Annotated in this window: 52 protein-coding genes and 8 pseudogenes (1 of these 60 running past the window's edge); 36 read left to right on the top strand and 24 right to left on the bottom strand. The window is 70.4% G+C overall.

Translation table 11 applies throughout. The features are described 5' to 3' along the window. Window positions 1-188: 188 nt before the first annotated feature. Both ACIGO6_RS33830 and ACIGO6_RS33825 read right to left on the bottom strand, forming a co-directional pair. Window positions 189-440, bottom strand: coding sequence for a pRL2-19 (locus tag ACIGO6_RS33830; RefSeq protein WP_399883052.1), 252 nt, complete (start codon window positions 438-440; stop codon window positions 189-191). A gap of 12 nt (window positions 441-452) precedes the next feature. Continuing rightward, on the bottom strand, window positions 453-635 hold the full coding sequence (locus tag ACIGO6_RS33825; protein ID WP_399883050.1) for a hypothetical protein: 183 nt from the start codon (window positions 633-635) through the stop codon (window positions 453-455). Window positions 636-875: 240 nt separating this feature from the next. Here ACIGO6_RS33825 and ACIGO6_RS33820 point away from each other — a divergent pair, with 240 nt between their 5' ends. From ACIGO6_RS33820 to ACIGO6_RS33800, 5 genes and pseudogenes are all read left to right on the top strand, one after another. Next, entirely contained in the window at window positions 876-1,706 is an 831-nt protein-coding gene (locus ACIGO6_RS33820; protein WP_399883048.1) for a lysostaphin resistance A-like protein, read from the top strand. A 52-nt stretch (window positions 1,707-1,758) separates the two neighbouring features. After that, window positions 1,759-2,481 carry a hypothetical protein gene (locus ACIGO6_RS33815; protein WP_399883046.1) on the top strand — a complete coding sequence of 241 codons (723 nt, stop codon included), beginning with the start codon at window positions 1,759-1,761 and terminating at the stop codon, window positions 2,479-2,481. Between the two features lie 52 nt (window positions 2,482-2,533). Next, window positions 2,534-3,050 (top strand): annotated as a pseudogene (locus ACIGO6_RS33810) (aldo/keto reductase); the annotation flags it as partial. 318 nt (window positions 3,051-3,368) lie between these two features. Beyond that, complete coding sequence (locus tag ACIGO6_RS33805) at window positions 3,369-3,692, top strand: zinc-binding dehydrogenase (RefSeq protein ID WP_399883044.1); 324 nt, start codon at window positions 3,369-3,371, stop codon at window positions 3,690-3,692. Window positions 3,693-3,734: 42 nt separating this feature from the next. Next, window positions 3,735-4,076 carry a hypothetical protein gene (locus tag ACIGO6_RS33800; protein ID WP_399883042.1) on the top strand — a complete coding sequence of 114 codons (342 nt, stop codon included), beginning with the start codon at window positions 3,735-3,737 and terminating at the stop codon, window positions 4,074-4,076. A gap of 21 nt (window positions 4,077-4,097) precedes the next feature. Here the strand turns inward: ACIGO6_RS33800 and ACIGO6_RS33795 are convergent. After that, window positions 4,098-4,618, bottom strand: a pseudogene (locus tag ACIGO6_RS33795) (winged helix-turn-helix domain-containing protein); the annotation flags it as partial. A gap of 367 nt (window positions 4,619-4,985) precedes the next feature. Between ACIGO6_RS33795 and ACIGO6_RS33790 the strand changes: the two are divergent. After that, on the top strand, window positions 4,986-6,119 hold the full coding sequence (locus ACIGO6_RS33790; protein ID WP_399883040.1) for a tetratricopeptide repeat protein: 1,134 nt from the start codon (window positions 4,986-4,988) through the stop codon (window positions 6,117-6,119). A 25-nt stretch (window positions 6,120-6,144) separates the two neighbouring features. On the opposite strand, the gene ACIGO6_RS33785 is transcribed toward ACIGO6_RS33790, so the two are convergent. Genes ACIGO6_RS33785 through ACIGO6_RS33770 form a run of 4 tightly spaced genes read right to left on the bottom strand, consistent with a single transcriptional unit; the run spans window position 6,145 to window position 11,067 of the window. Beyond that, window positions 6,145-9,162, bottom strand: a complete 3,018-nt coding sequence (locus ACIGO6_RS33785; protein WP_399883038.1) for a CHAT domain-containing protein — start codon at window positions 9,160-9,162, stop codon at window positions 6,145-6,147. Continuing rightward, window positions 9,159-9,650 carry a hypothetical protein gene (locus ACIGO6_RS33780; RefSeq protein ID WP_399883036.1) on the bottom strand — a complete coding sequence of 164 codons (492 nt, stop codon included), beginning with the start codon at window positions 9,648-9,650 and terminating at the stop codon, window positions 9,159-9,161. Before ACIGO6_RS33780 ends, ACIGO6_RS33785 begins: the two co-directional genes overlap by 4 nt. A gap of 45 nt (window positions 9,651-9,695) precedes the next feature. Then, window positions 9,696-10,670 (bottom strand): hypothetical protein, encoded by a 975-nt coding sequence (locus ACIGO6_RS33775; protein ID WP_399883034.1) that lies wholly within the window; start codon window positions 10,668-10,670, stop codon window positions 9,696-9,698. Window positions 10,671-10,677: 7 nt separating this feature from the next. Beyond that, window positions 10,678-11,067: a hypothetical protein gene (locus tag ACIGO6_RS33770; protein ID WP_399883032.1), complete on the bottom strand. Its 390-nt coding sequence runs from the start codon at window positions 11,065-11,067 to the stop codon at window positions 10,678-10,680. Between the two features lie 2,023 nt (window positions 11,068-13,090). Here ACIGO6_RS33770 and ACIGO6_RS33765 point away from each other — a divergent pair. Next, window positions 13,091-13,330 (top strand): annotated as a pseudogene (locus ACIGO6_RS33765) (Ku protein); the annotation flags it as partial. Between the two features lie 148 nt (window positions 13,331-13,478). Next, window positions 13,479-14,219 carry a hypothetical protein gene (locus ACIGO6_RS33760; protein WP_399883030.1) on the top strand — a complete coding sequence of 247 codons (741 nt, stop codon included), beginning with the start codon at window positions 13,479-13,481 and terminating at the stop codon, window positions 14,217-14,219. Window positions 14,220-14,305: 86 nt separating this feature from the next. Here the strand turns inward: ACIGO6_RS33760 and ACIGO6_RS33755 are convergent, their stop codons facing one another. Both ACIGO6_RS33755 and ACIGO6_RS33750 read right to left on the bottom strand, forming a co-directional pair. Next, window positions 14,306-14,497 (bottom strand): hypothetical protein, encoded by a 192-nt coding sequence (locus ACIGO6_RS33755; protein ID WP_399883028.1) that lies wholly within the window; start codon window positions 14,495-14,497, stop codon window positions 14,306-14,308. A 287-nt stretch (window positions 14,498-14,784) separates the two neighbouring features. Then, on the bottom strand, window positions 14,785-15,276 hold the full coding sequence (locus ACIGO6_RS33750; protein ID WP_399883026.1) for a hypothetical protein: 492 nt from the start codon (window positions 15,274-15,276) through the stop codon (window positions 14,785-14,787). Between the two features lie 622 nt (window positions 15,277-15,898). On the opposite strand from ACIGO6_RS33750, the gene ACIGO6_RS33745 reads away from it, so the two are divergent. From ACIGO6_RS33745 to ACIGO6_RS33715, 7 genes and pseudogenes are all read left to right on the top strand, one after another. Beyond that, a complete protein-coding gene (locus tag ACIGO6_RS33745; RefSeq protein ID WP_399883024.1) occupies window positions 15,899-17,296 on the top strand; it encodes an NAD(P)-binding domain-containing protein in 1,398 nt (465 codons plus the stop codon). Beyond that, window positions 17,293-18,633 (top strand): TRAP transporter large permease subunit, encoded by a 1,341-nt coding sequence (locus ACIGO6_RS33740; RefSeq protein ID WP_399883022.1) that lies wholly within the window; start codon window positions 17,293-17,295, stop codon window positions 18,631-18,633. Before ACIGO6_RS33745 ends, ACIGO6_RS33740 begins: the two co-directional genes overlap by 4 nt. A 13-nt stretch (window positions 18,634-18,646) precedes the next feature. Then, a complete protein-coding gene (locus ACIGO6_RS33735; protein WP_399883020.1) occupies window positions 18,647-18,922 on the top strand; it encodes a hypothetical protein in 276 nt (91 codons plus the stop codon). A 121-nt stretch (window positions 18,923-19,043) separates the two neighbouring features. Then, window positions 19,044-19,796: an IclR family transcriptional regulator gene (locus ACIGO6_RS33730; protein ID WP_399883018.1), complete on the top strand. Its 753-nt coding sequence runs from the start codon at window positions 19,044-19,046 to the stop codon at window positions 19,794-19,796. A gap of 15 nt (window positions 19,797-19,811) precedes the next feature. After that, window positions 19,812-20,786, top strand: a complete 975-nt coding sequence (locus ACIGO6_RS33725; RefSeq protein WP_399883016.1) for a cyclase family protein — start codon at window positions 19,812-19,814, stop codon at window positions 20,784-20,786. 552 nt (window positions 20,787-21,338) lie between these two features. After that, a pseudogene (locus tag ACIGO6_RS33720) lies at window positions 21,339-21,518 on the top strand (Ku protein); the annotation flags it as partial. Window positions 21,519-22,027: 509 nt separating this feature from the next. Beyond that, window positions 22,028-23,284, top strand: coding sequence for a hypothetical protein (locus ACIGO6_RS33715; protein ID WP_399883014.1), 1,257 nt, complete (start codon window positions 22,028-22,030; stop codon window positions 23,282-23,284). Between the two features lie 395 nt (window positions 23,285-23,679). On the opposite strand, the gene ACIGO6_RS33710 is transcribed toward ACIGO6_RS33715, so the two are convergent. Beyond that, window positions 23,680-24,000, bottom strand: coding sequence for a MerR family transcriptional regulator (locus ACIGO6_RS33710; protein ID WP_399883012.1), 321 nt, complete (start codon window positions 23,998-24,000; stop codon window positions 23,680-23,682). 768 nt (window positions 24,001-24,768) lie between these two features. On the opposite strand from ACIGO6_RS33710, the gene ACIGO6_RS33705 reads away from it, so the two are divergent. After that, a complete protein-coding gene (locus tag ACIGO6_RS33705; protein WP_399883010.1) occupies window positions 24,769-25,137 on the top strand; it encodes a DUF4440 domain-containing protein in 369 nt (122 codons plus the stop codon). Between the two features lie 18 nt (window positions 25,138-25,155). On the opposite strand, the pseudogene ACIGO6_RS33700 reads toward ACIGO6_RS33705, so the two are convergent. The 3 genes and pseudogenes from ACIGO6_RS33700 to sigJ form a co-directional block, all read right to left on the bottom strand. Then, window positions 25,156-25,242: pseudogene (locus ACIGO6_RS33700) on the bottom strand (AAA family ATPase); the annotation flags it as partial. Between the two features lie 208 nt (window positions 25,243-25,450). Then, on the bottom strand, window positions 25,451-26,380 hold the full coding sequence (locus tag ACIGO6_RS33695) for an SDR family oxidoreductase (protein ID WP_399883008.1): 930 nt from the start codon (window positions 26,378-26,380) through the stop codon (window positions 25,451-25,453). Between the two features lie 630 nt (window positions 26,381-27,010). After that, entirely contained in the window at window positions 27,011-27,946 is a 936-nt protein-coding gene (gene sigJ, locus ACIGO6_RS33690) for an RNA polymerase sigma factor SigJ (protein ID WP_399883006.1), read from the bottom strand. 181 nt (window positions 27,947-28,127) lie between these two features. Between sigJ and ACIGO6_RS33685 the strand changes: the two genes are divergently transcribed. The 3 genes from ACIGO6_RS33685 (at window position 28,128) to ACIGO6_RS33675 (ending at window position 30,122) form a co-directional block, all read left to right on the top strand. Next, the gene (locus ACIGO6_RS33685) at window positions 28,128-28,610 is read left to right on the top strand and encodes a carboxymuconolactone decarboxylase family protein (protein ID WP_399883004.1); all 483 of its coding nucleotides are present in this window, start codon (window positions 28,128-28,130) and stop codon (window positions 28,608-28,610) included. Window positions 28,611-28,656: 46 nt separating this feature from the next. After that, the gene (locus ACIGO6_RS33680) at window positions 28,657-29,487 is read left to right on the top strand and encodes an endonuclease/exonuclease/phosphatase family protein (RefSeq protein WP_399883002.1); all 831 of its coding nucleotides are present in this window, start codon (window positions 28,657-28,659) and stop codon (window positions 29,485-29,487) included. 89 nt (window positions 29,488-29,576) lie between these two features. Then, on the top strand, window positions 29,577-30,122 hold the full coding sequence (locus tag ACIGO6_RS33675; protein WP_399883000.1) for a YceI family protein: 546 nt from the start codon (window positions 29,577-29,579) through the stop codon (window positions 30,120-30,122). 152 nt (window positions 30,123-30,274) lie between these two features. Here the strand turns inward: ACIGO6_RS33675 and ACIGO6_RS33670 are convergent, their stop codons facing one another. From ACIGO6_RS33670 to ACIGO6_RS33660, 3 genes are all read right to left on the bottom strand, one after another. Beyond that, window positions 30,275-31,516 carry an NAD(P)/FAD-dependent oxidoreductase gene (locus tag ACIGO6_RS33670; RefSeq protein ID WP_399882998.1) on the bottom strand — a complete coding sequence of 414 codons (1,242 nt, stop codon included), beginning with the start codon at window positions 31,514-31,516 and terminating at the stop codon, window positions 30,275-30,277. Next, on the bottom strand, window positions 31,516-31,839 hold the full coding sequence (locus ACIGO6_RS33665) for a 2Fe-2S iron-sulfur cluster-binding protein (protein WP_399882996.1): 324 nt from the start codon (window positions 31,837-31,839) through the stop codon (window positions 31,516-31,518). Before ACIGO6_RS33665 ends, ACIGO6_RS33670 begins: the two co-directional genes overlap by 1 nt. Before the next feature lie 239 nt (window positions 31,840-32,078). Further along, on the bottom strand, window positions 32,079-33,008 hold the full coding sequence (locus ACIGO6_RS33660) for a LysR family transcriptional regulator (RefSeq protein ID WP_399882994.1): 930 nt from the start codon (window positions 33,006-33,008) through the stop codon (window positions 32,079-32,081). 205 nt (window positions 33,009-33,213) lie between these two features. Here ACIGO6_RS33660 and ACIGO6_RS33655 point away from each other — a divergent pair, with 205 nt between their 5' ends. From ACIGO6_RS33655 to cydC, 4 genes are read left to right on the top strand one after another with little or no spacing between them, the layout of a single operon-like run. Continuing rightward, window positions 33,214-34,482 (top strand): cytochrome ubiquinol oxidase subunit I, encoded by a 1,269-nt coding sequence (locus ACIGO6_RS33655; RefSeq protein WP_399882991.1) that lies wholly within the window; start codon window positions 33,214-33,216, stop codon window positions 34,480-34,482. 54 nt (window positions 34,483-34,536) lie between these two features. Further along, complete coding sequence (locus ACIGO6_RS33650; protein WP_399883155.1) at window positions 34,537-35,559, top strand: cytochrome d ubiquinol oxidase subunit II; 1,023 nt, start codon at window positions 34,537-34,539, stop codon at window positions 35,557-35,559. Window positions 35,560-35,588: 29 nt separating this feature from the next. Further along, on the top strand, window positions 35,589-37,271 hold the full coding sequence (gene cydD, locus ACIGO6_RS33645) for a thiol reductant ABC exporter subunit CydD (protein ID WP_399882989.1): 1,683 nt from the start codon (window positions 35,589-35,591) through the stop codon (window positions 37,269-37,271). Then, a complete protein-coding gene (cydC, locus tag ACIGO6_RS33640) occupies window positions 37,268-39,067 on the top strand; it encodes a thiol reductant ABC exporter subunit CydC (protein WP_399882987.1) in 1,800 nt (599 codons plus the stop codon). Before cydD ends, cydC begins: the two co-directional genes overlap by 4 nt. Window positions 39,068-39,281: 214 nt before the next feature. Here cydC and ACIGO6_RS33635 read toward each other — a convergent pair whose 3' ends face one another. Next, on the bottom strand, window positions 39,282-40,250 hold the full coding sequence (locus tag ACIGO6_RS33635; protein ID WP_399882985.1) for a DUF3500 domain-containing protein: 969 nt from the start codon (window positions 40,248-40,250) through the stop codon (window positions 39,282-39,284). A 110-nt stretch (window positions 40,251-40,360) separates the two neighbouring features. Continuing rightward, window positions 40,361-40,660, bottom strand: coding sequence for a hypothetical protein (locus ACIGO6_RS33630; RefSeq protein WP_399882983.1), 300 nt, complete (start codon window positions 40,658-40,660; stop codon window positions 40,361-40,363). A gap of 273 nt (window positions 40,661-40,933) precedes the next feature. Here ACIGO6_RS33630 and ACIGO6_RS33625 point away from each other — a divergent pair, with 273 nt between their 5' ends. Further along, window positions 40,934-42,004 (top strand): aldo/keto reductase, encoded by a 1,071-nt coding sequence (locus ACIGO6_RS33625; protein ID WP_399882981.1) that lies wholly within the window; start codon window positions 40,934-40,936, stop codon window positions 42,002-42,004. Here ACIGO6_RS33625 and ACIGO6_RS33620 read toward each other — a convergent pair. Beyond that, window positions 41,991-43,306, bottom strand: a pseudogene (locus ACIGO6_RS33620) (TauD/TfdA family dioxygenase). The gene ACIGO6_RS33625 and the pseudogene ACIGO6_RS33620 sit on opposite strands and share 14 nt — an antisense overlap. Window positions 43,307-43,673: 367 nt before the next feature. Continuing rightward, entirely contained in the window at window positions 43,674-44,279 is a 606-nt protein-coding gene (locus ACIGO6_RS33615; protein ID WP_399882979.1) for a hypothetical protein, read from the bottom strand. Window positions 44,280-44,673: 394 nt separating this feature from the next. On the opposite strand from ACIGO6_RS33615, the gene ACIGO6_RS33610 reads away from it, so the two are divergent. Further along, window positions 44,674-44,952: a hypothetical protein gene (locus tag ACIGO6_RS33610; RefSeq protein ID WP_399882977.1), complete on the top strand. Its 279-nt coding sequence runs from the start codon at window positions 44,674-44,676 to the stop codon at window positions 44,950-44,952. A 503-nt stretch (window positions 44,953-45,455) separates the two neighbouring features. Then, window positions 45,456-45,809 carry a hypothetical protein gene (locus ACIGO6_RS33605; RefSeq protein WP_399882975.1) on the top strand — a complete coding sequence of 118 codons (354 nt, stop codon included), beginning with the start codon at window positions 45,456-45,458 and terminating at the stop codon, window positions 45,807-45,809. Between the two features lie 133 nt (window positions 45,810-45,942). On the opposite strand, the pseudogene ACIGO6_RS33600 reads toward ACIGO6_RS33605, so the two are convergent. After that, window positions 45,943-46,212: pseudogene (locus ACIGO6_RS33600) on the bottom strand (isochorismatase family protein); the annotation flags it as partial. Between the two features lie 1,156 nt (window positions 46,213-47,368). On the opposite strand from ACIGO6_RS33600, the gene ACIGO6_RS33595 reads away from it, so the two are divergent. From ACIGO6_RS33595 to ACIGO6_RS33580, 4 genes and pseudogenes are all read left to right on the top strand, one after another. Further along, window positions 47,369-47,698: a hypothetical protein gene (locus tag ACIGO6_RS33595; protein WP_399882973.1), complete on the top strand. Its 330-nt coding sequence runs from the start codon at window positions 47,369-47,371 to the stop codon at window positions 47,696-47,698. 319 nt (window positions 47,699-48,017) lie between these two features. Beyond that, entirely contained in the window at window positions 48,018-48,218 is a 201-nt protein-coding gene (locus ACIGO6_RS33590) for a type II toxin-antitoxin system VapB family antitoxin (protein ID WP_399882971.1), read from the top strand. Window positions 48,219-48,454: 236 nt separating this feature from the next. Next, window positions 48,455-48,550 (top strand): annotated as a pseudogene (locus ACIGO6_RS33585) (alpha/beta hydrolase); the annotation flags it as partial. Further along, entirely contained in the window at window positions 48,524-48,970 is a 447-nt protein-coding gene (locus tag ACIGO6_RS33580) for a transposase (RefSeq protein WP_399883153.1), read from the top strand. The pseudogene ACIGO6_RS33585 and the gene ACIGO6_RS33580, both read left to right, overlap by 27 nt. On the opposite strand, the gene ACIGO6_RS33575 is transcribed toward ACIGO6_RS33580, so the two are convergent. From ACIGO6_RS33575 to ACIGO6_RS33565, 3 genes are all read right to left on the bottom strand, one after another. Next, window positions 48,919-49,850 (bottom strand): IS5 family transposase gene (locus tag ACIGO6_RS33575; protein ID WP_399882969.1). Its coding sequence is split into 2 segments (ribosomal slippage): window positions 48,919-49,473 and window positions 49,476-49,850, totalling 930 coding nucleotides; the frame shifts between segments, so codons are not numbered across the junction. The two genes, ACIGO6_RS33580 and ACIGO6_RS33575, sit on opposite strands and share 52 nt — an antisense overlap. Before the next feature lie 55 nt (window positions 49,851-49,905). Beyond that, window positions 49,906-50,655 (bottom strand): SDR family oxidoreductase, encoded by a 750-nt coding sequence (locus ACIGO6_RS33570; protein ID WP_399882967.1) that lies wholly within the window; start codon window positions 50,653-50,655, stop codon window positions 49,906-49,908. Between the two features lie 13 nt (window positions 50,656-50,668). Continuing rightward, the gene (locus ACIGO6_RS33565) at window positions 50,669-51,418 is read right to left on the bottom strand and encodes an SDR family NAD(P)-dependent oxidoreductase (RefSeq protein WP_399882965.1); all 750 of its coding nucleotides are present in this window, start codon (window positions 51,416-51,418) and stop codon (window positions 50,669-50,671) included. Between the two features lie 118 nt (window positions 51,419-51,536). On the opposite strand from ACIGO6_RS33565, the gene ACIGO6_RS33560 reads away from it, so the two are divergent. The 6 genes from ACIGO6_RS33560 to ACIGO6_RS33535 form a co-directional block, all read left to right on the top strand. Then, entirely contained in the window at window positions 51,537-52,136 is a 600-nt protein-coding gene (locus ACIGO6_RS33560; protein WP_399882963.1) for a TetR/AcrR family transcriptional regulator, read from the top strand. 362 nt (window positions 52,137-52,498) lie between these two features. Beyond that, window positions 52,499-52,942 (top strand): Rrf2 family transcriptional regulator, encoded by a 444-nt coding sequence (locus ACIGO6_RS33555; protein ID WP_399883150.1) that lies wholly within the window; start codon window positions 52,499-52,501, stop codon window positions 52,940-52,942. Window positions 52,943-53,123: 181 nt separating this feature from the next. Then, the gene (locus ACIGO6_RS33550; RefSeq protein WP_399882961.1) at window positions 53,124-54,365 is read left to right on the top strand and encodes an amidohydrolase family protein; all 1,242 of its coding nucleotides are present in this window, start codon (window positions 53,124-53,126) and stop codon (window positions 54,363-54,365) included. A gap of 211 nt (window positions 54,366-54,576) precedes the next feature. Further along, on the top strand, window positions 54,577-54,831 hold the full coding sequence (locus ACIGO6_RS33545; protein ID WP_399882959.1) for a hypothetical protein: 255 nt from the start codon (window positions 54,577-54,579) through the stop codon (window positions 54,829-54,831). Between the two features lie 162 nt (window positions 54,832-54,993). After that, complete coding sequence (locus ACIGO6_RS33540) at window positions 54,994-55,572, top strand: TetR/AcrR family transcriptional regulator (RefSeq protein ID WP_399882957.1); 579 nt, start codon at window positions 54,994-54,996, stop codon at window positions 55,570-55,572. A gap of 175 nt (window positions 55,573-55,747) precedes the next feature. Then, on the top strand, window positions 55,748-55,894 hold the 5' portion of the coding sequence (locus ACIGO6_RS33535) for an alpha/beta fold hydrolase (protein ID WP_399882955.1). 735 nt of this gene lie beyond the right edge of the window; the window shows 147 of its 882 coding nt (coding positions 1-147); it begins with the start codon at window positions 55,748-55,750; the stop codon falls past the right edge of the window.

Genomic DNA, 55,894 nt, shown 5'->3' with positions numbered 1-55,894 from the left:
GGACCTCCACCGCCCGACCCGCGCGCGGCTCGGAGATCACCGCCTGCCGCCACGACGACCTGGTCGGCCGACTCCGTGCGGCCAGCCTCGCCGCGATCGCCGACCTCGGCTTCCTCGGCCTCGACGATGGTGGCGACAACAGCAGCGACCCGGTGTTCAGCGCCGCCAGGCCGGCTCCCGCACGGCGCTCACCCCTCCTCCGCGTCGCTGATGTGGACCCCGCCGGTGAAGCCCGCCGGGCGCCGCACGACCAGGAGGCGCAGCTGCCCGTTGTCCAGCGGCGTCAGCTCCAGCGCGCGCAGGTGCCCGTCCTGGGTGCCCAGGGCGTCCGTGGCGAAGGCGTCGGCGGGCAGATCGTAGGAGCCGCCCAGCTGCATCAGCAGGGCGACCAGCATCCCCAGCGTCAAGTCGTCCGGCGACGGCTGCGGAACCCCGCTCACAGCACCGTCCCCTCACCGTCGTAGCGACCCGGGCCCGACCGGCCCTTCGACGTGCACCTGGCCGTGATCGAGGTCGAACTTCAGCAACTCGAAGCCCGCCCGCGCCGCCTTGGTGCTCGCGTCGTCGACGACGTTGTCGAGACGCGTCACCGTCACTGAGGCGAAGCCGACGACCTGGCCCACGGAGTAGCTCACTTCCGCTCCCATCTCTGACGCCCTTCACGGTGCCTCCTCACGTGACGTGAGGTGCAAGCCCGGTGCGATCCCGGGTGTCACACCGTGAACGCCCCGCCTTTGGCAGCATCCGGTGCCCCGTGTCCCCCGTGAGAGCTACTCGGAGCTGTCCACTCAGAGGTGATTCGCGGACGTCGGCATTCTCATAGCGTTCTCGGCAGGTCGCGGAAGGCATGCGGCCGATGCCATACGGAGGTCGTCATGAGTACGACGCGCACCGCGTCTCCCCAGCCCACACGCCAAAAGGCCGGCCGCTTCTTCCGGTCGCCCCTCGGCTGGATGCTGACCGGGATAGTGGGTGTGGGCCTGGCCTCCAGCCTGGTCTCGGTGGGTGGGGTGGTCGCCGTCATGGGTGCGGCCGTGGCAGTCGTCATCTACTGGGCGGTCATGCGCTACGTCGCCCGGCGGGACATGCCGGAGATCGCGAAGTCGGGGGCCGTCACACAGGCGTTGTCCGGTGCCGTGATCGGCTTCGTTCTCATCTCCGTGTCGATGCTCATGCTCCTCACCGAGTTCTCGTTCGACGAACGGCCCGGTAACGGTCTGTCGATCGTGGCGAGCATGGCCGCGATACAGGTCGGCGCCGCCGTGACCGAGGAGCTGCTCTTCCGCGGCCTCGCCCTCCAGGCACTGGAGAAGCTGTGCGGCAGCTGGGCGGCTCTGGCGATCACCGCGGCGCTGTTCGGCGGACTGCACGCGGCCAACCCGGGTGCCACGCTGTGGAGTTCGACCGCGATCGCCATCGAGGCCGGCGTCCTCCTCGGTGCCGCGTTCCTGTGGAAGCGCAACATCTGGTTCGTCGTGGGCCTGCACTTCGCCTGGAACACCGCCCTGGGCCTGATCGGCATCCCCGTCTCCGGCCACGCCTCGGAGGGCCTGATGACCACCACTCCGACCGGCCCCGACCTGGTGACCGGCGGAGAGTTCGGCCTGGAGGCATCGATCGTGCCCGTCATCGTCAGCCTGCTGATCGCGATCCCCATGCTCATCGCCGCCCACCGGCGCGGCAACCTGGTCCCCATGCGCCGCTGAACACCTGTGCCGGCAATCGCCCCCTGACCCCGACAAGTCGATGGAGATTCCCATGCGTTCACACCTCGCCGCCCAATCCACCCGCCTGGTCCTGGCCGTCACCGCCACGGTGGCCCTCGCCGCCGGCCTCACGGCCTGTGACTCCGACGACGACACCGCGGCCGCGGGTCAAAGATCGGCGCAACCCTCGTCCTCGACCACCGGCGGAACCGGGGCTCCCGCCGAGAGCTCCCCCGGGCCCCCGGCCGCGACCACGAACTCCACCGGCTCCACCAGCACGACGACAGGCAACTCGAACAGCTCGGGCGGCTCGGGCGGCTCGTCCGAGCAGTCGGACGCCGAGGACCAGCCCGCGCGGGAACTCGGTGATTCCTGCCGCACCGGCGACCTGGGCTTCTCCGTCACCGCCGGGGACGGCGACTACCTCGTCGTCACCGCCAAGGCACAGAACCACATGGCCTGCCGACTGTCCTACGAAGCGCCCCAGGTCATCTTCAACTCCTCCGAGAGGACCACGCCCTACCCGGCCGAACTGATGAAGCTCACCCCTCCGGACACGATGGAGCTCTCCGGCACCACGGCCGCCTACGCCGTCCTCATACCGAACACCACCCGAGCCAAGGACGTGGTGGAAGTCGACGCGGCGGAGATCTCCCTCGGCGAGGGAGACTCCGACCCTGCCTTCATCGAACTCCCGGGCGCCTACAGCGTGAGCGAGTCATCCATCACCGAGTGGTATCCCAGCCCGGACGCCGCCACCCCCCAAGCCAACTGACGCACCCCACACACCGCCCGCACACCCCCCGGTCCCCCACGTCAGCGGGCACGGCCCCGGCCTGCGTCCCGAGGACGACCAGATAGTCGATCTCGACGACCAGCTCGCGGTGATGACCGCCTTGCGCGACGAGGGCAAGATCGGCGCTATCGGCCTGAGCAGCGTCACCCCCGACGGCCTGCGCCGTGCCCTGCCCGTCGGCATCATCTGCGTGCAGAACGCCTACAGTCTCGTCTCCCGCGAGAGTGAGGACATGCTGCAGCTGTGCGCGGCCGAGGGCATCGCCTGGGTGCCGTTCTTCCCGCTCGGCGGATCCTTCCCCGGCCTGCCCAAAGCGACCGACGAGCCAGCGGTGCACGCCGTGGCCAAGTCCCTGGGGCGCCACGCCCGCCCAGGTCAGCCTCGCCTGGCTGCTGCACCACGCCCCGAACGCGCTACTCATCCCCGGCACCGCCAACGCCGCCCATCTGGAGGCCAACGTCGCGGTCAGCGAGATCGCGCTCGACGCCACGACCCTCGCCACCCTCGACGGCATCGAGTCCCGCTCCAGCGAAGTCCCCATCGGCTGACCGCAACCAGCGCGGACCGGGCCGCGACCACACCCCACGCCGGACACTCTGACCAACCGCCAGGCCACGCCGGAACACCCCGCTCTGTCAGGCTCCAAGGACGGTTCATAAAGGCCATCATCTACCGTGACAACGGCACCCCTGACGTTCTGCAGTTCGTCGATCGTGACCTGCCGGCGCCCGGCCCCGGCGAGGTTCGTGTCCGGGTCGCCGTGTCCGGGGTCAACCCGACCGACTGGCAGGCACGCTCCGGCGCCGGCCACCCCAAACACTGCCGCCGCCGGGCGGCCCACCGGCACCGCCGCCGAGTTCACCGTCGTGCCCGCCGAGCAGGCCGTGCCGCTGCCCGACGAGGCCGACTTCGAAATCGGCGCCGCACTCGGAGTCCCCGCGCTGACCGCGCACCGCGCGCTCACCGTCGCCGAGGACGGCACGCGTCGGCTGCAGCCCGGGGCACTCGACGGGAAGGTGGTGCTCGCAGCGGGCGGGGCCGGAGCGGTCGGGCACGCGGTGATCCAGCTTGCCCGATGGGCCGGCGCCACCGTGATCAGCACGATCAGCAGCCCGGCGATAGCCCGGCTGGCCACCGCCGCCGGATCCCATCACGTGATCAACTACCGCGACGGCGACCCGGCCACCTAGATCCGCCAGATCGCCCCGGACGGCGTCGACATCGTCGCCGAGGTGGCCCTGGGCACGAACCTCGCACTGGACCTGGCCGTGCTGCGAACTCGCGGCACGATCTCGACTTACGCCAACGACGGTGGCAACCCAGTCGAACTGAACGTGCTGCAGAACATGGTGCTGAACACACGCTTCCAGTTCCTGGTGCTCTACACGGCCGGTCCGGAGATACGTACCGCGGCTGTCCAGGACGTCGCCGCCGCAGTACGCGACGGCGCGCTGCCGGTCGGCGAGAAGCACGGCCTGCCGCTGATCCGCTTTCCCCTCGACCGCACCGCCGACGCACACCGAGCGGTCAAGAGCCACGCGGTCGGCAAAGGCCTGGTGGACATCCCCTCCTGACCTCCGGATCAGCTGGAGGAGCCGGAGGCTGATCGCCGACATGGCGTTCACCGAGAGACGGTTACCGCTCCGCAGTACGACGGGTGTCCTGCCCTTCTCGCCCCGGGTACGGCCGGTGACCTGGTCGGAGCGGACGCCGACCTGGTCGGCGAAGAGGATCTCGCCGCCGTCCTTCCCTGCCTGCGCACGGATCTTCGGCCAGGTCTCGGCGTGCCAGCGCCGGACGGCCTCGGGGTCCTGTCCGACTGCCCTCTTGTCCGGGCGCTGGAAGAACAGACCCCACCGCTTCAGATACTTGCCCACCCCTGGTTCGGTCAGCCGCACCCGGTACATCTTCACGATCGACTCGCCGACCAGCCGACGCGACCTCAACTGTCCACTCAGCCCCATGTCACAGGGCCGGTGGTCGAGAATCGCCTGCCGCACGGCGACCTGCTCGGCCTCCCCGAGCACCTGGTGAACGCGACTGGCTTGCCGCGCTGCCGCATGACCAGCGCTTCCCGGCCGCCGGCCTGCCACTACGCCCACCACCCGTCGACCGCGTCCCGCTGGCGGGTCCGAACGTGCCGGGGAGCCCGAGGCGTTCCTGACCGAGGAGTACGGACGGCTGCGCACGGTGGCGGCGGTGGGCAACGGCCGGCTGCTGCTGACGACCAGCGAGACCGGCACACGAGGGAACGCCCAGTCCCGGTGACGACAGGATCCTCCGGCTGGAGGTGCGATGAGAGGGCGGACGCGCGGGGGTGGACCGCCAGTGGACGGGGAACGACTCCCTCGGTCGACGAAGGAGTGAGGATGACCGATACGGACAGGGCGGGTCGGGACAGGTGGCCGTTCCACCGGCGCGGACGGGGCGCGCGCTCGGGGACGGAGAGCCCGGCCGCACGGACTCAACCCTCCTCGGCCCCCGTGCCCGGGCCGTCACCGGCACCGGACGGGGCGGCCGCCGACGAAGGTGAGCTGGAAGGCCTGGGCTCGTACCGGATCACCCATCGCGAGGGCGAGGACGGCGTCCCCGTGATGAATGTGAAGCTCTCCCTGACGCCGTCGGGGATGACGCGCATGAAGCTGGGGCATCTCGCGCGCGAACACGGCCCGCACCATCCGGTGGTCGTACGGCTCTCGTTCGAGCTGGCCGAGCAGCTCCGCCAGGAGGGAGAGTTCGACGAGGCGGAGGAGGTCTTCCGCTGGGTCGTGGCGGAGCGCAGGGCGGACCTGGGACCCGCCCACCCGGACACCCTCGCGGCGGAGACCGCTCTCGCCTCCCTGTTACGGGATCGTGGACGGCCGGAGGACGCGGAGCGGCTGCGCCGTTCCGTCTTCGCCCGGCGCGAGGCGACACTGGGCCCGGAGCACCCGGACACGCTCACCGCCCTGGGGGATCTGGCCCTCGTCGTGCTCGCCCTGGGGCGGCACGAGGAGGCGGAGCGACTGGCGCGCACCGCGCTCGAACGCCGAACGCGGGTGCTGGGGCCCGAGCACGAGGACACGCTCGGCAGTCGGAACACCCTGGCCGGGGTGTTGCGAGCCCGAGGCACGCTGGAGGAAGCCGGGGCGCTCTACCTCTCGGTGCTGCGCGACGCCGAGCGGCTGCTGGGCCGGAAGTCGGAGCTGACCCTGACGGCCCGGATCAACCACGCCGCCGTCCAGTACCACCTGGGGCATGTCGCCCAGGCCGCGCGGTCGATGCGCGACGCGGTGCGGCAGTCGGTGAAGATCAAGGGCACCGGCCACCCGGACACCCTCTCCGCACACGCCACCCTGGGCGCCATGCTCCAGGCGCTCGGCAAGGTCGAGGAGGCCACGGCGGAGCTGCGGGCGGCCGTCGTGGGCATGGAGCGGTTGCACGGCCCCGACCATCCGGACGTCCTGGAGTACCGCACCAGTTTGGCCGCCACCTTCTTCAACGCGGGCCGGCACGCCCAGGCAGAGGAGGAGTGCCGCCTCGTCGTCGCCGGCTACGAACGGCTCTACGGCACGGCCGACCCTCGCACGGCGGAGGCCCGGGAGAACCTGCGCATGGTCCGCGCCGCCCGGGGCTAGGACACACCCTGATGCGGGCCGACGCTCACGGGCCGATGTGGAGGTGCGCTCCCCACAGCGACGGGAGCAGCGGATGCTCCGTGTGCGCCTGCCGGACGGCCGCGTGCAGCGCGTGCGCGGCGCCGTGCGGGAGCCGGCCGTAGAAGGACCGGGCGATGCGCGGGGCGATCTCGTCCGTCACGGGCCACAGCGTGCCCACGACATGGCGGTATCCGGCGAGTTGGAAGGCGCTGGTGATGTGGATCGCCTCGTCCGCGAGCTCGGGGCGGGTCCCGGAAGTGGAGCAGCTGGAGAGGTACGCCAGGCCGTTTCCCATCGGCCGCAGGGTGGAGATGTCGGCGACGGTGAGCGCCCTTTCGATGTGGTCGTGAGTGAGGATGCGCGAGGCGGAGGGGTCGTGCGGGTCGGTGACGGCGTGGCAGACGAGATGGACGTACGGGCTGGAGCGCAGGGCCTCCAGGACCCGGTCGCGGGTCGCCTCGGCGCCGGTCAGCAGGCGTGCCGGGATCGTTCCGGGCAGCAGCGTCCGTACCGCTTCCGCTTCGTGCGGGGCGTTCGGCAGGGGCGCTGCCCCCGGCGTGTCGCGGATGTTCACGACCAGGGGTGGCCGCGCGCCTGACGGGGCGGGTTCGGGACGTCGGCGCGCGTGGTGCAGGGCGCCGATGGTCGGGGTGTAGGAGGAGACGGCGAGGTCGAGTGCGCAGCGCGGCCGGTCCGGGTCGGCCCGGGGGCCGTGGTAGCCGGCGGCGTGCAGCGGCAGGAAGGCGAGCGTGCCCTGCGGGCACCACCAGATCCGCCGGGGCGCCTCCCCGGGGGCGGGGGGTTCGGTGTGGCCGAGGCGCTGGAGCACGGGTCCGGTGACGGTGTCCCACAGCCATTCCAGTACGCCGGAGAGGGTCTCCTGCGCGGACCAGATCTCCTCGAGGGAGGCTCCGGTCCGGGAGGCGGCGCGGGTGGCGTCGAGGAAGACGGCGACTTGCTCGGCCACGGTGCCGGAGCGCACCTTCAGCGGCAGGACGTCGATCGTGCCGTCGGCCACGATGACGGCGTCGCAGCGGATGCTGATGTTGAGGAGCACGACGGGTCCGTCTCCCGCCTGCCGGAGGATCTCCTCGGCCGGGGGCGGGCGCAAAAAGCCGTCGAACCCCGGCAGTGCCCGGATCCGGCCCAGCAGGCGCTGCCATGCGGCGGCGTGGGCGCGACGCCGTTCGGCGGCCTGTTCGGTGGAGGCCGTCGGTACGGAGGGGCCCGCCGGCGCACCGGTCTCCTCCTCGCGCAGCCGCAGGAACTCGTCGGCCAGGGCGGGTGCCTGTCGGCGCAGCCGGTCGAGGTCGAGGTCGAGGGTGCGCAGCAGCCGGCCGAGGAGCACTCCCCTGCCGTGTTCGAGGACTTCCAGGGCTTCCTGGGGCCGTCCGGCCTGGAGGGCGTAGGCGGCGGCCTCCGCCGCGATGCCCGGCAGGCGGGCCAGAGCGTACTGCTGGTCGCTGCGGGTGAGGCTGCGCGTCGCCAGCTCGGGCAGCAGCGACGTGGCCGTGCGCAGGGCGCGCCACGCCGTCTCCCAGTCCTCCAGTACGCCGGACACCTGACCCCAGGTGACGTGGGCGGCGAGCCGGTCGCGCACCGGGGCGGAGGTGACCGTGGTGATGTCGCGGGCGACGGTGAGGGCCTCGGTGAGCAGGTCGCGGTCCCCGGTCCGCAGGTGCAGGCTGTACAAGCCCTCGGCGAGGGCCGTGCCGGGCTTGGTCCGGTCGGGGTCGTCGCGGGGGCGGTCCCGTACGACGGTGCGGAGGAGGGCGACGGCCTCCTCGAGGTCGGTGAGGTCGTGGCTGATCTCGTAGCGGCTGCGCAGGGACTGGGCGAGGTTGTTTCCGGTCACCTCCCGCTGGGTGGGGAGCAGGTGCATGGCGTGGCGTTGCAGGCCGATCGCCTCGTCCAGGTCGGCCGGTGTGCCGTCGGCGTGGTCGAAGCGGGCGAGGAGGGCGCGGGCGAGGTTGCTCATCGCGGTCGCCCGCAGCTTGGGGTCGGCGGCGTTGAGGGCCCGCCGGAAGGCGCCGAGCGCCGGGCCCAGCGCCTCCGGACGGGCGGTGTGGAAGAACCGGGCGAGGTGGGTGTCGCCGAGCAGCACGAGGACGACCGGACGGTTCGTGTCTCTCTCGGGCAGTACCAGCAGGGCCTGGCGGCACAGTTCGGCGCACCGGTCGAGATCCGTGATGTCGCCGTGGACGCCGAAGCGCTGGTTCAGGCCCGCGGCGAGGCTCGCCTGGTGGAGGGCCCGGTGTGCCGCGTCCAGGTCGGCCCCGGTGGCCAGTGCGTCGCGGTGCACGGCGATCGCCTCTTCGAGGTCGGCGAGGTCTCCGCGCGCCGAGTGCCGGGTCCGCAGGGCGGAGGAGAGTTTGGTGCGCAGGCCGCAGGCGTTGTGGTGCCCGATACCGGGTGTGTTCACGGCCGCTCGGAGCAGGGCGACGGCCTCGTCCAGACAGGCGGCCTCCCCGGTCAGGTCGTACCGGGTGTCGTGCGCTGATCCGAGTAGGCCGGTCAGCACGGCGCGTTCGGCGCTGTCGGGCGGTCGGCCGGCGACGGCGCGCCGGAGTACGGCGATCGCCTGGTCTGCGAAGTGGGGCCGGCCGGTCGTGACGGCCCGGTCGAGGAGCGCATCCGCGGCCTGCAGTGCGGCCTCGCCGTGGTCGGTGGTGCCGGGGTCGGTGTTCGAGACGGCGCGCAGGCGCAGGGCGATCACCGTGTCGAGGTCCTCCAGCCGGCCGGTGGTGTCGTAGCGGTCCTGTAGTGCCTGTGCGAGGGCGTCGAGAAGGGCCTGCCGCTGCTGCGGGCGGTTGGCGGGCAGCAGGGCGAGGGCCTGGGAGTGGGCGTCGATGGACTCGTCGCGGTGGCCGGGGTCCCGGGTCGCCTTGTGGAGCGCGCCGAGCGCGGAGCCGAAGTTGACCAGCCGGATCGCGAGGTCCTCCTGTTCGGCCTCGGGCGTGAGCCGTACGGCGTGGCGGTACAGCGCCACGCACTCCTCCAGGTCCCCCCGGTCGCCGGTCACGCGGTTGCGGTCGAAGAGCGTCTCGGCGAGGCCGGCCAGCTGGGCGGCGGGCTCCAGCCGGGCGCCCGGTTCGCCGGACAGGGCCCGCCGCTGCCACTCGACGGACTCGTCGAGGTGGGCGGGGTCGCCGGTCGCTCCGTGCAGCCGGCGCAGGGCGCGTCCGAGCCCGTAGGCGTAGGCGGGCCGGTAGGGGTGGCCGGCGGGAGCCTCGGCGAGCGCCTGACGGTAGGCGCGACGGCGTCCTCCAGCGGGCCGGGGGCGCCGGTCTCCTCGTAGGTCAGTTCCTCGGTGTAGGCGAGGTTCCGGAAATGGACGTGCCGGTCGGGGGTGTGCGGGCCGAGCGAGGCCACGGTCGTGTGGAACACGATCCGGGCCCGTTCGAGGGCGGCGGGGTCGCGGGAGCGGATGTAGGCGTCGAGTTCCCGCAGTCCGCGCTCGTGCAGAGCCTGGACGCGGTTGTTGCGGCGGTGCTCCCCCATCGCTGACATGGGGCCACGGTATTGCGCTTCGGCGCGGGCCGGTGCCTCGAAGGGTCAGACGGCGGGCGGTACTTCGGGGTGTTCGTACGTGTCCGGCGGCGGCAGCCCCTGTCGCCAGGACGCGCAGAGGGCCGAGGCCCGGGTGCGCTCCTCGTCGAGGCCGGCTGGCAGCGGAAGGTGCAGAGCCCGCAGCAGGTCGAAGCGGTGCAGGTCGAATGCGGTGTGTACGGCGTCTCCGTAGGCGACGGCCGCCTGGACGGCTCCGTGGTAGGCGAGGCGGGCAACGGCCAGCGGGGTCAGGGCGAGGGCGAGCCACCACCCGCTGGAGCACAGCAGTACGGCGGCGGCGAGCGCGGTGGCTCCCCCGGTGACGGCTAGCCGCACGGCGCCGTCGAGGGAGTCGCGGGAGTCGTCGACGAGCGCGCGCGACCGGTCGCCGAGGACCAGGTAGAGCCGGGGCCAGGCCACCGCCGCGTCCCAGCCGTGGTCGCGGCCGGCGGTGTCGAAGGTGGCGGTCAGGACGTTGCCCAGGGCGGTGGGCCGGACAAGGTGGTCGGGCAGCGGATACCGGCGGCGCAGTCGCGCGGCGGCCGCACCGGCTCGTTGCACAGCGGCCGCCGTCACCTCCGCCGGCGTCCCGTCGTCCGTGGCCGGGGGCAGGACCGTACGGCGTTCGAGCCGGGCCTTGCGGCGGCGCTGCCGGGCGCGGCACAGCCCCGCGCCGAGGGCGTCGGACCAGCCGCCCTGGAGCAGCCGCACCATGGCCAGTTGCAGGGGCTGGAAGACGACGGCGACGACGGTGATGCCGGCGGCGATGAGCACGATCTCGCCGACGCCGAGTCCGGCGGCGGTGCGCCAGGCACGGCGCATGGACAGGGCGCCGCCGGGGGCGCCCGCCCAGACCAGCCACAGAATGCTCAACGCCCCCGCGTAGGTGGGGAGGTAGGAGACGAGGAAGAACCGTCCGGAGCTGCCCGAGGCGAGGCCCGCGGGTGCCGTGGCGACGGTGGCGAGGCCGGCCTGGCTCATCGGCGGCTCACCGCAGTTCCATCGGCCCGTGGCCGTTCGTCTCGCACGTCGGCCGGTACCGCTCGTCGTAGAAGGCCGTCCAGGCCGTCCGCTCGCAGGACGGGCAGCGGAAGGTCAGCAGCGTGTACTGGGTGGATTCGACCGGCTGGCGGCCACGGTCCTCCTCGCCCGCGCCCCGCACGACCCCGAGCGCGCGCACGGTGCGCAGGTGGGCCCGGGTGGTGACCCCGACGACCGTGCCGCCCACAACGAGGACCACACGATCCGGCGTCGGCCGGGTCGCGAGCAGCAGGTCGAGCGCGTCGGCGGTGTCGTCCAAGGTGGCGCCGTCCGGCACCTCGAGCCGGGCCGCGCCGTCCGGCGCGGCGCCCGGTCCCACCAGCATCGCGTACTTCATTCCAGCTCCCCCAACGGCTTCCGCTCGGCTCCTCGGTCGGCTGCCAGTCTGCCCGTTCGGTGCGGTCGTTCAGACGGTTTCCTGGAGAAGGTGGAGGCGGTGAGCCAGGGCGGCGGCTCTCCTCGGCCGGAGAGCTCGCGGCGCCGGGCACCGCGTACGACCCGGACACCGACGACGTCGTCCGGGCCGAGCTCGCCGCCGAGGCGCCAGGCTGCTGGTGCCCTGGTGGTCTGATCCGAGGAAGGGCAGGGTGCCGTTGTTCTCGCGGGTTGCGATGGTCTGGTCGGCGAAGCTGTAGTAGCGGGTCGCTTCGGACGTTGGTGCCGCCGTTGGGGAGCTTGAGCTCCATGCCGGGCAGGTAGACGGTGGTTGCGGTGGCGCCACGGCGCACGACGCGTTCGCCAGGGGCGTCGTAGAGGTACGTCGTCTCTTTGCCGTTGGCCTCGGTGGTCTTGGTGAGTTTGCCCTCGGAGATCCAGTCCAGTGTCTGGGTGTCGCCGCCGAGGGTGGGGGTGGGGGTGTTTCCGGCCTTTTCGTAGGTGTACTGGGACTGGCGGTCGCCGGTCGGGGTGTTCTCCACGACCTTCGTGACGGCGTGCGGACCGGCGTTGTCGCCGTAGGGGAAGGTCCGGGTGATGTCCTTGGTCGGGTCGAGGCCGGTGTCGTGGACGACTTCCTGGGTGCGGTTGCCGATTGCGTCGGTGGTGTAGGTCTTCCAGTACCGGGACCGGAGCCGGGCCTCCCAGCGCCTTGGTACACGGGGCGGCAGAGCGGGCCGTCGGCATGGCGCCGTTCATCGTGGCGCCGACGGTGCCGGAGCCGGTGGCCTCGGACTGGGTGGCCGCCGGGGTCCGGGCTTCGGACAGCCGCTGGGCGGTGTCGTAGGCGAAGCACTGTGTGTCGGGGGGTGGTGCCGGCGATGTCGGAGAGCGACAGGATGTTGCCGGCCTGGTCGTAGGAGTACTGCGACTGCTTTGCCGGTGCGGTGACGCCCTCGATGTCGATGGAATCGCTGAGCGCCCGCTTACTCACCACCAGAAGGACTACCAGATCTGCGAGGGAGCGCATGTCCTCCATGGTCCGCACCGCCGCGTCCGGCGTGGTGATGTGCAGTACCCCCAACCGTTCGGCACCGTTACGCATCGGCACCCACCACGCGTTCGGCTGTGCTTTCGGCGCTTGGCCGGCGGGAAGGGTCTGCCCGCTCTGGCCCGCCCTGCCCGGCACGGTCCCCTCGACCTGTAGCCGTTCCGGCCGACCCTCGCTGTTCTGCATGGCGTCCAGACCGTGACTCGTCAGCAGGCACAGCGTCGTCTGTTGCAGGTCGGCCAGGTAGTTCTGCACATCGTTCAGGCCGTTGGCCGCGCCGTGCTCGGCCACGCATCGCGGTAGCTGCTCGAAAACGAGTAGGTGACTGGGACCTTTCCGAGGCTGCTCAGCGCTTTGCAGCGCTGTCCCGTTATCCGCCCTGAGCGGGCCCGACCCGCGCAGACGGGCTGCCTGCCGCCCCTCGGTAGTCCGACTGGTATCTCGCGCGCGGAGCCGGGCGACCCCGGCATACAGGCGGTGATGCGAAACCAATACACGCCGAGGCGTGGCACCCGATACCGCCCCACGGGGCGCTGCCGGACAGACTGGTCAGAAGGCCCAAGAGCGACGGTTCCCCAGACACTCAGATGTGTCTCATTCAGGTGAGCCACGGGAGACCTACCCCTCCCTACTAGCCAGGCGCACCCCTCGCCGCAACATCCAGCACAACAGATCGGTGCAACCGGCCCACGTCAGCCCCGACGCAACCACCAGCGGCGCCGCCTGTCCGGGGCAAGCACCGTGCTCGGGGCGGTTGGTCAGGTCGCGTGATGATCAACGAGTGGAATCCGAGGAGGAACCGGTCGGTCGCAGCAGGGATCTGTTCTGCACCAGCCCAACGTGGGCGTCCAAACCAGTGCATGCTCGAAGCCGCGCGTACGCGTCAGGAGCCTCGTAGGCTGGCTTTGCTCGGGGGATGTCCTGGAGGTCCGCCATGCCCCGAACGATCTGGTCCGGCGCGATCAGCTTCGGCCTGGCCAGCGTGCCGATCCACGTGGTCGGCGCGACCGAGGACCACAGCATCCGCTTCCAGCAGGTCCACCTGGAAGACATGGCCCGGGTACGGACACGCAAGATCTGCGAGCTGGAGGACCGCGAGGTCCGCAGCGACGACATCGGCAAGGGCTACCAGCTCACCAGGGAACACGTCGTACCGGTCACCGACCAGGAACTGCTGACCACTTGGCTGGCCGGCCGGTAGTGTCTGCATGTGCGTTGATCTTCCGGGCGGTGGCTAAGCCCCGCTGCAGACGGTGAGCGGCCCGATGCGTTCGGGACCGCGTGGCTGGCATTCCCATCATCACCACATCCGGAGCTCAACCATGACTGCTCACAAAGCCCTCACCTACGACGCGTTCGTTGAACTCGCGACCGCCGACCCGGCTGTCGTCGGCCTCGTCCTGAAAGGCTCTCGGGCCCACCAGGGCATGACCACCGAGCACTCCGACCACGACCTGTACGTCGTTCTCGACGAGGGCCGGAAGACGGACCTCTCCCGGTTCGCTGGTCACCGCACCACGGAACTCGACCTCGTCATCGTGTCCCTGGACGAGTTCCGCAGCACGACTGGAATGCCAGGCTTTGATCGCTACGCACTCGCGCGGGGCAAGGTCGTACTCGACCGGCTCGACGGCGGCATCGCCCGGATCCTCGCTGATAAGGCACGGCTTGGCGCCGATGAAGCCTTCCGAGAGGCGGGCAAATGGCTCGATGCCTACTCCAACTCCCTCTACCGCTCGGCCAAGAACGCGCGAGACGGCCATGCGCTTGCATCCAGGCTCGATGCCGCCGACAGCATCCGGTTCCTGTTCGAGTTGCTTTTCGCATTCGACCGTCGACCCCGTCCGTTTAACAAGTATCTGGAATGGGAGCTTGCCCGGTTTCCGCTGCCCGGCTGGGACACCGCCGAGTTGCTCGACGCTGCGGACAGCATCTCGGCAACAGGTGATGTGTCAATCCAGCGTGGCCTCTTTGCCCAGGTCGAGGCGGTGGCCCGGCGATCTGGGCACAGCGCGGTGTTGGACGCGTGGGGTGAGGACTTGCACATGATGCGACCGCAGTAGGAGCACGATCGCGGACCTCATGGGACCCGTTCTTCTTCGTTCGGTGATTGGGCGCTGGGCCTGGTGGGAGTGGTGCCAGACTCAGCCTAGGGCTGTGCTCGGATACGGCAAGGTCCCGCGACCGGGCCGTGCCCGCCGGGGCTCAGACCCTTCTCCCGTAACTGCCGCCGGGTGACCAGGCCCTCGGGACAAGCGCGCCGGTCGAACTCCGGCAGCATCGCGTCGCTGCGCGGCACCTTCGTGATCTCGCGGCGGCACTTCTTCCGGGGGCGGGGCATCACCTGCTCCCTGGCGGACAGTGCTGCGCCCAACCAGCGGGAGGTCCGCCGACAGGGCGTGGATGTTGTGGGTGGGTGGGTGGGTGGGTGGCCGGTCGGGCGGCCCGGGCCCCCCCCCCCCCCGGGGGGGGGGGGGCCCCGCCGGGGGGGGGGGGCCCCCGGGGGGCGCCGGGGCGGGGGGGGGGGGGGGGGGGCCCCGCCCCCCCCCCCCCCCCCCCGCCCCGGCCGGTCGGCCTGCCTGGTCCTCGCCCGCGCAGTGGCGGGCGAGGACCAGGCAGGGCGGCGGGTCAGCGCTTCTGGAACCGGTGCGGGGTGGCCGGGGCGTCGTCGGCCGGCGGAGTGGCCGGGGCCGGAAGGTACAGGTGCGGCTCGATCTGGTGACCGGCGTTGTGGATGTGCGTGAAGTACGCCGGGCTCAGGGTCAGCCCGCGCAACGCGAACGTGGAGGCGGCAGTCCAGGCGAGCACAGCCAGCCCGGTAGCGATCGTGCGGCCGTCGGCGGGCGCAGCGCTGTAGATCACGGCGATGCTGGTCGCGCCCCACGCGGTCCAGGTGAGACGGGCGCCACTGCTGCGGAAGAAGCCGCCGACCAAACCGAAGGTGCCGACCAGCTGCCAGACGGTGTAGACGGTGGAGGCGTTGATCGGCAGCGCGGCGGAGTGGGCAGCGATGCACGAGCGGATCGGCTGGTCGATCACGGCGAAAACGCCGTCGGAGGTGTCGGCGCCGACCTGCACACGCGGCACTGCGTTCAGCAGGCTGCGCAGCGCGTCGGCCAAGGCGTCGGTCGCGCCGTCCAGTCGCAGGATGAAAGAGAGATCCCGGCGAGTCGGATCGCTGCCTTTACCCAGTTCGCCATGCCGTGCCAGCCGAGGACGGGGCCTGGCGCAGATCCCCCCAGCGGTCGTGGAGAAAGCCTCCGTCGTCCCAGGCGTCGTCCCACCGGGCGCGCAGGACCGCCAGCCGGCGCCGCCCGGCCGTGATGCCGGGCGAGGGCGGTTGCGGCCACCACCCGGCTCCCGGCTCGACACTCAACGCTGGCGTGTGGAGCGCATGTTCGCCCACCTCCACTGGTTCCGCCGTATGCGGATCCGCTGGGAGATCCGCGACGACATCCAGGAAGCCTCCTCGCCCTGGGCTGTTCGCCGGTCTGCTGGCGGCGCCTGAAGTCATTCCGAGAGGAGTCCCAAGTGGGCGACACCCGCATCCCGGTGCGTCTGTGCCTCGAAGGCGGCCGGCATCGGCGGCTGCCTTCGTCGCTTCATACCTGAAGGGCGTTTGATCGATCATTCTCCAGCCCTTGACGCCCGCTTCACGCGCAGGCAACATCCAACTGCTCACTAAACGATAAGCGTTATCACGCAATGATAATCCCCTGTGCGGGTGGCAAGGAGACCACGCATGCGCGTCGGAGTGCTGGGACTGGGCGAGGCGGGAAGCCTCTATGCCGCCGGGTTTCTGGAGAACGGCTGGTCGGTGACGGGTTACGACCCGGGAGACGTGCCCACTCCGGAGGGCGTCGCGCGAGCGGGCAGTATCGAGGCCGCGGTGCGCGGCTGCGACCTGGTCCTCGGACTGACCGGGGCGAAGGCGGCGCTCGCAGTGGCCCGGGAGGCAGCTCCGCACCTGGGGTCCGCCACGGTGTACGCGGACATGAACGCCGCCGCTCCCGGACTGAAGGGGGAGATCGCCCAGGCCGTCACCGCCTCGTCGAAGGCCGTATTCGCGGACGTGTCGGTGATCGGTTCCGTCCCCACGTACCGTCACCGCACGGCACTGGTGACCAGTGGCCCGGGTGCCACCGAGGTCGCCGACCACTTCGGCACGTTGGGGGCGCCGGTGGAGGACCTGGGCTCCGAGCCGGGGGCCGCCTCGGCCCGCAAGCTGCTGCGCAGCGTGTTCATGAAGGGCCTGGGCGCGATCATCGTGCAGACCGTGGAGGCGGGCCGCGCCGCGGGGGACGAGACGTGGGTGCGTGAGCAGATCGCGTCCGAGCTGGCCGGTGGCGAGAGCACGCTGGAGCGGCTGTACACCGGGACCGCCAAGCACGGGGTGCGCCGCGCCTTCGAGGCATCGGCCGCCGCGGACCTCATGGCCGACCTCGACCTGGACGCCGAACTCGCCCGCGCGATCGGCCATGTGCACCAGCTGGCCGCCCGTCCCGAGGGGCTGCGTGACATACCGCAGGTCACGGACGAACTCCTGGCCGCGCACCAGGACGTGGCCACGGCGAACATCGGCGACGCGGTCGACCGCCTCGCCCTGCTCGACTCGGGCATCCGGCCGCTGTGGCCGGGAGCACGGGCGACCGGGCGGGCCCTGACGGTGTGGACGCGGGCCGGCGACAACAAGGCCATCCACGAGGCCGTCAGGATCGCGACGCCCGGCGACATCATCGTGGTCAACGGCGAGGGCGACACCTCCCGCGCCCTGATAGGCGAGCTGATCGCCGAGCGCGCCAAGGCCCGCGGTGTGGTGGGCATGGTCCTCGACGGCGCCGCACGTGACGTCGACGTGCTGGCCGAGATCGGCTTCCCGGTGTGGGCGCGGGCGGTGACCCCGGCCGGGCCCTACAAGTTCGGCCCCGGACACGTCAACGTGCCCGTGGCGGTGGGCGGGCTGGTCTGCCGCCCCGGTGACCTGGTCGTCGCTGACAGCGACGGAGTTGCCGTGGTCGCCGCCGAGAAGGCAAGGTCGGTGCTCGACGCCGCCCGCGCGGTCGAAGCCGACGAGGCCGACCGCCGCGCCCGGATCCGTGCCACCGCGGGCGGCCAGGCCACCAGCGGAGGAGAGTCGTGATCGCCGTATGGGCGCTGGGCTGCTACATCGCGGCCATCCTCGTGTGGAACTCCGTACTCAAGCGCAACATCGGTGAGGCGCTGATCGTCGGCTTCCTGGTCACCGGCCTGTTCTCCGGCGGCGACATCTTCCATGTGCTCTGGAGCAGTCTCGCCGAGGCGATGCAGGAGGAGGTGACCTTCGCCGCCCTGGCCTTCGTGTTCATGAGCTACGTGCTGGCCCGCACCCCGGTTCTCGACCACCTCCTGGACATCCTGAACTCGCTGCTCGGCCGTCTGCGCGGCGGCCCCATCTACACCTCGACCGTGGCCGCCGGTGTGTTCGGTGCCATCGCGCACGTGGGGGCGGCGGTCACCGCGGCCGTCGGCTCGGTGACCATTCCCTGGATGAAGCGCTCCCGCGTCAGTGGTGAACTCGCGGCCACCGTCGCCGCCGGCGGCGCGGGCATGGGTGTCACCTTCCCCTTCAGCTCCACCATGTTCATCCTCATGGGCTCGGCCGGTGTCGCCTCGGTGGTGTCCACCGACGACATCGTGCTGCCGCTGTTCCTGGGCGGACTGTGGTGCCTGGGCTACCGGCTCGTCGCCGCGTTCGTCATGGTCCGCCGGCACGGCATCCAGGCGGTGGACACCGGCGAACTCAAGCCACTGCGCCGCACCCTGGGCGCGGGCTGGACGAGTCTGCTGCTGTTCGGCGGCATCGCGGTGCCGCTGCTGCTGACCCGCGGGCCGCTCGCCGGTGCGCTGGGTCGGTGGACGGACGGCGTGAAGATGTCCGACATGATCAGCCTGATCACCTGGATACCGGTCCTGATGATTGCCCTGGTCCTGGTACTCGGCCGTCGCCACCTGCCCAGCACAGGCAAGGCGTGGTGGGGCCTGCTGGGCGGGGCGGCCCCGAAGTTCGGTGTCCTCGGCGTCACCATCATCGCCGCCTTCGCCGCGGCCGGTGCCCTGGGCGAACTCGGCCTGCCCGAGCAGCTCACCGAACTGCTCTCCGGCATGGACGCGCCGCTGTGGGTCATGGCCCTGCTCGTCGGCGTCCTCGTGGTCGGCGTCGCGATCCCGCTCACCGCCAGCGCCACCATGGCCGCCATCGGCCCGGTCGCGGTCTCCGCGCTGATGGGCGCCGGTGTCTCCCCGGCCACCGCCTGCGTCGCCGTCCTGATCTTCGCCTCCACCGAAGGCGCCTCACCCCCGTCCGGAGCGCCCATCTACGTCGCCAGCGGCATCGCCGGCGTGGACCCGTCCCGCACCTTCGTCCCCCTGCTCACCTACTACTGCATCCCGATCCTGCTCATCGGCGCCGCCGTGGCCACCGGCGTCCTGCCCGTCTGAACCGGAGGCCCCCATGCCCGTCCGACAGCTCCAGTTCCTCTTCCGCCTCACCCTCATCGGCTTCCTCGCCGGCGGCCTCCTCCTCGTCCTCGGCCAGACCCTGGGTCTCGTCGTCGGCGACGCCGGCTGGGTCGCCGCCGTGGAGGAGCACGCCGGACCGCCCACCTTCGTCGTCGCCGGCATCAGCGGACTGATCGCCTTCCTCCTGTCCTACCTGACACCCGAGGAAGCACCGGACAGCTCCGACCCGGCCAAGGAACTGCAGCCCGCCGGCAGCCATCACGCGTAGTCAAGGCGGGGGCCTGAGCCGCACAGGGGGGCGACCGCGCCTACCGACAGCGGCAGTCTGATAACTCTTATCGGACTACGGCACACCGAGTGCCACGCCGACTGCCACAGGAGACCCGCCGATGGCCACCACCTCCGCCAGCACCATGCGTTCGGTCGACCGGGCCCTGGATGTGCTGGGCGTCCTGGAGGACGCCCGTCTGCCCTTGCGTCTGAGTGACGTCGCCCGCCGTGCGGACCTCCACGTGGCCACCGCCCAGCGCATCCTGAACGTCCTGGTCGACCGCGGCTACGCGGCCAAGGAGGACACCGGCTACGTGGCCGGCCCCGCCGCCGTCGCCACCGCTCATGCCTTCCTGGTCAACAACCGGCTCACCCCCGTGGCCCTGCCCATCCTCCAGGAACTGGCCGCCACCACCGGCCTCACCCCGACCCTGTTCGTCCGCGTCGGAACCGCTCGCGTGCCCATCGCCCGCGTGGAGGGCCGCAACCCGCTCCGCTACCAACTGCCCATCGGAGACAAGCTGCCCCTCCACCTGGGCGCGGGAAAGGCATTGCTGGCCTGGCTGCCCGAGAACGAACAGGAGAGCTGTGTCGCCGCCGCCGTACCCTTCGCCCGGGCCTCCGGCCGGCAGGTCACCGCTGAGGATCTGATCACCGAACTGCGCGACATCAAGGAGAACGGATTCGCCCTGTCCCAGGACGAACGCGTCCTGGACGTCACTTCCGTCAGCGCCCCCGTCCTCAAGGACGGCCACCTGCTGGGCGCACTCAGCGTCGTCGGGCCCAGCAGCGACCTGCCCGAAACCGACCACGCCCGCATCATCACCGAAGTCCGCCACGCGGCGGGGGCCATCGCCGCCCGCTGCCCCTAAACCGAAGGCTCCCCCATGCCGCTCCTGCCGACCTACGACGAACTCCTCGGCCGTACCGACGGGCCCCCCGGGTCCAGCTGGCACCTCTTCGAGGACGAACCCGAACGCGGCATGGCCAACCTCGCCGGCTCCCAGCAGATCCTGCGCGCCGCGCAGTGCGTACGAGACGGCCGCGCCCTCAACCTCGACTACCCCCTCGACGCCTTCGACCCGCCCATGTCCAAGGCACGCGGCATTCCCCGGCACCGCATCACCGCCAAGCACGACCAGGCCCGCGACGACGTCCTGGACGACTTCCACCTCCAGGCGAGCACCCAGATCGACGGACTGCGCCACCGTCGCGCCTCCGGACACGGCTTCTACAACGGTGTCCCCGACGAGGACATCACCCCGCGCAGCCCACGCCTGGGCGTCCAGCTGTGGGCCGAGACACCGCTGGCCGGACGAGGACTGCTCATCGACATCGACGGCCTGCTGCGCGACCGCGGCACCCCGCTCGACCACGCCGCCGGCCCCGCCCTCACCCCGGACCTGCTCGACGCGGCACTGGACGCACAGGGTTCCCGAGTCGAAGACGGCGACCTCGTCCTCGTCCACACCGGCTGGGCCCAGTGGTACCTCACCACCGACCCCGCCACCCGCGCCGAAACGAGACAGTCGCGGCGCGCCACCGGTTTCGCCCAGTCCCGCGACTTCGCCGCCTGGTGCTGGGACCACCGCATCGCCCTGATGGCCACCGACACCTTCGCCGTGGAGGTCCTGCCCGTCCTGCCGGACAGCGACTTCCTGCACAGCGCGCCCGAGGACGCCGGCATGATGCACCAGGAACTGATCGCCAAACTCGGGCTCCCCCTGGGCGAGTTGTGGAACCTGACAGCCCTGGCGGCCGACTGCCGGGCCACCGGCCGCTGGGACAGTCTCCTGACGGTCAAACCACTGCACCTCACGGGTGGAGTCGGCTCACCCGCCAACGCCACGGCACTGCGGTAGCGGAGGACGGGACCTCCTTGATTCCGTATCCGAGGAGCGTCGGCAACGACTCGGCCACGTCGGCGCCGGCCTCCTCGGCCTCCTCGTCTTCCTCACCCGCGCCGGGCACCGCCACCGTCCCGCACAGCACCTGGTCATCGTCGCGATCTGACACCTGCCCCCCAGACAACCCCCGGTCACCCAAGGCATGAGCCGACCGCCGATCCCCTGGCGCCCAGGCTGCGGGATGCACGCGCATGCCCCGTGCCAAGCCGAAAAGAGTGACGCCTGCCCGTGGGAGTCCTCTCGGACTTTCCTGGGACTTCCGGCCGCATCAACCAGCACGAGCCGGAAACAACCGAAAGGGCATTCATACAGGTCAACGACTTGCGACGGCCAGACATCGCAGGTCACGACCTTGGCTGGTCCCTCCCGGGACATCTGAGCCACCGCGGCGGCGGCCTGCAAGACAGTACCTGCTGCCCAACGCAGCCAGATGGACGCAATGCTTCTCGCACGCACGTCGGGGGCCTCGTACGCTGGCCCTGCTCGGGGCTGTCCTGGAGGTCCGCCATGCCCCGAACGATCTGGTCCGGCGCGATCAGCTTCGGCCTGGTCACCGTGCCGATCCACGTGGTCGGCGCTACAGAGGATCACAGCATCCGGTTCCATCAGGTGCACCTGGAGGACATGTCCCGGGTACGGACGCGCAAGATCTGCGAGCTGGAGGACCGCGAGGTCCGCAGCGACGAGAATCGAGATCGTCGCCTTCATACCGTGGCAGTCGATCAACCCGCCGCATCCTTGGGTGCGCTCGGTCAGTGACCAGGGGCGAAAATGATCCTCAGCTACCAGGGAGTTCCACCAATATGTCCGGTTCGCTGACCATCCTTCGCACGCTCGGCACCCAGTCCTTCGCCGAAATCGGCGTGCCCTCGGCCGTGACCGTCAGCAAGGAGCGGGGACTCGTTGGTGTGGGCGGCGATCTGGGGTATCTGCAGTGGTCCGGGTGCGGGACCGCAACAGATCGATGGCGGCCATACCGGGTGGGGGTTTATGGCACGGACGATCTGCGATGCCGGTGGATCGCGGAGTCACGTTGGCCCGTGCATTGCCTTGCCTTTCACCCGGCGCTGCCGGTCGTTGCCATCGGGACCGGGTCGTACGACGGGGGTTACTTCTTCGAGGGCGAGCTGTTGCTGCTCGATCTGAGGTCCGGGCGGTTGACCTCGGTGATACGTGGCGCGCGTGAGGTGTTGCACGTGGCATGGCAGAGCCAGCAGGCGTTGCGGGTGGTCGTGGCCCCACCCGATGACTCCGACTCCGACGAGGCGCATACACATGGGTTCGAAGTGGTCATCGAGCGGTCCGACTGGAGTAATGTCGCTCAAGGGTCGGTTCAGCAGGAGGAACTGAGCGGGCGGTGGATCGAGTTCGAGCAGCTCACGAAGGAAGAGGCGACCCGCCAGGGCGTCGAGTCGCTTGCCATGCTGGCTGGCGAGCCGTGGTGGGAGCCGCGCCGGCAGGTGTGGGACGTCCACGGGTTGCAGGACGGACGGGTGCTGGCCTGTCTGGACGGCGTGCTGGCTGAGGCATGGCTGCCTGATGGGCGTCTGGAGTGGCGTGCTCCAGACCAGGAGGGCGGGCGGCAGCTCGTGGTCAGGGCCGGCGAGCTCGACGTCTGGGTCAACGTGGAGCGGAGGCGTGCGCGCTGGGTGGGCAGAGAACGAGTAGCCGAACCACCGCTCCTTGCCCGCGTGTCGCTCGCGGACGGGAAGGTGCTCGGCTCCCTCCCCGTCGGCTTTTCCACCGCGCTCACCACTCGTGACGACGGTTGGCTCGTGCTCCGCTCCACGGGCGGGGACCGGCGCGACTCAGAACCGGCCGCGCTGGTCAGCCCTACGGGAGAAACCCCGGAGGTACGCGTGCCACTGGGGGGATTCGACCTCTTCAATCACTCCTTTCCGATCCGTCACAGTCGGCAACTGCTCGTACTCCAGGGCGAGAAAAGAGAACCATGGCGGAACAAGTGGGTGGTTGCCGTCGACCCGGCCGGCCCGGACGCCGAGCCCGTGGTACGACGACTGTTCCCCCTCGACTGGGACACCAAGCACACCCGGCACCTCTTCGGCGGCCCGGGCATCGAGGTCGGCACCGGGGAGACGCGGGACCTGGTGCACGCGGGGTCTGTGCACGACGGTGCGGGCCTACTCCCCGGCAACGCCTTCGTCGTACGGCGGAGCCTCGGGGCCGGAGCCGCGCGTTGGGTGTTCACCGCCGACTTCCCGGCCACCGCCCTGGACGGGGACGAGGACACCATCTACGTCGCCTTCAACTCCGGTGAGCTGGTGGCACTGCGCACCTGGGACGGGACGGTGCTGTGGCGGCAGCGACTGGAGGTCGGCGGCCAGCCCGTGGTACCGCTGTCGCTCACGCTCATCTGCCCTGGGCGACTACTGATCGGCACGGTGGACGGGCGGGTCCTCGACTGTTCCGTGGCCGACTCGGCGGATCGATAGGAAGCATCTGCGGTGCGGCAGGCAATCCAGCAGATCAGTGGCCTGTTCGTTGACACGCGACTGCCGCCCCGGCTCGCTGGTGGCCGATCTCGGCTCATCGCGGCCGACTGCGGGGGAAATGCTGTGTCCTCGGACCAGAGCCTCGGTTGAGGATCTTGGTTGAGATCGTCAGACCGAGCGGAGACACTCGCGCCGGAGTCGGTGGGGTGTACGCACAGTGAGCGCGCTTCACGCTGCGGCGCAGGAAGAGGCCGGAATGACTATCGGCGCCCCAACAAGCGAACTGGATGAGCGGGTGCTGGGGCGCCGGTGGGCGGTGCGTCTGCACGTGGCCGATCGGGCAGTGCGGCGGTGCGTGCTTCTCGTGTGTGTCTGGCGCGCTCGGGGTGCCGTTCTCACTCTGCCTGGGAGCGGAGCTCCTCGTTGATGCGCCGGGCTTCTTCGAGCTGGTCTTCGAGGACGATGATCCGGCAGGCGGCTTCGACGGCGGTGCCGGCGTCGACGAGTTCGCGGGCGCGGGCGGCGATGCGCAGCTGGTAACGGGAGTAGCGGCGGTGGCCGCCCTCGGAGCGCAGGGGGGTGATCAGGCGGTGCTCGCCCAGGGAGCGGAGGAAGGCGGGGGTGGTGCCGAGCATGTCGGCGGCCCGGCCCATGGTGTAGGCGGGGTAGTCGTCGTCATCGAGAGGGACGGCGGGGCGGGTACTGCGAGGGGGCATAGACCTCTTCTTCCGGGGGACGCGTCGAGGGGCCCGGGCGCCGAAGGGCGCCCGGGCCCCGAGCTTTCAACACCATCTGCCGGCTGACGTACGCCGGCCTTCTTCTTCCGCTGCGGTCCGCCTGGGAGGGCGGGGCTGCGGGGATCGCGGCTGCGTGACCGGGGACCACCTTCCAATCCGGGGTCTGCGGTACCCGGGCGGACTGCTTCCTCGCCCGGGCGATCCTGATGGCGTTCTGCTCCTTACTTGTTTCGGTTGATCCGTCTGTACTGCTGGGTTACGCGGTACTGCTGTGCGGCCCCTGGGGCCGCCCGGCCCGGCAGCCAGTGGAGGAACCCGTCACTTCCGGCTCCGCCGCTCCGCTGCCGTGCCGCTCCTTCGACCTGTTGCACGGCAGTTCATGTCTGCCGTGCCCATCGACTTCTGGGCTACAACGAAAACACTAGCCTCCACCGACAGCAATGTCTACAGCGACCGCAACAGATTTACTCCATCCGAGGAGCCCAGGGTTCTGTCTCCTTTGCACCCGGAAGAGGTACCTGACTGGTTGAAGACCGACCGCGGGGGCACAAGCCCGACTCAGTGGTGCAACCGACCAGGCGGACGTCCGCCAAAAAGACCGCGCCGAAGAAGACAACCGCCCGCAAGCCGAGCCGCAGCGCCTGCCCCCCACCCCCACCCGCGCCGCAGGACTGCCCGGCATGAGTCTCGCTGCGTCGGGTGGTCAATTCGCTGTGCCTTGGCAAGCAGCGTCCATAGTGTTCCTGCATGACGACGGATGAGAGTGAGCGCGCCGTGCAGGCGGCCATTGACGGGGAGATGGAGCTTCTCGATCCCGAGGTGCGTGCTTCCCCGGCCCGTGTCCTGGGGCTTCTGGATCCGGAGTTCACCGAGATCGGGGCTTCCGGACGCCGGTGGGACGTGGAGTCGATCCTCACGGTGACGAGCGGCGGCTCGGTGTCCCCGGAGTCTCCGGTCAAGGTCAGCGAAATGTCCGGCGTCGCGCTTACTCCGGGCATCGTTCACCTGACCTACTTCGCCGACCACCAGGGCCGCCGGGCATGGCGGAGCTCTGTGTGGCGTCTGACGGAGACGGGCTGGCGGATGTACTTCCACCAGGGCACTTTGACCGGTTGAGCGGGTGGGACCGCCGCCGGCGAGGCGGTAGGAGTCACCACCGGTCTCGATGATCGTGCCATTGAAGGTGAGCCGGTCGACGACGGCCACGCAGAGGCGGGGATCCTCGTCAGCCACGCCCCGCCACTCCCCGCAGCGATCACCCGTCACCCTCACCCCTCGAGGTAGCCGAGCCCCACATCGGGCCGGCACGCCCCGCACGCCCTGACCCAGCACGCAATCGGCCTCGAAACGCACGGATGGTCAGGCACAAGGCCGGTGGCTCGGCTCATCCTGCGACGATCAGTACGGTTGGGCGGCCGGGCGCGGATCGTCAGCGGGTGTCCGTCAGGCCGCCGGTGATGGCGATGACCTCGCCGACGGTGAAGCTGGAGTCGGCGTCGGATGCCAGGTGGACGTAGGCCGGTGCCACCTCCTCCGGCTGGGCGACCCTCCCCATGGGGGCCGAGCTGCCGAGGTTGGTCAGGTAGTCGTCCGGGAACCGCTGTCCTGCCAGGTTGAGCACCGTCCAGGTGGGGCCCGGGGAGACGACGTTGGCGCGGACGCCGCGCTCGGCGAGGTGGGAGGCGATGGACTTGGTGAAGACCACCATGGCCGCCTTCGAGGCGGCGTAATCCATCATCATCTCGCTGCCCTTGAGCGCCTCCTCGGACGCGGTGGCGATCACGGCGTCGCCGTGGGACAGGTGCGGCAGGGCCGCCATGACCAGGTGGAAGTAGGCGTAGACGTTCGTCTTGAAGACCCGGTCGAAGTCCTCCGCGGCCAGGTCGGACAGGCTGTTCTGGCTGTTGAGGTAGGCGGCGTTGCTCACCAGGACGTTGAGACCGCCCAGCTCCCCCACGGTGCGCTCGACGACGGCCGCGCAGAACGCCGGATCGCACAGGTCGCCCGGTAGCAGCAGACACGTGCGGCCCTCCTTTTCGACCGCCTCCTGGGTCTTGTCGGCGTCGCGCTGCTCTTCGGGCAGGTACACGATGGCGACGTCGGCTCCCTCACGGGCGTAGAGCACGGCGACCGCCCGGCCGATACCCGAGTCACCTCCGGTGATCAGTGCCACCTTCCCGGCGAGTTTCCCGGAGCCTCGGTAGTTCGGGGCGTGGTAGCGCGGGCGCACCTCCATCAGTTCTTCCAGGCCGGGGCGCTGCTGGCGCTGGAAGCGGTAGGGCGGAGTGATCTCCGCCTCTTCCTGCGGCATCGCCGGACGGTCGAGCGGTCCGTTGCCCTTGCCGTTGCTTTCCTCCACCACTGGCCTCCCACGTGCTCGGTACTCGGTTGGTGCCCCTCGCCGCCGAACGGCATCTCCCCTTCGCCTGTCCTTGGCGCGTGCACCCAAACGGCGAGCGGGCAAGACCCGCTCCCTTGCCGTGACTGATGGCCAGGTCGGGGAAGCGTCCGCGTCGTTTGTAGTGGCTGGTAGTGGGCCTGGTGCTGACGTCGTCGGCGCCGGTGTGACCAGTGCAGGGTGTGCTCAGCGAGTATGGGGCGTCGGTCGGTGAGGCGGGTAATCAGTCGTCGTATCTCGGCGAGGTGGATGACCTGGGAAACCCGTTTCTGCTTTCCCTGCATCCAGCCGGAAGACGTCGGCCGCGTCCCGCCAGGCCGCGCGCGTCTCACCGCCAGGGGATGCCACGTAACGGGCACGCGCCGCCTCAGCCTGCCGCTCCGGTCCACTCGGGTAAGGCCTCTTCACGGCCTTACGTCGTGTCCCGCCGGGCTGACATCGCCGTTGGTCAGGTTGTCGATGTGCAGTTGTCCAGGGGCATGACCGGGTAGCAGCCTGGGGGATTCGTATAGACCTTGCCGTTGACCCGCAGGGTGCCCTGCGCGGCTTGGGCAGAGCCGACCGCGGGGGCCTCCCGTTCGGGTACGCCCGTCAGCTCGTCGTCCAGGGGCGCAGCTTCTCGGGATTGGCGACGGCCCAGAAGTTCCTGATGCGGTCCCCGGCGACTTGGAACGCGATGACCACCGTGGTGACACCGCCGCGCTCGACGACCAGGCCGGGCTGACCGTTGACCGTGCGTTCCACGATCGTCAGGTCGTCCGCCGTCGCGGTGACGGCCACCAGGTACCGCGCGATCTGCTCGTTGCCCACGACGGGACGGGGCGCTGCGCTGGCCAGGCCTCCGCCGTCGGCGACCCCCGTGGCGTCGGGGTCGAGCAGGTCGATAAGGGCCGCGATGTCCTTGGCCTCCCACGCGAGTTTGAAGTCTCTGACGAGAGCGGCCTGCCGCGATGCCCGGGCCGCCGACACTTCGGACGCGCGGAGACGGCGGCGGGCCGCGGAGGCCAGCTGTCGGCAGGCCCCCGGCGTACGGCCGACGATCTCGGCCACTTCGGCGAAGGGATAGCCGAAGACGTCATGGAGGATGAACGCGACGCGCTCGGCCGGCGTCATCGCGTCGAGCAGGACGAGGAAGGCCATGGTGACCGACTCGTCGAGCGTCACACGGTCAGCCGGGTCGGTGGCGGCTCCGCCCGGCCTCCCGCCGGACCACTCCGCGCGATCGGGCAACGGCTCGGGGATCCACTCGCCCACATACCTCTCGCGCCGCGCCCGCGCCGAGCCGAGCTGGTCGAGGCAGATGCGGCCGGCCACCCTGGTCAGCCACCCGCCTGGCGACTTGATGCCCTCCTGCTGCTCCTGGGTCAGGGTGTACCAGCGGGCGTACGTCTCCTGCACGACATCCTCGGCGTCGGCCAGAGAGCCCAGCAGTCGGTAGGCGAGATTGGTGAGCCGACGTCGCTCGCTCATGATGGTGCTCAGAGTCGAGTCGAGGCGAACGCCTCCCGGCTCGGTTTCAATGCTCATGTCTCGCCACTCCTTCGGTCGCGTCCGGCCAGGCCACACCGGTATGACGACGCAGCCCCTCCGGATGTGAGGTGACGTGCCGACCTCACATCCGCTGGGGCCGCGTCGTCATACCGGTAAGAACGTCGACTCACGTACGGCCGTTCCACGGTGGAACGGCCCTGTGGGGAGGGGAGAGAGCATGGAAGCCCGTTTGAACCTGTTCGCCCAGCCGGTGGCGGCCCAGTTCCTGAAGTACGTCGCCGCGGCGGGCAAGGCCGTGTCGGATTCGACGCTGTCGGCCACCACGCAGGAGCTGGTGCGCATCCGCGCCAGCCAGATCAACGGCTGCGGATTCTGTCTTGACATGCACACCAAGGAGGCCGCGCACGCCGGAGAGAGCGCGGTGCGCCTCCACCTGGTCGCGACCTGGCGGGAGGCGTCGGTCTTCACCGACGCGGAGCGAGCGGCCCTGGAGCTGACCGAGCAGGGCACCCGCGTCGCCGACGCGGCCGGTGGCGTCACCGACGAGGCCTGGGCCGACGCCGCGCTGCACTACGACGAGGAACAGCTCTCGGCCCTGGTGTGCCTCATCGCCGTCATGAACACCTTCAACCGCCTCAACGTCATCGTCCAGCGACCCGCCGGCGACTACCAGCCCGGCCAATGGGCCCAGTGGGCCTAGGAGACCCGATACGCCACCCGAGCCACGGACAGAAGGGAACTTCGCAGTGACAAGGCTGCGCGTCCTCACGTTGAACGTGTGGAACACCCGGGGAGACTGCGCCGCGCGCATGGCACTGATCAACGCTGAGCTACGGCGACGCGCTCCGGACCTCGTCGCGTTCCAGGAGGTCATGCCCGGTCAACTGGACCAATTGATCGCCGGCACCGGGCTGCACGGTACCGACCAGTCGCAGGTGTCCATGGCGGCGCCGCCCTTCGCTGATCGGTACGGCGGCACGGCGATCGCGACCCGATGGCCGCATCGCATCGTCGAAGTCCTCGACCAGCGGGGCACGGACGCGCCCGACGTGCCGTGGCTCACGCTGGCGGCCCACGTGCCGCTGCCGGATCTGGGCGAGGTGCTGTTCGTCGCCCCCACGACCTCGTTCCGGCTCGACATGGAGGCGGCACGCGAGCGTCAGGTGCTCGCCCTGAGCGACCTGGACGCCCGGCACCGGACGGCTTTGCCCACGATCATGGCCGGTGACTTCAACGCGGACCCGGACACAGCCGGCATCCGTTACCTGACCGGCCGGCAGTCGCTCGCAGGACGCAGTACGCACTATCACGACGCGTGGGAGGTCGCGGGTTCCGGGCCCGGCCACACCTGGTCCACGGACAACCCCAACGCGTCCGAGGACATCGCTCGTCTGGTGCGCCAGCCACGGCACCACCGTCGACTCGACTACGTCCTCGTCGGCTCGCCACACGCTCATCCGCACACCTTGGCCCACGTTGTCGACGCCAGGCGCGTGTTCGACGAACCCAGCGACGGTGTGTGGGCCAGTGACCACTACGGTGTCGTCGTCGATCTGGACCTGGGAGTAATTCACTGACCCGGTCACGAGTCACTGTCGACCGCGCAGGCGGCAAGGCGCCGCATCCGCATCCCTGACGCCTTCTTCCCACACAGGAGCATCCCAGCATGTCCATCACCTCCCTACCCGCCGAACTGTCAGGCAACTACCTCCTCGACACCACACGTACGCGCGTCGGTTTCATCGCCCGGCACACCATGTCCACCAGGGTGCACGGGCGGTTCGAGGAGTTCGAGGGCAACGCGTACCTGGACGTCGGCCACCCGTCGAAGTCCGAGATACGGCTGACGGTCCGGACGCGGAGCATCCGGACCGGCAAGCCGCAGCGCGACGATCTGCTCAGCGGCAAGTTCCTGGACGCCGACGGCCACCCGACTCTCACCTTCGTCTCGACCAGGGTGGAGCAGGCCGAGGAGAACGTCTTCAGGGTCACCGGCGATCTGACCATCCGCACCGTGACCAGGCCGGTCACCGTTGTGTTCACGCTGACCGGCACGGAGACCGGACCCCGGGGAGACTGCCGGATCGGCGCCCGGGGCAGCGCCACCATCGACCGCAACGATTGGGGTGTGAACTGGAACGCCATGACCACGGCCATGGTCAGCCCCAAAGTCACCCTCGACTTCGACGTCTCCGCGGTCCGGCAGCCCTGACGGGGCCCACTGGCCCACTCCCCCGGCCGCGGTTGTCCGCGGCGGCCGTCCCCGGGGCGGTCCCGAGCCGCCCGCACACCCGAGGTCCGTGCGCCGGGCGTAGGCGCGGTCCCGTTGGCTGTCGGCGTCCTCAGCCAACGGGACCGTGGCCGTCAACCGTGGCGAGCGAGGTGCTCCTTGAGCGAGAACCCCTTGGCCATGGCCTCCTCCGGTGTCAACCCGACTCTCCTCCCCAGAAGTCGCCGGGCCGCCAGGTGATCGGTGGGACGGTTCACGGACTCGACCGTCAGCAGCGTCCGCCCTCGGAAGAGGAGTACGGAGAACGCGTCGGGGTCGTCGCCGAGCACCACCTCGGTGTCGTGTCCCTCGTCGACTCCCGCGATCTGCACGGTCGTCGAGAACTGGTCGCTCCAGAACCACGGCAGTCGATCGTAGGGGCCGGCCGCCCCGGTCAGCCGTGCGGCGACCGACTCGGCGTGGCCGACGGCGTTCTGCACGGATTCCAGCCGCGACAGGTTCCCGGAGTGCACCTGGGGAAATGCCGCGCAGTCACCGATGGCGGAGATGTGCGGATCCGCGGTCAGCAGGCGGGAGTCGGTGACGATGCCGTCGCCCACCGGGAGGCCGGCCGAAGTGGCCAGGTCCGTGCACGGACCGACCCCGACACCGACCAGGACCAGATCCGCCGGCAGCACGTCGGCGCCGTCCAGTTCGACCGCCGTCACCTGTCCCCGGCCGTCCCCCCGCAGTGCCGCGACGACCCGGCCGAACAGGAACCGGGTGCCTCGCTGGTGGTGCAGCCGGGTGAAGCACTCGGCGGTCCGCGCCGAGACGACCCGGGCGAGTGGGCGGTCCCGTGCCTCGATGACTGTCACCTCGCAGCCCGACGTGCGCGCCGCGGCGGCGAATTCGAGGCCGATGAACCCGGCCCCGACCACCACGACATGCCGGACCGCTTGGAGGCCTTTCCGCAGTGCCGCGGCATTCCGTTCGGTCCGCAGGGTGTGCACACCGCGCAGCCCGGCACCCGGCACGTCGAGCATCCGCGGCCGGGCCCCGGTGGCCACCACCAGGTGGCCGTACGCGTACGCGGTGCCGTCGGCCAGGCGGACCGTACGGCCGGCCGGGTCGATCTCCGTCACGGTTCCCTGGACCAGGTCGATCGACTGGCGCACGTAGTACGTCGCGGGCCGCAGCCACAACTGGGCGCTGTCCGACCTGCCCATGAGGTACGCCTTGGACAACGGCGGCCGTTCGTACGGCAGCGCGTCCTCGGCGCTGATGAGAGTGACGCGTCCCCGGTACCCGTACTCGCGCAGGGACGCCGCCGTCTGGAAACCGCCCTGCCCTGCCCCCACGACGACGACGGACGCGGGCCACGCTCGGTCCGTCATCAGTTCTGCCGTTCGGGAAGGCGGACGATCAGGCCGTCCATGGTGTCGGTCACCTGGAGCCGGCAGCTCAGCCGGCTGTTGGGCCGGCGGGCGGAGGCGGTGAAGTCGAGCATGTCGTCCTCGGCGGCCTGCGCCGTCTCCAGCCTGTCGAGGAAGTCTTCGTCCACGTAGACGTGGCAGGTGGCGCACTGCAGGTTGCCTCCGCACTGGGCGACGATGCCGTCGACGTCGTTGAAGACCGCGCCGCGCATGACGCTCGTGCCGACGGGGACGTCGACCGTCCGCTCGGAACCGTCGACGGCGACATAGGTGATTTTGGGCATGACGGAACTCCTCGATGACGTCCGGCCGCGCGCGAGCGCGCTCCGGCTCGAACGCCGGTCAAGTGGTGATCGGTGGGATGCGCAGCCGGATGGTCGGTCGGGGACGCGACACCCTTACCGACTCACCATCACGCACTGGCCGTTCGGACGACGCGACGTCCTCGGCCAGGGTTACGGCGGCGCGATGGAACGTACCAGGCGAGTTCCCGGCGCGCCAGAGCCGGCCGCCAATCGGCCCGTCAGGACGGGTCGTGTGCGCGATCGCGAGGCAGGCGGGGCAGACGGTGGGTCATGAAGGGACGGCTGGTGATGAACTCCCGCAGGCGCTGGGCCGCTTCGGACAGGTAGGCGTCCCGGTTCCACACCAGGGTGAGCACCCGTCGGCAGTGGGGCGCGTCCAGATGCACCCAGGCGACCGGGACCCGCGTCTCCGTACCGGCTTGGCGGGACACCGCCGGGATCAGGCCGATACCGAGGCCGACACTGATCATGTCCTGGCTGACCCCCGGTTCGTCGCTCTCGCAGGACAGCAGTGGTGTGAGCCCTTCGGCCGCGAACAGACGGTCCAGGAGGGCTCGTTGCCAGTGTCCCGGCCGCGTGGTGACGAAGGGCTCGTCGGCGATCTCGCGGATGGTCACGCTCTCCCGCCCGTCGAGCCGGTGCCCGCACGGAACCGCGAGCAGTACCTCTTCGCGGGCGAGCTCGATCGATTCCAGGTCCGGGCCGGTCAGCTGCTGCGAGGCGACACAGAAGTCGACCTCACCGGCGCGGAGTTGGCGGTCCATCTCCTCGGCGTTCGACTGGTAGAGCCGGACGTCGGCACGGGGGTAGGAGGCCCGGAAGCTGCCGAGGAGCGACGTGATCGTCAGCAGCGTCTCGGAGGCCACCCGAACCTGGCCGAGTCCCAGGTCGCGGGCCTCACGGACGGCCCTGCGGCCGTCGTCGAGTTCGCTCAGGGCGCGGTCGACATGGCGCAGGAACAGCGCGCCGTACTGGTTGAGCCGGATGCGGCGGCCCTGTCGGTCGAAGAGCGGGGAGCCGAGTTCGGCCTCCAGGCGCGCGATGGTGCGGCTGACCGAGGGTTGGGCGACGCGCAGCTCCTCCGCGGCGCGGCTGATGTGCTCGTATCGGGCGACGATCTGGAAGTAGCGCAGCTGCAGAAGATCCACGACCCACCTCCCCTCATGCCTTCAGAGGCATCATCGCATGGCGAAAGTGGTCTTGGAAATGCATAAGCACTTCTCTCTACGGTCTTCAGCGGGGTCACCGCACAGGTGACGGGCAACGGCGCCCGGTGTCTGTACGCGATGCGGGGCCCCATCACCAGCCTGACCATTCACCCTGCCACTCGTCCCTCATCAGGGAGGTCGCATCATGAGCGCTGTGGATCTGGCCCGGCTCCAGTTCGCGGCCACCACGGGCATCCACTGGCTGTTCGTGCTCCTCACCATGGGGCTCGTCCCCCTCGTGGCGGTCATGCACACCCGGGCCGCGTGCACCCGCGATCCTCGCGTGAGAGCGGTGCGGGAGCGCATGACCCGATTCTGGGGCCAGCTCTACGTCGTCAACTACGCGGTCGGCATCGTCACCGGCCTCGTCATGGAGTTCCAGTTCGGACTCAGCTGGAGCGGCCTGAGCAAGTTCGCGGGCAACGTCTTCGGCGCCCCGCTGGCCCTCGAGACCCTCATCGCGTTCTTCGCCGAGTCCACCTTCCTCGGCATGTGGATCTTCGGCTGGGGACGACTGCGCAAGGGCATCCACGTCACGCTCATCTGGCTGGTCGCCCTGACCGCGTACGCCTCCGGCTACTGGATCCTGATCGCCAACGGCTTCATGCAGCACCCCGTCGGCTACGAAGTGCGCGACGGCGTGGCCTATCTGACCGACTTCGGCGCGCTGCTCACCAACTCCAGCGCCCTGATGGCGCTCGCCCACCTCTCGCTCGGCGCGCTGACCACGGGCGGCGTCCTCCTCGCCGGGGTCAGCGCCTGGCACTTCGCGCGCGGCACCAAGGAGACCGAGCTGTTCCGCGGCTCCCTGCGCCTGGGGATCTGGGTCAGCATGATCGCCTCCTTCTTCGTCGTCCTCGTCGGCGAGTGGCAGAAGCCCATCATCGAGGAGACCCAGCCCATGAAGGCGGCCGTGCTGAACGACAGCGGCGTCGCCGAGGTGCAGGCGCAGATGGTCAAGGAGTACGGACCGGGTGACTACGTGCCCTGGCAGGACTGGGTGCGGGTCTCCATGGACGTGATGTCGATCATCGGCAACACCGTGTCCACCATCACCTTCATCGCCGTCCTCCTGCTCTGGAAGGACTGGCTGGTGCGGTGGCGGCCCCTCGCCCGTCTGATGACGGTGATGATCCCGTTCCCCTTCATCGCCTCCGTGGGCGGCTGGATCGTCCGCGAGGTCGGGCGCCAGCCCTGGCTCGTCTACGGCGAGCTGACCGTCGACGACGCGCTCTCTCACGTCAGCAGGGCCTCGCTGATCGTCTCCTGCACCGTGTTCATCGCCGTCTTCGTCACCTTGGCGGTGGTGAACTGGACGCTCATCACCCGCTTCGTTCGCCGCGGACCGGACGCCACCCAGCTCGGGGTCACCGAACCGCTCGTCGAGGAGCGGCAGACGGTCCCTGTCTTCTGAGCCGCCGCCCGACGGAACCGTGAGCTCCCCTACGATGACGGAAAGTTGAGCGAGATGAGTCTGGAGACCTTCTGGCTGGCCCTGCTCGGGCTGCTTCTCGCCGGGTACTTCGTGCTCGGCGGCTACGACTACGGCGTACAGATGCTGCACCCCTTCCTGCGCGGCGACCGGGAGACGGCCGAGCGCACGGGAGACAACGCCGCCCTCGACGCCATGGCGCCGTTCTTCCTGGGCAACGAGGTCTGGCTGGTCGCCTTCGCCGGCGTGATGTTCGGTGCCTTCCCGCACCTGGAAGGCACTCTGCTGTCCGGCCTGTACCCGCTGATCGTGGCCATCCTCGTCGGCCTGGTCCTCGGCAACGCCGCCATCCAGCTGCGCCGCCGCGCCCACACCGCCCGCGCCCGCCGGTGGTGGGAGGCGCTGATCGTGCTCGGCGGTGCGCTGCCCGCCCTGTGCTGGGGCCTCGTCGTGGGCCTGCTGCTGCGGGGCGTGCCCCGGCGGGCCGACGGGTCCTTCCACCTCGGGTTCGGCGACGTGTTCTCGCCGTTCGTGCTCGCCTGCGGCATGACCTTCGCCCTGCTCCTCGCGGCGCACGGGGCGGCCTTCGTCGCGCTGCGCTCGACCCCGGACATCGCGGCCAGGGCCGCGCAGCTGGGCGCCGCCCTGCTGCGCGCGACGGGCGCCGTGGCGTGCCTCCCGCCGCTGCTGACGCTCTTCGGCGCGGGCGCCTCGATGACGAACCGCGCGACCTCGGCCGTCCTCGCCGCCCTGCTCGCGGCGGTGCTCGCCGGTGCCTGGTGGGCCGCCGTACGCGCGCACCGCGTCCGGGCCTTCGCGGCCACCGGCTGCGCGGCCGTGCTGCTGGTGCTGCTCGTGGGCGCGGGACAGTACCCGTACCTCCTGACCAGTTCGACGGGCGCGGGCCTGACCATCGACGAGGCGGTCACCGACGACGCCACGATGAAGATCCTCACCGCGTTCGGGGTCGTGCTGATCCCGGTGATCCTCACCTACCAGAGCATGAGCTGGTGGGTGTTCCGGGGGCGGACGGGCCGCCGGCACCCCGGCTACTTCTGAGCCGCGACGACGAAGAGAGGGGTACCAGGATGAAGCCGGTCGAACGCCGCCTGCTGCGGGAACTCCCGGCGCTGCGCCGCCACCTGGCGTACTCCACGGTGCTGGCCCTGCTCGCCGCTCTCCTCGTGGCGGCCCAGGCGGTCCTGCTCGCCACGCTCCTGGCGGACGGCTTCGCCGGGCGCGGGCTGCGGATCACGGCGCTCGCCGCGCTGGGTGCCGTCATGGCGCTGCGCGCGCTGCTGACCTGGCTTCGCGGGGTGCTCGCGCAGCGTGCCGCCGCCGGGGCCAAGCGCACGCTGCGGGAGCGGATCACCGGTCGGCTGCGCCACGCCAGCCCGCTGCGGCTCGCCGTCGGCCGGCACGGTGAGACCGCAACCCTCCTCACCCGCGGCCTGGACGCCCTGGACCCGTACGTCGTCGGCTATCTGCCCACCATGGCGGCCACCGCGGTGGCACCGCTCACGGTCGTGGCCTGGCTGGGCTGGACCGACTGGCCCTCGGCGCTGGTGGTCCTCGTGACGCTGCCGCTGATCCCGGTCTTCGGTGCGCTGGTCGGCATGCACACCGCCCGGCGCACCGCCCGGCAATGGCGGCTGCTGGCTCGCCTCGGCGGGCACTTCCTGGACGTGCTGGCCGGACTGTCGACGCTGCGTGCCTTCGGGCGCGAGCGACACCAGCGGGCCGTGATGGAGGAGACGGCCGACGCCCACCGGCGGGCCACCATGCGCACCCTGCGCGTGGCGTTCCTGTCCTCCCTCGTCCTGGAGACCGCCGCCACCCTGTCCGTGGCACTCGTGGCCGTCCCCGTCGGGCTGCGGCTGCTGGCCGGCAGCATCGAGCCGAGCACGGCCCTCACCGTCCTGTTCCTTGCCCCCGAGGCCTACCTTCCGCTGCGGGCCGCGGGCGCGGCCTTCCACGACAGCGCCGAGGGCGTCACCGTGGCGGAGCAGGTCTTCGCGATCCTCGACGAGGACCTGCCCCGGCGCGCGCCCGCCGTGACGCGCGGCGCCCCCGCCACCACGCGACTGCGCCTCGACACGGTCACCGTCCACTACCCCGGCCGTCCGGCCCCGGCCCTCCACCGGGTCTGCCTGGACCTGCGGCCCGGCGAGCACGTGGCCCTGGTCGGCCCGAGCGGCGCGGGCAAGTCCACGCTCCTGTCCCTGTTCCTCGGCTTCGTGAGCCCCGACTCGGGCCGGGTGACGGCCGGCGGCACCGACCTCGCCGACCTCGACCTCGACGCCTGGCGCGCCCAGGTGGCGTGGGTGCCGCAACGCCCGTACCTTTTCGCCGAGTCCGTCGCCGACAACATCCGCCTCGGCCGCCCGGACGCGTCCGACGCCGAGGTACGCCGGGCGGCCCGCGCCGCCTTCGCCGACGGCTTCATCGAGAAGCTGCCCCAGGGGTACGGCACCGTGCTCGGCGAACACGGCGCCGGACTCTCCGTCGGCCAGCGCCAACGCATCGCGCTCGCCCGCGCCTTCCTCAAGGACGCGCCCGTGCTGCTTCTCGACGAACCGACCGCCCACCTCGACGCCGACAGCGAGGCGGCCGTCACCCGCGCCACGGTCGCGCTCATGCGTGGCCGCACCGCGCTCGTGGTCGCCCACCGCACCAGCCTGCTCCCGCACGTCGACTGCGTGATCACGGTACGGGCAGGCCGCCTCACCCCGCCCGACCGGACACCCGCGAAGGAGGTGCCGACCTCATGACCGCCCAGCAGACCACCGCCACGGCCGGCCGGCAACAGCCCACGACCCATGAGACCGGCGCTGCCCAGGCCGCCGGTGACGAGGCCACTCCTGGCCGGGCTGCTGGTCCTGGGGCCGGCCTGCGTCTGTTGCGCCACCTCCTGCCGTACTGGCGCAGGCTGCTGCCCGCCGCGCTCGCCTCGGCCGCCAGTGAGCTGGCCGCCACCGCGCTCATGGCCACCGCCGCCTGGCTGATCACCCGGGCCGCGCAGCAGCCCCCGCTCGCCTCGGTGAGCCTCGCGATCGTCGCCGTACGCGCCCTGGCCCTGGGCCGCGGTGCGCTGCGCTACACCGACCGGCTCCTGGGCCACGACGGCGTACTGCGGGCCGTCTCGGGTCTGCGCACCCGCGTGTACGAGGCGCTGGTGCCGCTGGCCCCGGCCGGCACCCCCGCCTTTCGCAGCGGTGACCTGCTGACCCGCCTGGTCGACGACGTCGACGCCGCGCAGGACCTGCTCCTGCGGATCCTAATCCCGGCCGCCGTCGCCGGCGTGGCCTGCACGGCCGCCGTCGCGACGGCCACGGCCCTGCTACCGGCGGCGGGCCTGCTGCTCGGGCTGGTCCTGGCCGTCGCGGGGCTCCTCGTACCCGCATCGGTGCTCGTGCTGTCCCACCGCGCGGGCCGGGCCGAGAAGGCGGCGCGCGCCGAACTCGCCGCGGTCACCGTCGACCTGACCCGGGGAGCCGCCGACCTGGCCGCCTACGGGGCCCGCCGCCGTGTCCACGAGCGGGCCTGCCGGGCCGGCGACCGGATCGCCGTGCTGGAACGCCACAAGGCACTGACCACGTCGCTCGGCTCGGCCGCGGTGCTGCTGCTTCAGGGCGCCGCCACGGTCGGCGTCACCTGGCTCGCGCTGCGCGCGCACGCGGCCGGAGCGCTGCCCGCCACGCACCTGACCGTCGTCGCCGTCCTCGCGCTGGTCTCCTTCGAGGCCGTCGCGCCCCTTCCGGCCGCCGCCCGCCGCCTGACCGACGTACAGGCCGGCGCGCGCCGCCTGGCCGACCTGTTCGACACTCCGCCACCCGTGACCGACCCGCCCGCCCCGGTCCCGCTCCCCACCGACGAGCCGCTCGGCGTGGAGATCACCGACCTGCGCGTGCGTCACCGCCCCGACGCCCCGCCGGCCCTGGACGGCGTGAGCCTGCGGATCCCGCCCGGCGAGCGCGTCGTGCTGCTCGGCGCCAGCGGGTCCGGCAAGTCGACACTGATCGCGGCGCTGATGCGATTCGTCCCCTACGAAGCCGGAAGCATCCGCCTCGGCGGGCGCGAACTGCGCGCGTGCGCGGGCGCCGACGTGCGCCGCGTGATCACCGGCATGACGCAGGATGCGCATGTCTTCCACACCACGGTCCGTGAGAACCTGATCCTCGCCCGGCCCGACGCCTCGGAGGCCGACCTGCGGGAAGCGGTCCGCGGCGCCCGGCTGCTGGAGTGGGTCGACTCGCTGCCCGACCGCTGGGACACCGTGCTCGGCGGCGACGGCGCCACGCTCTCCGGCGGCCAGCGCCGGCGTCTCCTCCTTGCTCGCGCCCTGCTCGCGAACCCGCCCGTGCTCGTCCTGGACGAGCCCACCGAGGGACTCGACCCGGACACTGCCGCCGCCGTCCTCGCGGACATCCTCGACGCCACCCGGGGCCGGACCACGCTCCTGGTCACGCATGAACGCTCAGGGCTCACCGCCGCAGACCAGATCGTCACCTTCGACCGAGGCCGAATCTGTCCGGTGTCCGAGATTGCTGCTGGTCCTCGCCGGTAGCGTCCGTCCTGTTGACGCCCGGGGAGAACGCAGGGCAGCACAGCGCAGCCCTGACGCCGCGCTCAACGAGCGTTGTGCGCGTCGTCGACCGGGGCCGCCCGCTCGTGCAACGTGCGGGTCCTGTCGGCGGCCAAGGGTCCTCAGGCAGCCCTACGCGCCCGCACAGATCGTTATGCCGGCCCGGCGGTGCGGTCTCCGCCCGTCGGGGCCCTGGCTACCCGTGCTCTTCCGTGTAGTGGGCGCGGAGCAGGTCGGCGCCCCAGTCGTGGCGGACGTGGCGCCAGACGGAGTGGGCGTGGTTTCCGCCGTCCTGGGTGTTGTCGTACTCGATGAGCAGGTCCCGGCCCCGGACGCAGTAGTAGTGCCGGTCACCGGGCGCACGGCCGCCGGCCCAGGCGAAGGAGAGTTCGTCCAGTCCACGCGCCACCGTCTCCGACCAGCACTCGCGCGCGTACGCCTCGGGTGCACGGTCGAGGTAGCGGCGCACCAGGCGGACCAGCAGCCGCTGCTGGCCGGGCGTCATGTCGGCGTACGGCAGTCCGGCCGGCAGCAGGTCCGGGTCGGCGAAGGGGTCGTCGCGGGTCAGGATGTCGTCCGGTGGCTCGGTGGCGAAGACCGCCGTCGCCCGGCGCCCGGCGTCCAGGTCGGTGACCAGCTCCCGGGCCATGTCCTCCTCCGGCCCGAGCAGCCGGCGTCCGGCCTGCGGCCCGTCGGCGATGCGCGCGGGCTCCGCGCCGACGAAGTGGGGTGTCACCCGGATCCCGACGGCCGTGATCAGTACGTGCACGGCGAGGTGGTGGCCGTTCATCCGCCAGCCCCAGGGTCCGTCGCCGTCCGGGTCCCCCAGCAGTCGCAGCCAGTAGCGGTCGGCACCCGGAGCGCCGACCGTGGCGCGGCGGTGGCGCTCCACCTCGATCGCCCCGCGCGCGAGCGCCGCTCCCGGCGCGCTGTGCGCCGCGGCCAGCAACGCGTCGACGGCCTCGCGCTGCCGGTCGTCGAGACCCTCGGTGGACAGCCCAGGGCGGGAGCCGGGCAGATACGTCCACTGCCGCCACTCGGGCGCGTCCAGCCGGGCGGGCCCGGCGCGCACTTCGCCCACCTGCTGCGGGTCGAGAACGGACAGCAGTGCGCGCACCGCCTCCCGCATCGTCGTCGCGGCCGCCTCCGATCGCCTGACGCCCACCGTTCCTCCTCCCCCATGGGGTGGTGTCACCCCCTTGCGCCCCATGGTGCGTCATCCGGCAGCGCCGCAACAGCGGCGCGTCCGGCCGGCTGAACCGATGTACGGGGTGCTCAGCGCTCCGGTCGGGCGAACTGGGCGAGCTGGTCCTTGATCCAGGGGTCGTACGCCTCGATCCGCTGGGCGGCAGCGGGCTCGAACATGCGCAGTTGGTCCATGACCCACGGGTCGACGTGCCGGTGGGCGGGGGCGCGCTGGGAGCCGTGGTGACCGGCCGCGGTGGCGGCCCGGGTGCCGGTGTGGGGCGCCGGCTGCCCGGCTGCGGTGGCCGAGCCACCCCCGGCCAGGAGCGCGCTTCCGGCGGTCACGGCTGCGATGCCGGTGGCCGCGAGGTGCCGCGTCAGGTTCTTCACGCTTCTTCCTCCAGCTTCACGCATTGTCGGACCACAAACGGAATCAAGAGATCCGGTTGGTCCGCCTACCCAACCGGGCGAGCCGTACACCGGCCGCCCCGGGGGCCCTTGGTGCGTCGGCGGCGTCCCGGCGAGGGCTCCGTTCCGCGTACGCGGGCCGCCGTCAGCCTCCGGTACGGCCGTCACCCGCGTTCCGGGCCCTGCGCTTGCCGTGGAGCACACTCCAAGTCCTAGAGTGACGCCCCCGCCAGCTCTCCGACTTGGAGCACCGCCATGCGCTATCGCGTCCTCGGCAGGACCGGCATCGAGGTCAGCACCCACTGCCTCGGCACGATGATGTTCGGTTCCGTCGGCAACCCCGACCACAACGACAGCGCCCGCGTCATCCACGCGGCGCTCGACGCCGGCGTCAACTTCGTCGACACCGCCGACATGTACTCGGCCGGCGAGTGCGAGGAGATCGTCGGCAAGGCCCTCAAGGGCAGACGTGACGACGTCGTGCTCGCCACCAAGGTGCACTTTCCGCTGGGCGAGGGACGCAACCGCAGCGGCAACTCGCGCCGTTGGATCCTCAAGGCCGTCGAGGACAGCCTCCGGCGTCTGGACACGGACTGGATCGACCTCTACCAGGTGCACCGTCCCGACCACACCACCGACCTGGAGGAGACGCTCTCCGTCCTCGGTGACCTCGTGCGGGCCGGCAAGATCCGGACCTTCGGCTGCTCCACGTTCCCCGCGGAGGACCTCGTCGAGGCCCACCACGTGGCGGAACGCCGGGGACTGATGCGGTTGCGCACGGAGCAGCCGCCCTACTCGCTCCTCGCCCGCGGCGTCGAGCGGTCCGTGCTGCCCACCGCGCAGCGTCTGGGCATGGGCGTGCTGACCTGGGCACCGCTCGCCTCGGGTTTCCTGTCCGGCGCCTACCGCGAGGGCCGGCCCGTCGACCTCACCACCGGCCGCGCGAAACTCACCCCGCACCGCTTCGACCCCGACGTGCCCGGCAACGCGGAGAAGCTCGCCGCCGTCGAGCGGTTCGTCGCCCTGGCGGACGAGGTCGGCTGCACGCTGCCGGAACTGGCCGTCGCCTTCGCACTGGTCCACCCGGCGGTCACCTCGGTGATCACCGGCCCGCGCACCATGGGCCAGCTCGACGTCCTGCTCAAGGGCGCCGACCTGCTGCTGGAGGACTGGGTGCTCGACCGGATCGACGAGATCGTGCCACCCGGCACCGACCTCTACCGGGCCGACGGCGTCTGGCAGCCGCCGTCCCTCACCGAGCCCGCGCGGCGCAGGCGCCCGGCCGGGGAGCGGGCCGCCGCGGGAGCGGCCGTCACCGGTCGTTGAGGGCGTCGCACCGCCGGCCCCGGCCGAGACCCGCCAGGCGTCGCCGCCTGCGCCGGGCGCACCGCCCGGGCCCACCGGAGTGTCCCCCGCGCAGCGTGATGCGGTGCATGACGCGGTGCCGGTCGCCGTAGTCCCGGTTGGCGTAGTGGGACGTGCTGCGGTTGTCCCAAAGGGTGACGTCGCCGGACTGCCGGCGGTGGCGTACGACGTGTTCCGGCTTGGTGGGGTGGGCGTAGAGGATGTCGAGGAGGCCGCGGCTCTCGTGCTCCGAGACTCCGACGATGTGCGAGGTGAAGCCGGGGTTCACGAACAGGCCCTTGCGTCCGCTCTCGTGGTGCACCCGGACCACCGGGTGCTCCACGGGGGGCAGTTGGGTGAAGACCTCGCCCTCCCACAGGTTGCCCCGGCCCTGCCGGCGCTGGGCCAGGTGGTAGCCGAACTCGCGGCTGCCGTCGTGCACGGCGGTGAGCGTGTCGATGTGTGCCCGCAGGCCGGGCGACAGCGACTCGTAGGCGAGCCGGCTGTCGGCCCAGTTGGTGTCGCCGCCGGTGGGCGGTAGCACCGCGGCGCGCAGTACGGAGATCGCGGGCGGACGGCGTACGAAGGTCACGTCCGTGTGCCACACGTCGGCGAAGCCGCTGTCCTGGCTGTCCAGGGAGTACACCGCGGGCGCCACGTCACCAGAGTCGTGGAACACCGTGGTCCGCCCGGTCTGCGTGGCCACCCGGCGGACGTCCTCCTGGAGCCGTTCACGGGTCAGCGCGTCCAGGGCCGCGAACGGCTCGTCGAGCAAGAGGAGCGGGTTCTCGGCGGCCAGTGCCCGCGCGATCGCGACGCGCTGCTGCTGGCCGCCGGAGATCTCCCAGGTGCGCCGGTTCTCCGTGCCTTCCAGACCGACCCGGGCCAGCAGCGGCGCCCGCCGTTCGGGTCGGTGGGCACGGTCGACGCCCGCGTACGCAGGGCGAGGTCGACGTTGCCCCCAACGGTCCGCCACGGGAACAGTCGTGGCGTCTGGAACACCACGCCGGCCACCGCACCGGGCCTCGGTTCAGCGCCGGACACCCGCACGGTGCCGCGGGTAGGCCGCTCGAATCCGGCGATCAGGCGGAGGAGCGTGCTCTTGCCGCACCCTGAAGGGCCCACCAGAACGAGGAACTCGCCGGCGGTGACGGACAGGTCGACGCGCCCCACGGCGGTGAAGTCCTCGCCTCCCCGGCCGTACCGGTGGACAACGTCGTCGAGTCGGACAGTGCCGTCGACTGTCGTCGTCCTGCTCTCGGTGGCCGAACATGGCGAGTTCAGGTCCGCCGTGCGTGTGCGAGAGACCGATCGTGTAGGCGAATCCGGGACCGATCTCGTCTTCGGGAGCCATCACCACGTGCCATCCGTGCTGTTGCCCATGGCCGATGACCGAAACGGATCATCAGTCATGCGTGGAGGATACGAGGTGAGCCCTCACGTCGAGCCATCGAGGTTTGGGCCCCCTCAATCGAACGGCGCCATCACCCTCCGCGACGGCTCCCCGAGATCTTTGCCAGAACCGACAAATGACGGCACTGTCGTGGCCGCAGCCGCGGGACAGCCAGGAAACGGGTAGTCAGCCAGCAGGGGCTTGCCGAAGCGAGCTCTCGGCACTGCTCGCCCATGGCTCTGATCTCCGGGGTGAGCATCAAGGCGACGGCGATCTCACGCTGCTGCAGGTGTCCTGGGAACGGCGTTTCCAGTACGCGACGCTCAGCACGCCCAGCAGCGGCCCCCACAGGGTCAGCGGCGCGTAGCAGACATAGAACCAGGCAGCTTCCCAGCCGCCGGCTTGGCTAGGGTAGTCGGCCGGCAGGTCGCCACCTCGGACCGTGGTACCACTGACCTCGGAGGTGATGAACAAAAGGGTGAACAGGAGGGTGAGGCTCGCGGCCCCGAGGGTGGCCGGGAGGACCGCTGCCCTTATCGGAACCCGGCGACCGCGGAGGAACGGGATCCAGCGCGGGAACACCTCACCCCAGCGGGCGATCAGACCGACCGCGGTGAACGCGAAGACTTCGGACACGACCGACAGGAAGACGACGTAGGTTCGTTCGCCGAGTCCGCGACCGTCTCCGAACGCGGCCGGGAGCCGCCAGATACTGGAAGGAAGGACGGCCAAGGGCACGGCGTAAGCCATGAGTCGGATCCGTCGTGTCACTCCGGCAACTGGCTCGTGGGCCGCCCGCCATGCGGCGCGTAATCGTCCGGGGTGGACGGTGGTGGGTTCTTCGGCATGCTGGAGCTGCTGCATGGGCGGTCCTCGGCTTGGATGCACTACTGTTCGATCCGTTCAACAATGAAGATCCCAGTCACAAGGGATTTGAGCGTCGCGCTGAGGGCCGACTCGCCTCCGTCTGACAACCGACGAAGTGGTGCGACCAGCGGATGACTGCAGTGCCCGTTTGCCGCATGACCAGTACGTTTCACCAAGGGCATCCCGACGCTGTCCTGGCAAGAGACCCAGGGCCGGCCTTTTGGTGACACACTGGTCGTCGTGTCCAACTCCTACGCGCAGCCCATCCTGAGAACCGCGGACCTATCCGAGGGGTTGCGCACTGTCGAGAGGCTGCTCGTCGGAGCATAGGGATGATCCGTCGGCCTTCTTGCCCATCTGGGTGCGATGCTGGGCTGGGGCACCGGAGGCTGTGAAGCCCTTCCTCCAGGCTGTTGGCGACAGCCCGGCGACGGTGCGGTGGGACTTCAACGCCTGGCCCGAGGCTCCAGAGGTGGGTCTGGGGGCGGGGGGTACCCGCGGAGCGTTTGTCACGCTGTGTGTCCATGCCCGCGACCTCGACCTTGAGGAGGCAGCGGCCGACTACACCGTTTTCGTCCACGTCAAGCAGGTCGAGGCCGAACGTGCACCGTGGCTGGCAGCCCAAGTCGGGCTGCGGGTGATCGGCGACTTGGTGATGGCGCCGTACTGAGAAAGCTGTGACGGCGGTGCGTTGCTGTCCAGTGGAATGCACCCGCTGCCACAGGAAGTGCTCAGGGCTCTCCTGATGACAGATCGCCAGTTCCACGAATGCCTCGGAGGCTCCGCTGGCCGTCAAAACGACAGGTTGGAAAAGGCTCACTCTGTGAAGACCGCACCAGCGTGCCATCGCCGCAGCAACAGGTCCGGGCGGGGCCGCCCGCAGGCTCCCTGAGCCGGCTTCCAGGTCGCAGGCCCGCTCAGCGGGGCGCACCACGGGGCCGTCAGCCCCGCCGCGCCCGCCCTTTTGTCCTGCCGCCCAGCTACAGCGTCGGCCTCCCGGCACAAGCTGCCGTGCGCACGGTTCGCGCACCAGGGCCTCGTGGCGGCGTCGGTTGCCTGACGCTGAGGGCGGAACGATTCGGCGTCCTCGTTCGAGGGACAAAGCGCCTACTCCACATCCACCGGGGCATTGCTGGCACTGACCGCACCGGTACCCCTGAAAGAGAGATCACCGTGCCCGTTCGCTCCATCACGGCAGCCGTGGGCGCCGCCTGCAGCGCCTTCCTCCTGTTGGTGGCCGTGCCTGGCTCGGCCTCCGCGGCCACCGGCCAGTTCCGCTACACCTACAACACCGCCGACGGTTACGAAGCCGTCGGCTTCCTCAACAACCCCGCCAGCGGTGAGTGCATCAACCTGCCCGCGCCGGGCTCCGCTCCCGGGGCAGCCTCAAGGGCGCCCAAGAACTACACCAACGCCACCGCCACCGTCTTCCTCGACGCCGACTGCGAAGGCGACACCTACTACACGCTGTCCCTGGGCGCGGGTGCGTCCGAGCGTCTGCTCCTGCGCTCCGTCGCGTTCTCCTGACCAGCCGCCCCGGGCGCCCCGCACCACCGTGCCCGTCGGCCTTCCGGAGCAGGCAAGCGCGGGAGCTGCCGACGGCAGCAGGCCCGGGTCCGTGCACAGAGTGCACGGACCCGGACCGTCCGGGGCAGGTTCTCTACGGTTCGGTGCCCCCCGGCGCGCCCGACAGGTCCACCCCGGCCTGCCGGAGTTCTTCGCAGGCCTGCCGGATGGTGTCGTGGTTCACTCCGGCGGTCAGGTCCAGCAGCACCTGGGTGGCGAAGCCGGCCTCGGCCACGTCCAGGGCGGTGGCCCTCACGCAGTGATCGGTGGCGACACCGACCACGTCCACCGCGGTGATGTCGTGCTCCCGCAGCCAAGCCGCCAGACCGCGCCCGTCCTCGTCGGCACCTTCGAAGCCGCTGTAGCGTCCACCCGATTCCGTCCCGCGGCCGCGCGAAGCGGTAGATCATGTGCCGCCACAACAACCAGATCCCCGCCCAGCTCGCGCCCCCTGTCCGGGCCGCGGAACAGGCACCGGGCCCCTACGTCCTGTCGACGCGCCGCCCCGGCGCTGTCAGCGGCCCCGCGTAGACCGGTATCCGCAGCAGCCCTGGTCGGCACCCGGCCATGGCCGCCCCGGCTGCCGCGTGTCACCGAAGTTGATCGGCAGGCAACGTAGTCAGTCGACAGGAAGTCCGGTGTCATCAGGTGCCGGGTCACTGGGCGGCGTCTGACGGGCCTGCCGAAACGCACGTAGGGCCTCGTCGTAGCGGTGCCGGTCCTCGGCCGTGTACTGACGCGTCCGCTCAATCTGCTTTCTCGGGACGACCGCGTGAACTTCGTCAGGTCCGGGTCTTCTCTGGGGCTGTGGGTGGCGGACCACTTCGGCACCATGATCTGCACCGTTACCAGGAACCCGCAGGTCCAGAACCATGCGAATGCCGCCAACAGCGCAGCGGCCTTCTGTCGGACGATACGGTTCGATTCCCTGCCTTCGTCGACCGTCGCCAAGTCCTCCGCAGGGGTTCCACGCCAGCCCGTACCGCCTGTGTGGTGGGCGGTAACAAACCTGGTCCGCGGCCTTCGTCAAAGTGGTCCCGGTCATGTCCAGCAAAGCCATTGCTCCCGCAGCACGCCGAACCCATGCCTAAAACGAGTCCCCAGCGGGGCAGCACCTCTCTCAGGAGCCGCTCGGGCGGGGGCCTAGCGTCACGGCCGCAGCAGGTGGGGCGGTACACCCGTTCGCCGCCGTGGCCCCCCGGCGGCGACGCGGCGGCACGCCGTCCCGGCACAAGCCGTCAGCGCCGCCCGGAAGTACTTCAAGCCCGGCGCGGCCGCCCTCGCCGAGGTCACCAGCCTGCTCGCACCCAACGACAGCCAGCGCTGAACCGGCCCGTCAACCTCCACGACGCCGCGAGCCCGCACGCTGCAAGGTTTGAGGTACATGGCCACACCTTCAGGCGGTTTGGAGAGGCAGCTCCCGCCACGGGCGCGGCACGCGGCTACGGTCGCCATCGGTGGACCAGACGGCCACCGAGCTATACGGAGGAAGGACCCTCCCTTGCCGCGCCCTCGCCGTCATGAGCTCCCTGCTCCTCGCTGCCTCAGGCGTCCTCCTCGCCGCCGCCCCCAGCGCCAGCGCCAGCGCGGCTACCTGCCCGCATCACAAGGTCACGTCCATCCCCGGTGCCAAAGCGGAGTACCGCCTGGCCTGCAAGAGTGGGAATCTCCATGTCTACGGCTGGGTAAAGGACAACCGCGCTGACGGCGATTTCGCCGCACTCCACATCCACGCGGGCAACGGCGCTTCCCGCAGTGTGTTCGCTGACGGCTGGGGTGTGGTGGAGCACTTCGACTACACCTTCGCCGGGACCAAGTCGGCAGAGCTCCGGCTGAGTCTGGACAACTGACAGGGTCCGGCGGGCCTTCGCGGTCTCCGAGCCGGAGCCCAAGCCGATTCCCGACACAGGACACCGCTGGCTGGACAGGGTGTCCACGTGCACAGCGAAGCCCCGGGGCGTCATGGCCTGAGCTCCGGGGCTTCGCGCTGCTCAAGGTCGACGGTCTCGGGCGACACTTGGCGATCGGACGGCTCGAAAATGTCGATGTGAACCGACAACACTGGAGGGGCCGGTCCATTCCCCGCTTGTTGTGCGCCGTCGAATCGTGATCACGCACCAACGCCTTGAGCGGTTAGAGTCCGGGCACGACACGACGAAGGGGAGAGCTGTGGCCAAGATCAACATCAGTCTCGATGCCGAATTGGTAGTAGAAGTGATGGTCCTTGCTGGCGTTGGATCGCCCCAGGATGCCGTCGAACTGGTCGTCCGCGACTACATCGCCCGTGGTCACCGCACGGAGGCCCGCACGGAACCCAAGGACCAGAGTCTGCGCGAGGTAGAGATCAAACCGCAGGAGGAGCAGGGTTGATCATTCGCAGAGTCCATCGGCGAAGAACCAGGAGTGATCAGCCTGTGGCTGTGTCCTGTGCCCGGGCTGCCCTGGTGGCGGCGAGCCGATAGGACTCGGTGCCAGTCTCGATGTGGGCCGGCGTGAACTTCCCCGCAGAGCATGCTGGTTCGAGGGCGGTGGCCCCGGGAAACGCGCCAGGCTTGCGGACCAGGGCCTCCAACCCGGCCTCTGATCAACCTCGCCGTCATATCCGGCCCCCGCAACCCGAGATGCCGCCGCCCTTGGGCCTGTTCGGGGTCACCGACCCGGCGGACGCCGCCTGGCTGCGCACCAGGCTCTCGGACCAGCCGGCACACATCGAACGCATCCACGTCCCACGAAGCGGCGTCGGACGACCACGCTGCAGGCCCGACCAGGTCATCGCGGACAAGGCCTACAGCTCCCGCAGCTTCCGCACCTACCTGCGCAAACGCGGCATCGCACACACCATCCCGGAGAAGACCGACCAGCAACGGCACCGTCACAACCGCGGACGCGACGGCGGCCCACCACCGGCATTCGACCGGCATCGCCACCGTCGCCGCCACGTCGTTGAGCGCTGCTTCAACCGCCTCAACAGCTTCCGCGGCATCGCCACCCGATACGAGAAGACCGCCACCTCCTACGAAGCAGCGGTCGCTCTCCGCCTGAAAACGGACCCTAGGCGCTGTTTCTCGGATCACGTGCGGAGCCAGATGATGAGTGCTGCGAGGGTGACGGTGCCCAGGTAGATGTAGGCCCGCTTTTCGTAGCGAGTGGCGACGGCGCGGAAGCCTTTCAAGCGGTTAATGGCACGTTCGACGGTGTTGCGCTTCTTGTAGCGCTCGCTGTCGAAGCCGGTGGGCCGGCCGCCGCGGGAGCCGCGGTTTCGCCGGTGTCTGCGCTGGTCACGCCGTTCGGGAATGGTGTGGGCGATACCTCGTCGCCGCAGGTAGCGGCGGTTGTGCCGCGATGTGTAGGCCTTGTCTGCCAGGACGCGGTCAGGTCGGGAGCGCGGCCGCCCGGATCCGATGCGGGGCACGGCTATCTGCTGCAGTACTGCCTCGAGTTGAGGGCCGTCACCGTAGTGGCCGGGGGTCAGCAGGAGCGCGAGGGGCCGGCACCGTCCGTCGGAGGCGAGATGGATTTTGGTGGTGAAGCCGCCACGGGAGCGTCCCGGACATTCGCCGAGGCGACCACCTCCTCCAGCCGGACGGCCAGTCTCCGCAGGACCGGATCGGGTTGGTTCGTCCCTGAGCGGGCCCCCTTTTGAGGAGCCGCGACGGGCGGTGTTCTGCGGGCGCCGGCAGCGTGCTGATGGGCCCGCACCGCGGTGGAGTCCACCGACACGTCCCAGTCGACCCGGCCCGCCGCGTCCTCTGCGGCCTGGATCTTCGACAGCAGCATCTTCCAGGTGCCGTCCGCTGACCAGCGGCGATGACGCTTGTAGACGGTCTCCCAGGGCCCGAAACGCTCGGGCAGGTCACGCCACTGCACGCCCGTCCTCACCCGGTACAGCACTCCGTTGATCACCCGTCGGTGGTCACTCCACCGGCCTCCACGCGTCCCTCCCTGAGGCAGAAACGACTCAAGCCGATCCCACTCCGCATTCGTTAAATCGCCACGGCCCATGCCTCCACCCTGACCTCAACAACCCTGTCATGTCAGGAGATCCGAGAAACAGTGCCTAGTACGCGAGTTGCCCGATGCCTCCGTCAACGCGCAGCACGGTCCCCGCGGTGTAAGCGGATTCGTCCGAGGCGAGGTAGACCGCCGCCTTCGCCAGCTCGGTGGCAGTGCCCAGGCGATGCAGAGGCACGGTCTGCCGGAGTTCCTCGTAGAGGGCGGCCTGGCGCTCGGGTCCGAGGGGCGCGAACGCATTGGTGATCGTCGGGCCCGGGCTCAGTCCGTTGACGCGGATGCCCCGGTCCTTCAGCTCATGGGTCAGCCCGCGTGTGTAGGAGAGCAGGCCCGCCTTGGCCGCGCCGTAGACGGTCGCATTGTCGTGTCCGATGTACGCGGAGACCGAGCCGACGAGAATGACCGAGGACTGCTGCGCGAAGAGCGGTAGCAAGTCCCTGATCAGGAAGAACGGTGACTTGAGATTGGTCGCGAGGAGTCTGTCGAAGGCCTCCTCGGTCCATGCCTCGATGGGGAGGTGGGTGACGTCGGCGGCGTTGCTCATCAGGATGTCGAGCTTCGGCCATTGCTCCTGGAGCCGCGCCGCGAGCGCCGCCTGGCCGGGTACGTCGCCTGCGTCACTGACGACGGTCAGCAGCGGACCGTCCAGCTGCCGGGCTGCGGCGTCCAGCCTTTCCTGAGAACGGCCTGTGATGGCGACCGCGGCTCCCTCGGCGAGGAACTCGCGGGCCGTTTCCAGGCCGATGCCGCTCGTCCCCCCTGTGATCAGGGCGTGCTTTCCCACAAGACGGTTCATTGTTGCGTCCCCCTCAGATCGCGGTGCGGCCACCATCGGCGGCCACGACCGCCCCGGTCATGTAACTGGCCCGGTCACTGGCGAGAAAGGCGATCACCTGGGCCACCTCGACCGGGTCGGAAGTGCGCTTGAGCGCGGTGGTCAGCCCCATGCCGCCCATGTCCGGGCCCATCGCCGCCACCACCTTCGACGTGCGCATCGGACCTGGAGCGACGGCGTTGACCCGCACGTTCGACTCGGCGAACTCCGCCGCCCAGGTGCGGGTAAGCGATTCGAGCGCGGCTTTGGTGGCGCCGTAGACGGCCATGCCCGGCATGCCGAGGCCGGCCGCGGTGGAGCTGACGTTGACGATGCTGCCGCCGCCGCCCGCCGCCATCTTCTCCGCGAGCAGAGCCGTGAGCAGGAACGGGGCACGCACATTGACCGCGAAGGCGGCCTCGTAGCTCGTGAGGTCCTGCCCGGCGGTCGGGGAGAACGTCATCACGCTCGCATTGTTGACCAAGATGTCGACGGCTCCGGCGTCCGCGGCCAGTTGTCGCACGCCCGCCGGGTCGGACAGATCGGCGGCGACGAAACGCACCGCCCCGGCGGAACCGCCGCCGGCTGCGCGGAGGTCTTCCGCTACCCGGGCGCCGCGCTGTGGATCGGTGCCGGTCAGGATCAGGTCGGCTCCGCCCGCGGCCAGCACCCTGGCCGTGACGTGCCCAAGTCCCCCGATCGCGCCGGATCCGGTGACGAGTGCCGTCTTGCCTGCGAATTCCATTGCTCCGCCCTTCGCGCCGGCCAGTGAGCGACCGACTTCTGTGCGCCCGTTCAAGAAGTGACGCGACGGAACCTACGACTTCTTGAATGCCTAGTCAAGAAGTCGTAGTATCGAGCACGTGGCACGAACTGGACGCCCCCGCGAGTTCGACAAGGAACAGACGCTGGAGCGCGCACTCGAACTGTTCTGGTCCCGGGGATACGGGGCGACGTCGATCCAGGACCTGGTCGACGCGCTCGCCGTCGAGCGCGGCAGTCTCTACGGCGCATTCGGCGACAAGCGCCGCTTCTACCTCGAAGCCGTCAGGCTCTACTGGCAGGTGTACGAGCGGCATCTGACCGCCGCACTCGACACCAGTCCTCTCCTGCCCGCCCTGCGGGAGATCCTGACCCATCCCGCCAGGCTGGACGAACTGGTCTCCGACCTGGGCGTGCCACAGGGCTGCCTGATCGGCAACACAACCGCCGAACTCGTCCCCCAGGACAGCGAAGCCACAGAGATCGTCACCCGCTCGTACCGCCGGTTCACCGACATCGTCGCCGCTGCGCTCCGCCGCGCCCAGGCCGCCGGAGAGGTCACGGACACCTGCTCCCCGGAGGCCCAGGCGCAACTCCTCCTCTACATCGTCCAGGGCCTCTCGCTCGTATCGAGGGCGGGGCTCGACAGGTCTGCGGCCCTGGCGGCGATCGACACGGCGGTCGACGGGTTGCGGGCGTGACCGGACCCCTGCCGCGGCCGCAGCAGCCCAAACGCCTGCGTATCCACTAGGAGATACGCGCCGGCCTGCGCCGGAACTCCTCCAACTCGCCTGAGCCATCATCTGGTTCCGACGGCTGCGCGGCGCCTGCCGAAACGGTCCGTGCGTCGACTCCGAAGTCCCCAGCGGCGATACCCCGGAGGCGTCGAGCCATGAAGGCGACGAGTTGTGCGGCTCCGCCACCCGCAGCGCCAACCTGGTCCAGGCCGTCGTCGCCCGGCATCCGACCTGCTCAGGTCCGGGGCCCCGGACGGCTCGGTTGACCGTCGAATTATCTGCAACTACTTTGGTGACAGTTGATCGGCGGCGACAAGGAGCCGGAGATGGCGGGGCTCAGCAGCAGGAGCGCGGTCGCGATTCACGCGCTTGCGATGCTGGCGCACCGGCGTGGAGGCTCGTTGACTTCCGCGGAGATCGCGGACAGCCTCGAAAGCAATCCAGTTCTTGTGCGGCGCATCCTCGGCCGCTTGCGAGACGCTCACCTGGTGCGGTCCACCGAGGGGCGGGGTGGCGGCTGGTCCCTTGCCCGCACCCCGCGGGACATCACGCTCTATGACGCGTACGCCGCCGTAGAGGGAGGGCGGATCTTCTCGAAGCACCCCCATCCGCCCAGCGGGGCATGTGTGATCGGCCGCAACATCGGCGATCTGCTCGACGTCGAGTTCCGCAGCGCGGAGCGGGCTCTGGAGGAACAGCTCGTCCGGACGACGATCGCCGCCCTGCTGCAGCAGATACTGGCCTGCGACAACGAAGCGCAGGACCACTGATTCAACAGTGACGCGCACTCGCCCCGCGTCATGACGCACACCCTAACTGCAACCAATGTAGTTGCAGTTGTTTCGGGACGTGGTGCTCCTGGACCTCCGGCTCCCGATGCCGGCGGCCGCACCATCCATCCGCATCCACCCGGACCTGAACACCTACTCAGACATGCCAGGAGTGAGAGCGATGCACCAGCAAGCCGAAGCGATCGCGAGCGCCGAGGCTCGCGGTCCTGCGACCTACGACCTCGTCATCCGTCGCGCACATGTCTTCGACGGCCGCCAGGCGCTCACCGGTCTGTACGACGTCGCCGTCGACGGCGCAGAGATCGCCTCGGTATCGGCCGAACCGCTCGGGGGCAGACAGGAGGTCGATGCGGCCGGAGCATGGGTCATGCCGGGACTGATCGACACTCATGTCCACTTCTACGACGTGCGCGCGGTCTCCGATCCTGACTCGATGCGGGCCTTCGAGGAGAACAAGCTCCCGGGGCGGCTCGGGCTGTTCCTCGACCACGGGGTCACCACCATCAAGTCGGTGGGCGATCCGACGGGCGGGATCCTGGACACACGGGCCAGAATCGCCGAAGGCACGCTGCGTGGCCCGCGACTGCTGGCAACCGGTTGCGGCATCACCGGACGCGACGGGCACCCCGCCGCCACTGTCTTCAGCGACAACCCCTGGGCGCGCGAGCGCTTCACGGGAGAGGTCGACAGCGTGCAGGAGATCCGCGACCTGGTGCACCACCTCGCCGACCGCAAGGTGGACGCCATCAAACTCCTGTCAGAGGGCGCGTGCGCACACTCCGGCGGGCCGAAATACCTCTGGCAGAATCCTGCCTTTCCGGATCGTGTCGAGCTGGAACGGCTCCCCCTCGAACTCCTTCGGGCAGGTGTCGAGACCGGGCACGAGCGGGGCCTTCGGGTCACCGTCCACACCACCCAGCAAGCCGCGGCACACGAGGCGATCGAGGCCGGTGCGGACGGCCTGGAGCACGGTGTCACCGTCGAGCCCCTCACCGACCACTCGCTCATCGACCTGATGCTCGAACACGACATCACCTACACACCCACGCTCTGGATCGACGATGCCCACCCGGACGCGCGTGGCAATCTCCAGAAGGTCTCCCAGGCCGGCGTGCACATCGCGCTGGGCAGCGACACCTTCAGCGGCCGGGGCCTGTTCGGAGCCAACACCCTGGAAGAGGCCGAACTCATGGTGGCGGCCGGGATGACGCCCATCCAGGTACTGGCCGCAGCCACCAGCGGGGCGTCGCGGCAGTGCGCCCGCCCCGACCTCGGCACGGTGGCCCAGGGCAAGCGCGCCGACCTGCTCGTACTGAACGCCGATCCCACCGCGGACATCGGGAACCTGCGGGATCTCAGCATGGTGATCCTGAACGGCGAACTCGCCGTCGACAAGCGCTAGGTGTATCGACCCGCAGGGTTGTTCACGAGGGTGACGGGTGGCCGGCCGCCGAGTGCGGTGCGGCAGCGGAGGTGGTATCCGCCCGGGCAACGGTTCACATCGGATGCTCGCCGGCATCTCGCTGTTCTGGCTGACAGCGACCGCGGCTCTCCTCGGCGCGGTTCCACCATGATGCCCGTGGGGGTCCAGCAGCCGTGCCGGGTGCCGTTCGGTGTGGCGGTTCGCGCAGGACGTCACGCAGTCGGTGCGACCGCCGGCCGAGCGGCTGTACGACATCAGGCACTGGTCGGAGTTCGAGCGCAGCGGCTGCTTCGCCGCGAGGAAGGTGCCGGAGCTGCTCGCCGAGGACGTCCGGGACTTCTTCCTCACCCGCATCAGCACCACGAGCGGGTCGCCACCCGCCGAGAGGCGCTGCCGGCCTCGAGCTGCCGGGCACCCCGGGGCTTCGCCGGGTGTGAGGAGTTGAGGTGCAGGAAACCTGCTCGTCGCCGGACCGCTCTGCCGCGCGACCCGGACGCCGCCGAGGGCGCCGGCGGCGAGCAGTCGTGAGGCCGGCCTGCGAATCAGCGCATGGTCAGCCCACAGACCCTTTCTTGAGCGTTCGATCCAGATAGGGTACGGTGACATCATGGCAAGAACCCGGGAGTTCGACACCGAGGCGGCGGTGAGCCGCGCCATGGAATTGTTCTGGACGCGTGGCTACGAGGCGACCTCGGTGCGAGACCTCACCCAGCACCTGGGGATCGGGCAGGGGTCCCTGTACGCCGCGTTCGGCGACAAGGACGGCCTGTACCGGGCCGCGCTGGAGCACTACCGCACCACGCTCGCGGCGGACGCCCTGCGCAGTCTGGAGGAGGGGGCGGACGTCCGTGCGGCGATCCGCGCGCTGCTGACGGAGCGGATCCGCATCGCCGTCGGGAACGGCGGTCAGGGCTGCCTGGCCGTCAATGCCGTCTGCGAGCGGCTGCCTCAGGACGCCGCGACCCGGCGCACCGTGCGCGAGATGCAGGAGGCGAGCCGGGAGGTGCTGGTCGAGCTGCTGCGAGCCGCGACGGAGCGGGGTGAGATCGCGGCGCGACACGACCCGCACACGGTCGCCGCGTTCCTGATCACCTTCCTCAACGGACTGCTGGTCTCCTCGAAGATCACGCCGGACGCGCACACCCTCGAACCCCTCGTTGAGGTCGCGCTGTCCGCTCTCGACTGAGGGGTCCCACGCTCTCGGCCGGATGTTTTTCATGGCCCGATTCTGTAACACTCGATAAAGAAAATGGATACCCGCCCCGGCCGCGACGACAGCGGCCCCCATCAGCGCCGCCGGTCCGAGCGGCCTGCCGGCTCATCGACCCACCGCACTCGCCCAAGACAGGAAGTACCACGTCATGATGTACGACCACACCACAACGCCCCTGCGCACCGGACGTGCCGCCGTCAACGGAACGAGTCTGCACTACCGGACGGCCGGGTCCGGCCCCGCCGTGGTACTGCTGCACGGCGTGCCCAAGACCGGCTACCACTGGCGTCACCTG

Origin of the sequence: Streptomyces sp. NPDC053750 (assembly GCF_044544295.1) — a bacterium.
In the GTDB taxonomy this organism is placed as follows: domain Bacteria; phylum Actinomycetota; class Actinomycetes; order Streptomycetales; family Streptomycetaceae; genus Streptomyces.
Note: the sequence above shows the minus strand (reverse complement) of the source record. Positions and strands in the feature narration are given on the sequence as shown.

Coding starts and splice junctions, on each gene's coding strand:
- ACIGO6_RS33710 (WP_399883012.1), bottom strand. CDS start 24,000: ATGCCCCCTCGCAGTACCCGCCCCGCCGTCCCTCTCGATGACGACGAC.
- ACIGO6_RS33655 (WP_399882991.1), top strand. CDS start 33,214: ATGAGCGCTGTGGATCTGGCCCGGCTCCAGTTCGCGGCCACCACGGGC.
- ACIGO6_RS33755 (WP_399883028.1), bottom strand. CDS start 14,497: ATGCCCCGCCCCCGGAAGAAGTGCCGCCGCGAGATCACGAAGGTGCCG.
- ACIGO6_RS33550 (WP_399882961.1), top strand. CDS start 53,124: ATGCACCAGCAAGCCGAAGCGATCGCGAGCGCCGAGGCTCGCGGTCCT.
- ACIGO6_RS33570 (WP_399882967.1), bottom strand. CDS start 50,655: ATGAACCGTCTTGTGGGAAAGCACGCCCTGATCACAGGGGGGACGAGC.
- cydC (WP_399882987.1), top strand. CDS start 37,268: ATGACCGCCCAGCAGACCACCGCCACGGCCGGCCGGCAACAGCCCACG.
- ACIGO6_RS33540 (WP_399882957.1), top strand. CDS start 54,994: ATGGCAAGAACCCGGGAGTTCGACACCGAGGCGGCGGTGAGCCGCGCC.
- ACIGO6_RS33815 (WP_399883046.1), top strand. CDS start 1,759: ATGCGTTCACACCTCGCCGCCCAATCCACCCGCCTGGTCCTGGCCGTC.
- ACIGO6_RS33665 (WP_399882996.1), bottom strand. CDS start 31,839: ATGCCCAAAATCACCTATGTCGCCGTCGACGGTTCCGAGCGGACGGTC.
- ACIGO6_RS33735 (WP_399883020.1), top strand. CDS start 18,647: ATGCCCGTCCGACAGCTCCAGTTCCTCTTCCGCCTCACCCTCATCGGC.
- ACIGO6_RS33595 (WP_399882973.1), top strand. CDS start 47,369: ATGAGCTCCCTGCTCCTCGCTGCCTCAGGCGTCCTCCTCGCCGCCGCC.
- ACIGO6_RS33555 (WP_399883150.1), top strand. CDS start 52,499: ATGGCGGGGCTCAGCAGCAGGAGCGCGGTCGCGATTCACGCGCTTGCG.
- cydD (WP_399882989.1), top strand. CDS start 35,589: ATGAAGCCGGTCGAACGCCGCCTGCTGCGGGAACTCCCGGCGCTGCGC.
- ACIGO6_RS33615 (WP_399882979.1), bottom strand. CDS start 44,279: ATGCAGCAGCTCCAGCATGCCGAAGAACCCACCACCGTCCACCCCGGA.
- ACIGO6_RS33730 (WP_399883018.1), top strand. CDS start 19,044: ATGGCCACCACCTCCGCCAGCACCATGCGTTCGGTCGACCGGGCCCTG.
- ACIGO6_RS33565 (WP_399882965.1), bottom strand. CDS start 51,418: ATGGAATTCGCAGGCAAGACGGCACTCGTCACCGGATCCGGCGCGATC.
- ACIGO6_RS33670 (WP_399882998.1), bottom strand. CDS start 31,516: ATGACGGACCGAGCGTGGCCCGCGTCCGTCGTCGTCGTGGGGGCAGGG.
- ACIGO6_RS33775 (WP_399883034.1), bottom strand. CDS start 10,670: ATGAGCCAGGCCGGCCTCGCCACCGTCGCCACGGCACCCGCGGGCCTC.
- ACIGO6_RS33625 (WP_399882981.1), top strand. CDS start 40,934: ATGCGCTATCGCGTCCTCGGCAGGACCGGCATCGAGGTCAGCACCCAC.
- ACIGO6_RS33685 (WP_399883004.1), top strand. CDS start 28,128: ATGGAAGCCCGTTTGAACCTGTTCGCCCAGCCGGTGGCGGCCCAGTTC.
- ACIGO6_RS33770 (WP_399883032.1), bottom strand. CDS start 11,067: ATGAAGTACGCGATGCTGGTGGGACCGGGCGCCGCGCCGGACGGCGCG.
- ACIGO6_RS33675 (WP_399883000.1), top strand. CDS start 29,577: ATGTCCATCACCTCCCTACCCGCCGAACTGTCAGGCAACTACCTCCTC.
- ACIGO6_RS33650 (WP_399883155.1), top strand. CDS start 34,537: ATGAGTCTGGAGACCTTCTGGCTGGCCCTGCTCGGGCTGCTTCTCGCC.
- ACIGO6_RS33705 (WP_399883010.1), top strand. CDS start 24,769: ATGACGACGGATGAGAGTGAGCGCGCCGTGCAGGCGGCCATTGACGGG.
- ACIGO6_RS33760 (WP_399883030.1), top strand. CDS start 13,479: ATGACTGCTCACAAAGCCCTCACCTACGACGCGTTCGTTGAACTCGCG.
- sigJ (WP_399883006.1), bottom strand. CDS start 27,946: ATGAGCATTGAAACCGAGCCGGGAGGCGTTCGCCTCGACTCGACTCTG.
- ACIGO6_RS33725 (WP_399883016.1), top strand. CDS start 19,812: ATGCCGCTCCTGCCGACCTACGACGAACTCCTCGGCCGTACCGACGGG.
- ACIGO6_RS33820 (WP_399883048.1), top strand. CDS start 876: ATGAGTACGACGCGCACCGCGTCTCCCCAGCCCACACGCCAAAAGGCC.
- ACIGO6_RS33780 (WP_399883036.1), bottom strand. CDS start 9,650: ATGTCAGCGATGGGGGAGCACCGCCGCAACAACCGCGTCCAGGCTCTG.
- ACIGO6_RS33745 (WP_399883024.1), top strand. CDS start 15,899: ATGCGCGTCGGAGTGCTGGGACTGGGCGAGGCGGGAAGCCTCTATGCC.